Raw genomic sequence first — 57671 nt, forward strand, 5'->3', positions numbered from 1 at the left:
CTGGGCGTTGAACGGCGAACTGAAGGAATAGGTCGCGTTGGCGCCGGTCAGCCGGTTGACGAAGACCTTGTCCTGCGTGTCCTGGACGACGTAGGAACTGATCTTGCGGTGGAAGAATTCAGCGGCAAACAGACCGGATTTGCCTACGTACCATTCCACGGAGCCTTCGAAGTTCAGGGACTCATAAGGCTTCAGGTTGGCATTGCCGCCACCGCCGGTCAGGGTGCGATCGTTCAACTCCACTGTGCCGGCCAGTTGGCTGTAACGCGGACGGGCGATCACCTTGGCCGCGCCGAATTTCAACAGAACATTATCGGATGCATCGTAGACGATGTTCACGTTTGGCAGGAACTCGTTCTGCTTTTGCTTCACGGTCATGGGCGTATAGGTGACGCCGCCGTCGGCCGTTTCCCAGTAGTTGGAAACGTCTTCCGTCGAAACCAGGCGTCCCCCGACGTTTCCATGCCAGTTGCCCTGGCGGAAGTTGCCCTGCAGATACGCTGCAGCGATGTTTTCCTTGACGGTGAACTCCATGCCGAACTTCGGTCCATTATACCGGGTCACGCTGGCGTCGATGACCTGGAAGATGCCGGCCTGGGTCAGCCCGAGGTACTGCATGGCATTGCCGCTTCCACCCATGTCGGCCCAAAGGTCAGCCGGCGTATTTTCCGAGGCAAAATCGCTAAGATACAGGGTCTTGTTCGCGTAGTAGTCCCAGCCCTCGGCATCGAGCGAGTTCTCGTGGTTGGTCAGCTTGGCCCCGAACAGGACCGTTTCGAAGATGCCGTTCAGATTGCGCTTGAAATCGATCTGTCCGTACGTCTCTTTGTCGGTCGTGCGGCTGCGCTCCATGCCACCCATCTGGACGTAATTCGCTGTGACGCCGTTAATCGTGCTGGGCGTTGACGAGGGTGTGCGCGCCAAGGCCTTTGCCGTCGTCGGCGCGGTATCGTAATTGATGTTGGTGCTGTCCGACGTGAACCCGAACGTAAAGCCCGAATTGAAATCGAAGCTGATCATGCGTTCCGGTTCTTTACCGCCGGTGGCCTGGGTCCAGCCGACATTGCCGCTGATCTTCCAGTCCCCTGCGTTCCACTTGCCGGCGAGATTGAGGCTGTCCGTCTTTACGACCGTACTGCGCAGGATGGCGTCGTACTGGGTGAGCGAGCCGGTCCCGGCGGCCTTTGCCGGAATGTAGGCACCCTTGATCAGGCCATTGCCCACGGTAAAGTTCTGGGCGTTGGCGCTGTTCCATACCGGAACCGCATACATGGATTGGTTGTAGTTGGTATAGTCGCCTTCGATGTGCAGGGCGGACAGGTCGAACTCGACGTCGTCGCTGGGCTTCCACTGCACGGCCGCGCTGAGGCCCTTGCGTTCGCGTGTCTGGTCAAAATAGGCCCAGTTGAAGCAGCAAGGCACATTTGCCGCCGCCAGATCCGTATAGGAGGCGACTGTAGGTGCTGCACCGTTGATATTGGGGCCGCTGACCGCCGTGACGTTTCCGGAAGAATCCTTCGTGGTTGTAAACGCGCTGTTGAACGCACCGGCGCCCATATAGCCAAAGTACTCGATACCGGCGCGGTGCAGTTGCTGCTTGTCATAGGTGGCGGCAACCAGGACACCGAAATTCCTGTTGCTGTTGCGCCAGCTGTACAGCGCCGACCCGCGTATGTCGCCCTTTTCCGACCGGTCATTGTAGCTGTAACCCAGCGAACCGGTGACCGTCCCGGCCTTCAGATCGAGCGGTTTACGCGTTTCGAGAATGACGGTGCCGCCAAGCGAACCCTCGTCGATCCACGCTTCAGGGTTCTTGTAAACCTTCAGCTGGCCGACGATTTCCGGCGCCATGAGGGAATAGTTGAATGTGCGGCTGGTCGGATCGTTTGGATTGCCGCCCCAGTCGGCCGATGCAATCGAATGACCATCGACCAGAATCCGGTTCAATGCCGGATCCGTTCCGTGAATCGACACCTTTTCGCCTTCGCCGAAGTTCCGGTCGACGCTGACGCCCGGAAGGTGTGAAAGCGATTCGGCGATATTGGTATCAGGGAACTTGCTTACATCTTCCGCAGAGATGACATCGACGATGGCATCGGTCCGCTTCTTCAGTTGCGCAGCCTTTTGAAGGCTTCCGCGAATGCCTACGACGACGACGTCTTGGCTGTCATCCACCTTGTCCTGCGCGAAGGCAGAACAGGACAGCATGGCACCGGCGATCGCGGTGCTCATCAATATCGAACGCTTCAATTTCATGTCTTTTCCCGTTTCCCGACAGATTGTTCCTGAGGCGGCGCAACGTGCTTTCGAGCTGAGTCTTCGGCTTTCCGGCACTGTGCGAAGGGCATTGAGCGGCCGATGTCGCAAATTGGTCAATATCAATTAGTAAATTTGTTTTATTATTTCGCCGCAGCGGCAGGACCAATATGTGCCATTATCTCGAGAAATGCCGGTTGCATAGAACCGGCCGGTTGCTATTTTATTCTTCAAAAACATTTTATTAGCGGCGCCCGGCTTGGTTTTGTCGCGCGAATAGACCAATTTCACATATTGAGACATATTTGCGACATCGGAGTGAAACCGCCCCCATGCCCACTTGTGCTTCCAGGTCAAATTCGGAAATCTGGCTTTATCCTCCAGTAAACTGAAGGATTTTGAGTGCGCCGAACACCGGCGGCTCATGCAGCGCCCGGCATTGGTCAGATGGAAGATTTTGCCCCCATGGGGAACATAGTCATTGTTGGTGGCGGAACAGCAGGCTGGATGGCTGCTGCGTTGCTGGCGAAGCTGACCCAAAACAAGCTTGGCGAAATTCATCTTATCGAATCAGATGCAATTGGTACTATCGGCGTCGGCGAAGCCACGATCCCGCCGATTCGGGACTTCAACCGGCTGCTTGAGATCGACGACACGGATTTCATCCGGGAAACCCGCGCGACTTTCAAGCTTGGCATAGAGTTTCGCGACTGGAAGTGCCTGGGCGACAGCTATATGCATCCGTTTGGAACGGTTGGCGCCGGCGTGGGCAGGGCCGCATTTCACCACAGCTACATTCGCGCACGCGCGGCGGGCGATCGGACGTCATTCGAAACCTATTCCCTGGCCTCGGTCGCTGGCAGACAGGCGCGCTTCGCACCCCCGCCGGCCGGTGACCGCGGTGTTCATTCAACGATCGGTTACGCGTTTCATTTCGATGCCGGACTGTATGCCGCGTTTCTGCGGCGCTATGCCGAAGCGCGCGGCGTCAAACGTCACGAAGGCAAGATCATTCATGTGGCACAGCGGCCGGAGGACGGGTTCATCGCCTCCGTCACGACAGATAAGGGCCTGACGTTACAGGGAGATCTGTTTATCGACTGCTCCGGCATGCAGGCACTGCTTTTGGAAAAGACGCTGCAAACGGGTTTCGAAGACTGGAGCGCCTGGTTGCCGGCCAGCCGCGCCTGGGCGGTTCCGAGCGCAAGCACAAGCCCTGTTCTGCCCTATACGCGCTCCACCGCCCATGGCTCTGGCTGGCAGTGGCGCATTCCCCTGCAACACCGGATCGGGAACGGGATGGTCTTTGCTCACGACTTTATCGAAGAGACGAAGGCGTGCGATATTCTGATGTCACATCTGGAGGGCGAGGCCTTGGCGGACCCACGCCTTATCAAGTTCCGGACGGGACGATCGAAGGCGTTCTGGAATAAGAATGTCGTGGCGATTGGACTTTCCGGCGGCTTCATGGAGCCGTTGGAATCGACGTCCATCCATCTCATCCACTCGGGCCTGATCAAGCTGATGGATCTGTTCCCGGACAAGGATTTCAGTCCGCTGCTGGCTCAGCAATACAACACCGCCGTTGGCCTGGATTTCGAAACGATCCGTGACTTTCTGGTTCTTCACTACAAGGTCACAGAACGTACCGACTCCGACTTCTGGAACTACTGCCGCAACATGTCGATCCCGTCCTCCCTGCAATACAAGATCGATCAGTTCGTCGAGAACGGCCGGGTCGTAATGTCACGTGGCGATCTTTTCCAGATTCCAAGCTGGCTGTCGGTTATGATCGGTCAGGGACTCATACCCAAACGATATGATCCCCTTGCCAATCTGGTGGCGCCAGATACGCTTGCAGAAACCCTGGCAGCCATGCGCACAGCTATTGCCGATCATGCCCGGCGCCTGCCTTTGCATTCCCAATACCTCCGCCAGATGGGCATGGAGGTGTCGGAACCCGATCCGAGCTCAGCCGACAGACACGCAGAAAGCCTGGGTTGACAGCGATTGGAATAAATTTTCCAAAATTGCTAATAAACGGAATTGACGTTTCTTAATTCTGCTTCCATTTTCAGCGACGTTAAACCGGTCAGTCAGCGCATGGTGTGGCACCGAAGGCAGCTCCGGTTGCCGTGCGCCCTTCCGGGCTTGTTTCACTATCCAACAAAATACACGGCGGAAACCGACATGCCTGACATTGCGCCCGAAGAGTCTGTCAATCCAGCTCCGCCTGCCAAAGGGATGTCGCTTATGGATGCCCTTGGCTCGTACGATCGTGCGGGGCCCGGCCCGGCCTACATGACGCTCAAAAACGCCTTTCGCCAAGCCATTCGAAAAAAGCTTTTACCGCCCAGCGCAACGCTTCCACCAGAAAGAGAGCTGGTGGAAATGCTCAAATTGTCGCGGATGACCATTCGCAAGGCGATGGAAGGTTTGGTCGAAGAAGGGTTATTGTTGCGCCGCCGCGGATCAGGCACCTTCGTAGCGAACAGGGCTGAGAAGAACTTCTCCACGCTGACGTCGTTTACGGAAGACATGATATCGCGCGGTCGAAAGCCCCGATCGGAATGGCTTGAAAAAACCTGCGCAGTGGCTTCGACGGACGAGCTTCTGACGCTCGGCCTGTCACCCGGGACGCGCGTCTATCGCTTGTCGCGGCTCAGGTTCGCAGACGGCAAGGTCATTGCGCTGGAATACACCGTCGTACCGGCGGACTGCCTGCCGTCTCTCGAAGCCATTGGAAGTTCACTGTATCGCGCGCTTGAACAGGTCGGAAACCGGCCTGTCAGAGCTCTGCAAAGATTGCGCGCCGTGCTGTTCACGCCTGAGCAAGCCGAAAAATTGCAGGTCAGGCCCGGAGACGCCGGCCTGATGATCGAACGCCGGAGTTTTGCGGCAAACGGGCGTAGCTGCGAGCTTTCCAAATCGTGGTACCGCAGCGACGCCTACGACGTCACGGCGGAACTGAACGGCGCTTAGCAACAGTTCGTTCCGGCGCCTATGGCGCCACGATCCCCTGCCCCCATTTGCCGGGGGTCTTGCCCATAACCAGTTCCAGCTTGCCGCCATTGACGATATCGGACTGGCGCAGGAAGGCGGCCTTGAGCGGCTGGCCATTCAATTTGGCTGACTGGATATAGATGGCGTCCGGGCCGGCATTGCGCGCCGCGATCTCGAACGTCTTACCATTCTCAAGCCGGATGACAGTCTGCGGCTGGTGAGGGCCGTGCAGATAGAACAGGTCGCTGCCGAGCTTGGGGAAGAGGCCGATACGGTTGAAGACGTAGTGCGAACTCATGGCGCCGTTGTCTTCGTCGCCCGGATAGGCATTGGCCGTAAAGTCGCGGAAGATAGCCGAGGCCCAGTAGGCCGACAGGTCGGGCCGGCCAACATTATGGAACAGCCACGGTGTGGTGAAGGACGGCTCGTTGGTCATGTCGATCAGGCCCGCCTTCAGGGCGTGTTCCAGGCGTTCGCGGAAGCGGTCGGGGCCGCCCATGACCGCGATCATGCCGGGAATGTCGTGCAGCATGTCGTAGGAATAGACCCACGCCGTGCCTTCATAAAAGCCGACATTGTTATAGGTGACGCCATCCCAGCCAAGCTTGGGGTCGATGTCCTGGAAGCGGCCATCGGCATATTTTGGCAGGATGAAACCGCTGAAGCCATCGCTGGTCGCGTCGGCATTCCACACCTTGCGCCAGCTGTCGGAGCGCTTGAGCAGCAGCGCGGCCTTTTCGGTGTCGCCGGCCTTTTCGGCGATCTTTGCCGCGAAATAGTCATTGAGCGCAAAGCCGACCGTCGATGAGCCGGATTTGGCGCGCTGGTTGTTCGGCTCCGGGCTGCGGTCACCAACGGCGAAGTAGCCTTCGGTCAGATAGCGTGGGCGGCGGCGTTCAAAGGCGTTGAAATGGACGACCTTCCAGGCGGCGGTCCAGTCGATGCCCTCGACCCCGCGCAGCAGGCCTTCGCCGATGACGTTGTCGACCTCATCACCGCCTTGGCCGACATGGTAGTTGCGGCCGGCAATAATGGCTGTGTCGGCGGCGCCGAACTTGTCGAAGGTGTGGACGAAGGAGGCGACATTGGCCGCATATTCGCGCGGCTTGATCAGCGACATCAGCGGGAATTCGGTGCGGTATGTGTCCCACAGCGTATAGTAGTCATCCCAGTTGGGTGCCTGCAGCTCAGAATCGACCTGGTCGAGGCTGCGGTCGCGTGGCTGAATCGCCGTGTGATACAGCGCCGTGTAAAACCGGCGCTTGTCGGCTTCGGGCACGCCCGAAATCTCGATCCGGCTCAGCTCGGTGTTCCAGGCGTCACGGGCATGGCTGCGCACAGCGTCGAAGTTCCAGTCGGGCAGGTCGTGTTCCAGCAACTGCTGGGCGCGCTCCGCCCCGGCGAAGGACACGGCCACCTTCATCAATACCGGCTTATCGACCGATGCCGCAAATGACCACCAGGCACCGAGGCGCTCATCGGCGCCGCTCTTGCCTGAGATGGCGCCTTTCAGGACCTCACCGTTTTTGAACACGCCCCAGGCCGTGGGCTTGGTGTCGAGCTGCGCGACGAACCAGATATCGACCTTGGCCGGGTTCCAGTAGCCCTTGGCCTTGACGCGGCCAATGATGCGGCCCTCAGCCGGATAGAGGGTGACTTCGGCATTGTCGCTGGCCGTCACGCCCAGGATCTTGCGTGTGATGTCGAAGACAATACTGGCCTGATCGGTCGCCGGATAGGTGAAACGATATATGGCGGCGTAATGGGCCGGCGTGACCTCGGCGCGGATATTGTAGCGCGACAGGGTGACGCCGTAGAGGTCGGCCCCGGCCTGCTCATCGGCCTTGGGCGAGGTGTGCGCGGCCTCGTCGAACTGCGGCGCACCGACCTGGGGCGAAACCAGGAAGGTGCCATAGGTCGTCACCCCACCCGAGCCCTGCGTATGCAGTTGCGCAAAGCCGCTGATCTCGGCCTTGGGATCATAGCCGGCATTGCTGCCGGTCAGGGTCTGCGGGCTGGGGTGGATCGAACCGTGCGGCAGGGCTGTGCCCGGAACCGTATCGCCCTGATTGTCGTTGCCGACGCCGATCATCGGATCGACGTGGGCGTAGAGCGGCCTGGCGGTTTCAGCCAGGGCGGGGAGCGCCAGCAAGGCCACAAGAGTCGTCAGGGCAGCAAGCGCAGGTCTCATTTCCGGTCTCCGGTTTGGGTGGCCCAATTACGCGGCGCGTCGGCCATGTCGAGTTCAAGGACGCCGCCCGCAGCCAGTTCGGCGTGGGTCAGGACAGCACGGTCGATCGGACGGCCGTTCAGGCGGGCGCCAACGACATAGATGCGGGCATCAGACGTCTGCGGCGCAGAAATGGTGAAGGTCTTGCCGCCTTCCAGCCGGATGACGGACTGGCTGAATATGGGAGAGCCGATATAGTAGCGCGGCTGGCCGGCGATGGGATAAAGGCCGATCGCGCTCCAGACATACCAGGACGACATGGTCCCGGCGTCGTCATTGCCCGGCAGACCTGCGCGCGAGGTATTGTATTGCGCCTTCAGGATATGGCGGACGCGCTCGGCCGTGCGGTCGGGCCGCCCGGCGTCGATATAGAGGTAGGGCGCCAGGATATCGGGCTCATTGCCCTGGGCGTAATAACCGTCGTCGAACAGGCGGTCGAGCCACGCCACGAAAGCCTTCTGCCCGCCGGTAATGCCGATCAGGCCTGGCACATCCTGTGGGACATAGGTTGAATATTGCAGGCCGTTGCCTTCATAGAAGGGCGCCTCCCACCACGGGGTCGACTTGTCCGGATAGTCATAGGTGCAGGTGAAGTTTTCCAGGCCCCGCCCGTCGGGATAGCGCGGCCGGATGCAGCCGAGATCGGCATCCCACAGCTTCTTCCAGCCTTCTGAGCGCTTGAGATAGCGGGCGGCGATATCGCGTTTGCCGAGGGTCTGCGCCACCTGGGCGATGGCGAAGTCATCGTAGGCGTATTCAAGCGTGCGCGATGCCGACCGCGGCTGAGTCAGGGGAACAAAGCCGAGCTTGAGATAATCGCTAAGCACGCGGCCCTGATGGAAGGGCTGGTCGGACTCGACCTCGCCGTTCTTGAGGATGGCTTCGAAGGCCAGGTTGTGGTCGAAACCGCCGAGGTTCTTCACGACCGCATCGGCTATGACGACATCGCCATTTGAGCCGCCCTGGGTCATGCCGTTCGCTCCGGCGATTCGGGCGTCGGGCAGCCAGCCGGTGTGGCGGTAGGTGTCGATCAGCGACCGCACCATGTCACGCTGGCGCTGCGGCTGGATGACGGTCAGGAGCGGGTGAACCGTGCGGAAGGTATCCCACAGCGTATAGAAGTCTTCGTAGTGCGGCTCGGCCGATTGCCACCAGACGTTCTCGCCGGTGACGTCGTGCGGCATGGTGTGGGTACGGTAGAGACCAGTGTAGAAGATTCGCTGCTGGTCCGGCGTGCCGCCGCTGACCTCTATGCGTGACAAGGCGTCGCGCCACTGCGCTTCGGCGCCGGCCTGCGCCTTTTCGAAATCCCAGTCGGGCGCTTCGGCGCGCAGGTTGGCCTTCGCCTTCTCGACGCTGATAAAGGAGACACCCAGCCTGAGCTGGACCTTGCGGTCTTTGCTTAAGTCGAAACCGGCCCACACGCCTGTCCGGCGCGCGAACTCCATCTGCGTGTCGTAATCGATCATCAGCGCCGTCTTCGACGCCAGGGTCTTTGCCTGCGGCAGCCCATCGAGTGCGCCAGTCCCGGGATGGGTCTTAAGCGTGCCCTGCCCTGCCTGCCAGGCGCCAAAGTCGGAAGCCGGGCGGTCGGTCTCGGCATAGAAGTAGAGCTTATAGGGCGCCGGATTCCAGCCGCCTTCGAAACTGGCCCAGCCAGCGAAACTGTGGTTATCGATGACGTCGACATGGACGGCGGTCGCCCTTTGGCCTTCGCCGCGCAGAGCTATGATCGAGGTGACGTCGAGGATCAGATTGCCGCGTGCCTGGCCATCCGGGAAGGTGATGCGCGTCAGCCCCGTCAGGCGCGTCGCCGTCAGTTCGACGCGTATGGCCTCTGGCTTGCTGTCGCCGAGGGTGACGGCGTAATAGCCGGGCGAAGCCACCTCATCAGCCTTGGCGAAGACCATATTGTGCACGGCCAGGTCGCCGACCGTCGGCGTCAGCCGGAAATTGCCGTACTTGCTCTTGCCGCCCGTGCCGCTGACGTGGGTGAAGCTGAACCCCATGATCGCGCTGGCGGAATCGTAGCCATTTGTGTCGGAATTGGCCGTGTCCGGGCTGAGTGAAACGAACCCGAACGGCACGCCGGCGCCTGGCACCGTATTGCCGCCTGCATCGGCGCCAACGAACGGGTCAGCCATCTGCACAAGCGTCTGGGCATGACCAGCGCCGGGCAAGGTTAAGCTGACAGCCGCCAGAATTGCGAACAGCCGGCGCATGGCTCAGGCCCTCCCGCGGTGAGATTTGGCGTAGACGTCGAAGGCGACGGCAGCGACGATGATCAGGCCGATGACGACCTGCTGGAAGTAGGACGAGACGTGCATGATGACCAGGCCGTTCGACAGGACGCCGATCAGCAAGGCGCCGATCAGCGTACCCCGCATGCTGCCTGAACCGCCGGACAGGCTGGCGCCGCCGATGACGACCGACGCGATGACGCGCAGCTCGTAATTTATGCCCGCGACCGCTTCGGCCGAGCCCAGACGTGCAGACAGCAGGAAGCCCGAAAGACCGGCCAGCAGCCCTACCAGCACATATACGCTGACGATGATCGCCTTGACGTCGATGCCGGCCAGGCGCGCCGCCTCGGCATTACCGCCGACAGCGTAGACCTGGCGGCCATAGCGTGTGTAGCGCAGGGTGATATGGCCGATCAGGGCGACCAGCGCGAAGATCAGCACCGGCACTGGCACGCCCAGTATGTCGCCCGTGCCCCACCAGCGATAGCCGTCGTCAAAGCCGGAAATGGGACCGCCATCGTTCAGGATCAGGGTCGCGCCCCGCCAGATGGTCATGCCGCCCAGCGTGACGATAAAGGCCGGCACCTTGAGGAAGGTGACACACTTGCCCTGCACAAAGCCTGCGACGAGGCCGATGGCCGAGGCTGTAACCAATGCCGCCAGCCATTCCGGCACGACACCGCCCAGGTGCTGGACGACCCATGCGGCGGCGATGGCCGCAAAGGCCAGCAGCGAACCGACGGCCAGGTCGACGCCCGCTGTCAGGATGACAAAGGTCATGCCGACGGCGATGACACCATAGATCGACACCTCGGTGAGGATATTGATGGCGTTGCGCAGCGACAGGAAGCGGGGATTCCAGGCGGCAAAGACCGCGATCAGCAGCAGCAGGAACAGCGTGGTGCCCCAGGTGCGCAAAAAGGCGACCATGTCGAAGCCAGGCCGGTCGGTGGAAGTGGTCATGCTATCTCTTTCGAATTCATGCTGCGCGCCCCGTCGCCATAAGGCCCATCAGGGTTTCTTCGTCGGCGGCAAAGCCATCGATCGTGCCGGCGATACGGCCTTCGCGGAAGACAATGATGCGGTCGCTGACCGCCATTACTTCTGGCAGTTCCGACGAGACGACGATGACAGCAATGCCCGCCGATGCCATGTCGAACAGGACCTGATGGACATCAGCCTTGGCGCCGACATCGACGCCACGCGTCGGCTCATCGACGATCAGCACCTTTGGCGACAAGGCCATGCAACGGGCCAGCAGCACCTTTTGCTGGTTGCCGCCCGACAGGGTGGAAATGGCGACGCCGTCATTGGCCATCTTGATATTCAGCCTGGCGCGAAAGTCTTCGACCAGGCGCTGCTCGGCCGCTTCGTCGACGAATATGCCCCAGCGTGACAGGCGCTTCAGGCTGGGCAGGGACAGGTTGTGACGGATGGAATGGGTAAGAAAACAGCCCTGCTGCTTGCGGTCTTCCGGCACCAGGGCAATCCCCGCCTTCAGCGCGTCGCACGGGCCGTCGAGATTCAGGCGCTTGCCGTCCAGTGTCACGGTCCCGCTGTCCATGGCGTCAGCCCCGAACAGGACGCGGACCAGATCGGTGCGGCCCGCGCCGACCAGCCCCGCCAGACCGACGATCTCGCCGGAGCGAACCTCGAAGCTGACATCGTGCAGCGATGTGCCGCGCGCCTCGTGACGGCCACGCTTGCGGCTGACGCCCTCGACCTTCAGCACGACCTCGCCCGCGCTGCCGTGGGGCGGCCGCTTCAGGAATTCGACATCGCGGCCGACCATCAGCCTTACCATGCCGTCAATCTCGATATCCGCGACCCGGCCGGTTGCGACGAATTTGCCGTCGCGCAGCACAGTATAGCCGTCGCAGATCGTCTTCACCTCTTTCAGGCGATGCGTGACATAGATGACGGCGACGCCCCGGCTCTTCAGTTCGGCGATGATGCGATGCAGGATGTCGACCTCGCGCGGACTCAAGGCCGCCGTCGGCTCGTCCATGACGATCAGCCGGGCCTGTAGCGTCATGGCGCGGGCGATTTCGACCATCTGCTGGTCGGCGACATTGAGCCGGCTGACCTCAAGGTCCGGGTCGAGATCGAGCCCCAGCCCCTGAAGCACGCCTTCGGCGTCGCGGCGCATGCGGGCATGATCGATAAGGCCCAGACGCAGTGGCTCGCGGCCGAGATAGAGGTTTTCCGCCACGGTCAGGAAGGGCTGGAGGTTGAACTCCTGATAGATGGTGACGATGCCGGCACGCTGGCGCTGGACCGGCGTGTCCGACGGCGAAAGCTTGACTCCATCGAAGGTCAGGCTGCCGGAATCGGCAGCCTGCGCCCCGGCCAGGGTCTTGAGCAGGGTCGATTTGCCGGCGCCGTTCTCGCCCAGCAGGGCGTGGACCTCACCGGCGCCAACGTTCAGTTGCGCGCCATCGAGCGCCACGACGCCAGGAAAGCGTTTGGTGATACCGGTGATTTCCAGCAAGGCCATGGCCCGCGCCCTCCCCTTGACCGGTTTTACTTAACCTCTGAAATACGCGAGGCCTGGTTCAGGTTGTCACGGGTGATCAGTATGGGTGTCAGGCTCTTGGAGGCTATGGGCGCCTTGGTCTTGAGGTGGTCGACGGCGGCGCGCAGGGCGGTACGGACCTGTTCCCCCGGATTTTGCTCGACCGTCGCGGCCATTTCACCGGCGCGGATGCGGCCCAGGGCTTCCGGGATGGCATCGAAGCCCAGGACGGCGATGTGTTTCGACGTCAGGCCGGCGCCGCGAATGGCCTCCAGTGCCCCCATGGCCATGTCGTCGTTCAAGCACAGAATGGCGTCGGGAAGGTTGGCCCCCATCGAGGTCAGGATGTTCTGGGTGACGCTGAGCGCCTGGTCACGCTTGGAATTGGCGGTCTGTTCGGCCACGATCTTGTAGGCCGCGCCGCCTGCGCTCAGCCCTTCGTGTACGCCCTTGACGCGCTCGATCGACGACGAGCTGCCCGGGTCATTGGTGATCACTACGACCTTTGCGCCCTTGGGGTAGGTCTTGACGACCCAGTCGGCCATGGCGCGACCGCCTGCCACATTGTCCGCGCCGAAGTGGGGCACGGCGTGCTTGCCGCCGGTAATGGTCCGGTCGACCGACAGAACGGTGATGCCCTCATCGGCCAAAGCGTCGGTGCTTGAGGCCAGCGCGCGGGAATCGGTCGGGGCAATGATGACGGCGCTGATGCCCTGGATGCGCGCCGCTTCAAGGTCGGCGACCTGCTTGGAGGAATTGTTCTGGCCGTCCAGCACCTGGACCTTGACGCCCAGCTTTTTGGCTTCGTCTTCCAGGTCGCGGCGCATGGCGACAAAGAAGGGTTGCGACAGGTCACTGAAGCTGACGACGATATCGCCGGACCCCGTTGCCTCGCCTTTCGAGCAGGCAGTCAGGGTTTGAAGGCCGAACAGGGCGGTGACAGCGAGCATGTGGCGGCGGCTGATGGGCATGGTGTTCTTCCTGTGGAATATGGCCGATTGGTCGACCATTTTTTATATTTGTTATAAATGGAATATTTATTCCAGGTCAACGCAAATTGTCCGACCAATTCACCTATGCCATGGTCGGGATAACGAAACTCGAATCCGCCACGCTGCCGCTGCGCGGCCAGCGCTGGGTGACCGTCTTGACGTGGGTATAGAAACGCACGCCGTCCATACCATACTGGTTGAGGTCGCCGAAGCCTGAGCGTTTCCAGCCGCCGAAGCTGTGATAGGCAACCGGCACGGGGATAGGGACATTGATCCCGATCATGCCGACCTCGACCCGGTCGGCGAAGTCGCGCGCGTGGTCGCCGTTACGGGTGAAGATGGCGACGCCGTTGCCATAGGGGTGCGCGCTTGGCAGCTTGAGGGCCTCTTCGAAACTGTCGGCGCGGACCATCTGCAGGACGGGACCGAAGATTTCGTCGCGATAGGTCTGCATCTGCGACGTCACCCGGTCGAACAGGGTGGGCGCCAGGAAGAAGCCGTCCTCGTAGCCCTGGAGCCGGAAGCCACGGCCGTCGCGGACCAGTTCGGCGCCTTCGTCTACGCCCATCTGGATATAGGATTCGATGCGTGCCTTGTGTGCGGCGGACACGACCGGACCGTAATGGGCGTCCGGATCCGTCGAGATGCCGACTTTCAACCCCTCGACCGCATCGAGCAGGCGCTCGCGCAAGGCGTCAGCTGTCTGCGCCCCGACCGGCACGACGACCGGCAGCGCCATGCAGCGTTCGCCCGCCGAGCCATAGGCCGCGCCCATGATGTCCGCGACCGTCTGGTCGAGGTCGGCGTCGGGCAAAACGATGCCATGGTTCTTGGCCCCGCCCATGCACTGCATGCGCTTGCCGTTGGCCGAACCGCGGCCGTAGACATATTGCGCGATATCCGATGAACCGACAAAGCTTATGGCCTTGATGTCTGTATGGTCCAGCAGGGCATCGACGACAGTCTTGTCGCCCTGGATGACATTGAGAATATCGTTGGGCAAGCCCGCTTCGATCAGCAACTCGGCCAAACGCAGCGGCACCGATGGGTCGCGCTCGGACGGCTTCAGGATAAAGGCATTGCCGCAGGCCAGCGCCGGTGCGAACATCCACATCGGGATCATGGCCGGGAAGTTGAACGGCGTGATACCGGCGACGACACCCAGGGCCTGGCGCATCGAATAGACGTCGATGCCCGGCCCCGCCCCTTGCGTATATTCGCCCTTGAGCAGATGCGGGATGCCGCAGGCAAATTCCACCACCTCCAGACCGCGCTGAATGTCGCCCTTCGCATCGGCTATGACCTTGCCGTGTTCACTGGACAGCATGTGCGCCAAGGCGTCCATGTCGCGTTCCAGAAGCCGCTTGAATTCGAACATGACCCGGGCGCGACGCTGGGGGTTCACGGCCGCCCACGCCGGCTGCGCTGCCTGCGCCGCCGCAACCACCTGGTTCACCAGGGCGCTGTCGCCCAGTTCGACCGAGGCCTGGACCTGGCCGGTGTTCGGATCGAAAACATCGGACAGCCGCCCGCCGGCAGACTGCTGCCGGCCGTTAAAAAAGTGTCCGATGTGACGCATGGAGAGCAACCTTCGACTGGACCGGCCCTGACCGGTACGCTATTTTGAGAATGAATATTTCATAAGATTGAGTTTTGCAATATTCGTTTTATATTGCGTCAAATTGCCGGGCACAGCTGACTCGCCTTTTATGCAGGCGGCCAGGTTCCAAGGGCCTGACAAGGACCGCAGCATGACGGCCAGAACATGACAGGGATACTACGCCGATGACACGATTTTCCGCAATAGCCCTGGCTGGGGCAATCGGCGCCGGACTGCTGCCTTTGGCCCAGGCCTCGGCCGGTGAGGTCGTCCTGTATGACGGCGCGCGCGTGGCAAGTGTGATTCATGACGGTCCGGGCAAAAGCCGTACGCTGCGCCTGGCGGCGAACCTGCTGGCAAAAGACCTGTCGAGCCTCACGGGCCAGGCGGCCAAGGTATCGGGCAAGGTGCGCGACTGCGCCGGGACCTGTGTGGTTGTCGGCCTTTACGACAGCCCGGAGATCCGCCGTCTGGCCCGTCTGGCGGGCGAGGACCTGTCCGGCCTGAAAGGGCAATGGGAGGTCTATCGGCGCTTTACGGTCCGCAAGGAGTCACAGAGCTATGTCGTCATCGCCGGTTCCGACCAGCGCGGTGCGGTCTATGGCACGGTGGACCTATCGCGATCCTTAGGCGTATCGCCGTGGGAATGGTGGGCCGACGTCACGCCGCGCCATCACGACCGGCTGGCGATCGATGACGCCGTCCTGACCTCGAAAACGCCGTCGGTGCAATACCGCGGCATGTTCCTCAACGACGAGGACTGGGGGTTGGTGCCGTGGGCGGCCAAGACCTTTGATCCGAAGACCGGCAATATTGGCCCGAAGACCTATGAGAAGGTGTTCGAGCTGATGTGGCGCCTCAAGGCCAATACGGTCTGGCCGGCCATGCACTCGATCTCGACGCCGTTCTATGGCGACAAGGGCAATCCGCCCCTGGCCGAAGACTATGCCGTCGTGGTCGGCACATCACACGCCGAACCGATGATGCGCAACAATCTGCGCGAATGGGACGAGCACGCGCGCGGCCCGTTCGACTTTACGAAGAACCGTCCGGCCATTCTCGACTACTGGCGTCAGCGCGCCCAGGAAGGCAAGGGGTTCGAAAACATCTATACAGTCGGCTTGCGCGGCCTTCATGACGGCCCGATGCAGGGCGCCAATACCATGGCCGAGCGCCAGGCCATCCTGCAGAACGTCATCGGCCTGCAACGCGACATCCTGAGCCAGGTCTATAAGCGTCCGGCCAAGGCCATTCCCCAGGTCTACGTTGCCTACCACGAACTGCAGGAAGCCTACGACGCCGGCCTGCATATCCCCGAAGACGTCACCCTGATGTGGGCAGACGACAATTACGGCTATATCCGCCGCTTCAGCGGCCCACAGGAAACGCAGCGGTCCGGCGGTTCAGGCGTCTATTACCACCTGTCTTACTGGGGCCGGCCGCACGACTACCTGTGGCAAGGCACCACCCACCCCTATCTGATCCATGAGCAGATGGGGCGCGCCTGGGACATGCAGGCGCGGCGGATGTGGATCGCCAATGTCGGCGACATCAAGCCGATCGAGTTCCTGACCCAGTATTTCCTCGACCTGGCTTTTGACAACGGAACGTTCAAACAAAGCCCGCGCGACTACCTGACCGGTTTCATGGCCGAGCCGTTCGGTGCGGACAATGCACCGGAAATCGCCGACATCATGATGGGTTATTACAACCTGGCCTTCGCACGCAAACCCGAATTCATGGGCTTCGGCCAGACAGAATGGGTTGGCCAGAACCGCCACAGCGACTTCACGCGCGGCGACGGCGAAGAAGCCCAGACGCGCCTCAAGGCCTATGCCGACCTGACGAAACGGGCCGAGGCCATGGCCGCCCGGATCCCTGCCGATCGCCGCGACGCCTATTTTGAAATGGTCCTCTATCCGGTGCGCACGGTCGGTGCGTTGAACGAACGCGTCCTCAAGCTGGACCTGGCTGACCTCTATGCCGGCCAGGGCCGCGCCAGCGCCAACCGTTATGCCGCCGAGGCAAAAGACGCCCACGCCGTGATCGTCCGCGACACGGAAACCTATAACAGCCTGAATGGCGGCAAATGGCGCGGGATGATGGACATGGCGCCACGTCGTCTGCCGGTCTTCGACGAGCCCAACTGGCCGCAGTGGTCCGCGTCGGTCAAGACGGGCTGTGACCTGGCCGTCACCGGGCAATGGTACAACGATAACAACACCCTGCCCTTCGTGGCAGGCCGGCCGCAAACCCGCCCGGTCACCGTCTTCGGTCACCGCGAACAGGTGCTGAAATGGGCCGCTGGCGCTGGCGCAGACGGCTTTAACCTATCCGCCACGTCTGGCGATCTCAATGCAGCCAATGCCTATGAACAGCGCCTGACCCTGCACTATGACGGATCGACGCCGCCGGGCGATCATACGCTGGGCATCACGTGCGGCGAGGCAACCCTGCCGCTGTTTGTCCGCGTCCTGCCGGCCCTGCCCAAAGGCGCGGCTGAGGACAACCGTGTCGTCACCCTGCGTGCAACGGAGGGACAGGCTGGCGCTGACTGGCAGGCGATCGACGGTTTGGGGAGTCTCGGCAGCGTGCTGCGCGCCCGGCTGGACCTGCCGCAAGGCACAACGGGAACACCGGTCACCTACGACTTTGCCACCTCGACCGAGGTCGGGGGCGAACTGAAAATCATCGCCCTGCCGACCCATCCGGTCGATCCGTCCCGAGGCCTGCGTATCGCCGTGCAACTCGATGGCGGAGAGGCGCAGACGCTCGACCTGGCAACGCTCGGCCGCAGCGACGTTTGGAAGGGCAATGTCCTGACCAACACCGCTGTGGGCGCCATCCGGCTGAAATTGCTGACAAAGGGCAGTCATAGCATCCGGCTCTATCCGCTTGACCCCGGCGTCACGATCGATCGCATCGAGGTCGACCTCGACCGCGCGCCCTATCACTACGGCCCTGTGGTGGCACAGCCATGAAAGTCGCCATCCTCGCGCTCCTCCTGCTGGCGCCTGCCGCTGCCGTGGCAGCCGACAGCGCAACGAATCCGCAGTTCCAGGCCGCCCGCGCGGCGCTGGCCCAAAAGCTGGACCAGCCGCCGCCGGGTCACCGGGCGCGCAATGTCATTCTGTTCATCGGGGATGGCATGGGCATAAACAGCGTCACCGCTGGACGGATTCTGGCTGGTCAGAACCGGGGACTGGATGGCGCCAGCTACCAACTGTCGTTTGAGACCCTGCCCTATACAGGACTGTCCAAGACCTATTCCGCCGACAAGCTGGTCACCGATTCCTCCAATGGCATCTCAGCCATCATGACCGGGATCAAGACGATCAATGCCGCCACCGGCGTCGACGAAACCGTCATCGGCAAGGATTGCCCGAGCGCGCTCAAGGCGCGCATCCCGACCCTGGCCGAACGGGCGGCGCAGGCGGGACTGGCCACCGGCGTGGTGACCACATCGGGCATTACCGATGCGACACCCGCAGGCGCTTATGGCCACACCGCCTTTCGCGGCTGGCGCGCCGATGTCGACCTGCCGCCAGAAGCGGTCGCCGCCGGCTGCGTCGATTTGGCACGTCAGTTGGTCGAAGCGCCCGAAGGCATCCGTCTGGATGTCGCGTTCGGCGGCGATCTCAGCGCCTTTCTGCCGGCCGGTACCGGCGATGGCCGCCGCAAGGATGGCCGCGACCTGACCGCCACCTGGCTAGGCTACCCGCAGGCGCGGCTGGTGCAGGACGCCAAAGGGCTGGCGGCGCTGGACACCCGGGTACCCGGACCAGTGCTGGGCCTGTTCGCCGCTGGCGACCTGCCGTCCTCAGCCGACCGGCCGGACACGGTTCCCAGCCTTTCCGCCATGACGGCCGGAGCCATAGACCTTCTGTCTCAGGACAAGGACGGCTACGTCCTGCTGGTCGAATCCGCTGCTATCGACAAGTGGCACCATCAGAACAACGCCTACCGCGCCCTGCGCGAGGTCGATGAGCTGAGCAAGGCCGTCCAGACCGCCATGGCGCGGACCGACGCGCGCGATACCCTGATCATCGTCACGGCCGATCACAGTCATGGATTGGTACTGACCGCCGGGTCCAGCCGCGAGGAACCGATACTGGGACTGGCCCGCCAGCACGGCGAAAACTTGCCGGACGGTAATGGCCGGCCGCGCACCACCCTGTCCTACGCCACCGGCCCGTCAGGTCCAAAAGCCGGAGACACCACACCGATCCCCGATCAGGCAACCGCCCTCACTCCGGACTATCGCCAGCCGGCCCTGGTGTACATGACCAGCGCCCAGCACGCCGGCGAGGACGTGCCGGTCTATGCCCGGGGGCCTGAGGCCGATCTTCTGACCGGCACGTTTGAGTCGAACTACATCTACCAGGTCATGGCTCACGCCCTCGATCTCGACGCCCGCCTGAAACGCCGCAGCCGGGAGGCCGGCGATGGACGGAGATAATGTCCGGGCTGGGCATAAGGAACGCCGGGCCTATCACTATGTCGGCCAGGATTTGATCCGCCGCATCCGCACGGGCGAATTCGCCCATTCCGGCCGGCTGCCGCCCGAACGCGACCTGGCCCAGTGGTACGAGGTTGGGCGCACCGTCATCCGTGACGCACTGGTGATGCTTGAGGTCAAGGACCTGGTCGAGCCGCGCCAGGGTTCGGGTATCTACATTACCAAGCGCGCCTATGAGGCGACTGTGCCTGATGACCTGCGCGCCGAGATTCCCGCGCTTTGGGAAGCCCTGCCGCCGGCGGGGCCGTTTGAGCTCCTGCAGGCTCGGCAATGGCTGGAAAGCCACATTGCCCGCCTGGCGGCGGTCAACGCGACTGCGGAAGACATGGAAATCATCGAACGCGCCAGCGACAACCACAGCCGGGCCAGCTATGGCGAGCCCAAGGAAAACTATGATATCCAGTTCCATATGGCGATCGCTCATGCCACCCAGAACAGCGAGCTGTCGCTTCTGGTCAGCCAGCTCTGGCACCGGCGCGACGACAATCCCTTGTGGCGCAGCCTGCATGGCCACATCAAGGATACCCATTACCGCGACCGCTGGACCCACGACCACGACCTGATCGTCGAAGCCCTGCGCCGGCGCGACGGTGATGCCGCCTTTGCTGCGATGTGGAATCACATTGAAAATGTGAAATCCTTCCTGCTCTCCTCCAATGCCCTGGACGAGGCCGTCCCTGCCACCAAGAGAAAGACCCGCATATGACGCTACAGTCCCTCACCTGCCTGGCTGCGCTGATGCTGGCCGTTCCGGCGGCCGCCGCCGAGCCGATTTCCCAGCGCTTCAATGCCGACCCGTCGCCGCACGTCTTCGCCGGCAGCGTCTATGTCTATGCCACGAACGACCAGGACAATTCAGGCAAATACTGGGATTCGACCGACTGGCGGCTGTTCCGGTCAAAGGACCTCAAGACCTGGACCGACGAAGGCTCTTTCCTGTCGGTTTCGGTGTTCAAATGGGCCCGGCCTGACGCCAAGGCCTGGGCGCCCGAGGCGGCGCAACGCAACGGCAAGTACTATTTCTACGCACCCGTCGGCGGCGACAAGATCGGCGTCGCGATCAGCGACCGGCCAGACGGTCCGTTCGTCGACGCGCGCAGTGACGCCCTGATCGACAAGGCGCGTGACGCTAATGCGGGCGCCGAGCCGATCGATCCGGCGGTGCTGATCGATGATGACGGCCAAGCCTATCTTCTGTTCGGGACGCGTATCCCGAAGATCGTCAAGTTGAAGGCCAACATGATCGAAACCGACGGTCCGATCCTCGATATCAAGGTCGAGAATTTTCCCGCCGGCGACCCCAAGAAAAAGTATGGCGAAGCGCCCTATCTGAACAAGCGCAAGGGGCTTTACTACTTCACCTTTTCGACTGGCTGGCCCGGCCAGATCGTCTACGCCACGGCAAAAAAGCCGCTTGGGCCGTACACCTACCGCGGCGTCGTCCTCGACTATCTGGACATCAGCACCAATCACCAGGCCATCATCGACTTCAAGGGCAAGTCATGGCTGTTCTATCACGACAAACTGCTGGACGGCGGCGGCAGCTATAAGCGCTCCATCACCTACGCGCCCCTGCAGTTCGAAAAGGATGGCGGCATCCGGCAGGTCGAGCTCAGTCCCCGGCCCAAGCCTGATTAGAGCGCTATTTTTGTTGCCTCAGAAAATGCAACAGTTTGATTTTCTGTGTCGTGGCCTCATAGGCGGCATCTGAGACCGATTGGCCGGTTTGGCCGATTGTCCGGGCCGTGACCCGCAGGTGGTCGGCGCATTTTTCCAAACGCTCCGCAGACACGCCGACCGACCCGGCCTGGGCCGCCTGTTCCTGCAAACGCGCCATATACCGGATCGCGTACGGAAGATGTGAATTGGGGCTGGTGTGGGCCAAGGACGAACTTCCTACTCTGCGACTCAGGTCGGCAAGGTAGCACAATCCTTAACGGAAAATGAATCCGCATTGCCTTCAGGTAGGCTGATTTCAGTGGATTTCGCCCTGCCCACCTCTGCAGCGCGGCGTTCGACTTACCGCCAAATTTACCAATTCCCTGTTAGCTGAGGGCCGGATCGCTCACCATGGCAAGGACACGCGACGCATGGCCCAGTCGAAGATTGTATTTCGCCCCCTGCAAGCGGAAGATTCCGATCGGTTATTCACCTGGCGCAACAGCGACGACGTCCGCGTCTATATGTACAATGACCAGTTGATCGCGCGTCCCGTTCACGACACATGGTTCGCCGGTGCGCTCAACGATTCTTCCCGGCGTTACTCCGTCATTATGAGCAATGACGCGCCGGTCGGCCTGGCGAATTTCTATGACATCCGGGCTGCCGCCAGAACCTGTTCATGGGCCTACTACCTGGGGGACCCCTCGACGCGCGGACAGGGCATCGGCGCCTGCGTCGAATATATGATGATCGAACGTGCTTTGGGTGACATGGCGCTGAACAAGTTGTGGTGCGAGGTCCTGGTTTCCAACGAAGCCGTCTGGAAGCTGCATCACAGTTTCGGCTTCGTCACCGAGGCGCATTTCCGCCAGCACATCATTCGCGCTGATGGCGTGCACGACGTCTACGGTCTGGGATTGCTGGCCTCCGACTGGGTGGAACGCCGTCCGGCCTGCCGCGATCGCCTCACAGCCAAAGGATTTGAGCTTCCAGAATAACAGCACACGCAATTTTAACCATGTGCGTCAAAAATCGAGAGTCTCAGTTCCGGATTATCACATGAAACACTCGCGCCAAGCCCAGTTAAAGCCCGCCGTTGCTGTTGCCGCCCCCCTGCCCGTGGCGCGTGCCTACATGCCGCTCACCGCCCATATTCTTCCGTATCTCGAAGCGATCGACAAGGCAGGCTGGTATTCGAACTTCGGCCCGCTCAACCAGCAGCTGGAAGACCGCCTGGCCGGCCGTTTCGAAGGGGAAGCCCACGTCGTTACCGTGGCGAGCGGTACGGCTGGCATCAGCCTGTCTCTGCGTACCCTCGACTTGCCGGAAGGCGCCTGGTGCGCCCTGCCCTCCTGGACCTTCGTTGCGACTGCGCATGCCGTCATCGAGGCGGGCCTGAAACCATGGTTCGTCGATGTCGATCCCGTGACCGGCATGCTGGATCCCGAAGCGTGCCGCGGCTTCCTTGCCCATGCGCCAGGAAAGGTCGCGGCTATCATTCCGGTCTGCGCCTATGGCGCGCCCATGGACCTTGGCCCCTGGGTCAGGTTCCAGGACGAGACCGGCGTCAAGGTGGTCGTCGACGCCGCAGCCGCCCATGATACAGTTACGTCTTCTCCCTTGCCGGTCGTCGTCAGCCTGCACGCTACCAAGGTGCTGGGCGCTGGCGAAGGCGGCTATGTCGCCAGCAATGATCCGGCGTTCTGCCAGGCCCTGCGCACCCGTTCCAGCTTCGGTTTCTACGGCTCACGTGAATCTCTGATGCCGGCGACCAATGCGAAGATGAGCGAATACGCCGCCGCCGTCGTTCTGGCCGGCATGGACAACTGGGCGTCGACGCGGCTTTTGTATCAGCAAGCGGGCACCAAGCTGCGCGCGGCACTTATCGACGTGCCTGAGGTCGAGTTCCAGGATGGATGGAGCAGCCGTTGGATCACCAGCGTGTGCGTTGTGCGACTGCCGAAGGGCAAGGCAAACCCGGTGTCGCAGTTCCTGAGCGCCAATGGTGTCGACACCCGCCTGTGGTGGGGAACGGGCTGCCATAACTCCCCAGCCTTCAAAAAGGTGCCGCGCACACAGATGCCCCACACCGAGCATCTGGCGCAGGTCAGCCTCGGCCTGCCCTATTCGGCGCTGATGAGCGAAGATGAAGTCAATCGCGTAGCGGGCCTGCTGCGACAATTCTTCCAGTCTCATGACTGACACCGTTCTTGTATTTCCCGCCGGTTTGCCGGACGCGCTCAAATACCGCGACGAGGCGGCTGCGCGGGGGAGCCGCGTGGTTGGCGCCTCGTCCCTGGGTTTTGACCCCGTCAGCCAGACGTACGATGCATGGGAATACCTGCCCTACGTCCATGAGGACGGCTTTGCCCACGCCCTGGGCGAAGTTGTCCGGCGGCAAGGGGTTGGCTCCATCTATGCGCCGCACGAGGTCGTGTCAGGCGTCATCTCGCGACTGGCGCCACAGCATTTTCCGCAGGTCCGTGTGCTCGGCGTCTCGCCGATGTTGGCTAAGGAGCGCGAATACCGCGCCCTGCACGGCCGGGCGGAAGCGCTGTCGTGCACACCGGACTGGCTGGCGATGGACGGCACGCCCCGGCCACGGCTTTCGGGCGCTCGTCTTTCAGGCCTGTTGCGGACGGTCGATCATATCGCCGGTATGACCGACAATGACAAGATCGCCGCCGTCGTCGAAATTTTCCGCTATCTGCCGCAAGGCGATATCGTCGAGATTGGGTCATGGTGGGGAAGATCGGCGGCCTTGATGGTGCTCCTGTCGCGCCATTACGACATCGGCAATCTGCTTTGCGTCGATCCGTGGCAATCGGAAAACCTCGCCCAGGGCGTGGCCGTCCTGGACCAGGCCAGCGCGGCCATGGATACGGATGAAGCCTTCCGGATATTCCAGACCAATCTGGCCCCTCTGGCGAACGGCCGTCTCAACGCGTTCCGGGGCGAAAGCGTCGCTGGCGCGGCAGCGTACCGGCCGGGTCTGAGTATCGACAATGATGCTTTCGGGGAGACGGAGTATACAGGACGGATCGCTCTTCTGCACATCGATGGCAATCACAGTTTTGAAAATGCCGACGCCGATGCGCGGGCCTGGACGCCCCACGTCGTGCCGGGGGGTGTCATCATCTTTGACGACTATGTCTGGGCGTTTGGCGACGGCCCTAAGCGCGTCGGCGATGCCTTCCTCGCCGCCAATGCCGATCGTATTGCGCAAAGCTTTGTCACTGGAACGGCGCTCTTCGTTCAACTGAAGGCCGCCATATGAGCGCAGTGGAAGAAGCCCTTTATCTTATCCGCACCCGCGGTTGGGTGAAGTTCGAGTCCGTCCTGTCCACCGGGCAGGTCCAGGCGCTGGCCAAGGATTCCGAAAAGGTCTACGACCTGCGCCGTACGGCGCAGGTGAAGGGCGGCGTCACCGCCAATATGGACGGGGCAGCCCACCACGCCCTGGGCGAGGGTACAAGCCTCGATGATTTCATGAACGCGATGCCGTTGATGGATGTTATCGAGCGCCATTTTGACGGCAAGGTCATCCTGCTCAACTTCGGTGCAGCGATCAACGCCCCGGGTGCGCAGACCTATACCCATAAGATACATCGTGACATTCGTGCGTTCACGCGCGATTATCCGCTGTCGCTCAACATGCTGGTCATGCTTGACGACTTCACCCTCGACAACGGCGCCACCCTGGTGCTGGAGGGATCGCACCACGTCGAAGACATGCCTGATCCGGACCTCTTTGCCCGGCACGCAACTGCGCTCACCGGCAAGGCCGGAGATATCGTACTGTTCGACAGCCTGATGGCGCACAGCGCCGCGTCCAACCGCAGCAACGGGCCACGCCGCTGCCTGACCCTGTGCTTCGGACGTCCGTTCATGAAGCCGCAGATGGACTGGCCGCGCTTTCTGTCACAACCATACCAGGCCGCGCTCAGCCCGACTGGCCGCCAGCTGATGGGTCTGGATGCCAGGGTTGCCGCCAGTCTCGAAGACTATTATCAACCGCGTGAGCGCTGGACCTTCAAGGCAGACCAGATATGACCGCCCCTCCCCTCGCCCGAGACGCAGAAACCCTCGAACGCGAGCGTCTGAAGGCCGCCGTCGCCTCTTACGGCGCCGGCGCCGCGCCGTTCGACGCAAAGATGCGCGAATATATGATGCGCACCTTTTCACCCCATTTCCGTCAGGGCCGCTGCCTGCAGGTCGGTTGCGCCCACGGTGACCAGACCAGCCTGCTCCTGCAGCATTTTTCCGACGTCACCGTGGTCGAGGCCGAAAGTCAATTCATTGAGGCCACGCGCGCGCGTCTGGGCGATGGTGTGCGCTATTTCGAAAGCTTCATCGAAAACTTCGACAATGGCGAACGCTACGACACCATCTTCTTCTCACACGTCTTGGAGCACGTGATCGATCCGGTCATCGCCCTTAGAAAACTGGGCGCTTTGCTGGCGCCTGGCGGCCACCTGCTGATCGCGGTCCCTAATGCCGAGGCGCCGTCGCGCCGCATCGCCGTCAAGATGGGCGTACTCACCCACCTTGAGGCGCTCAGCACGGCCGATGTCGGTGCCGGTCACCGCCGCGTCTACCGGCTCGATACGCTGGAGCGCGATGCGCGCGAAGCCGGGCTGGCACTCGAAAAGACCGGTGGCATCTTTTATAAGCCATTGGCCAACTTCCAGTTCGACGCCCTGATCGGAACGCCGACCTTGAGCGATGCGTTCCTGGAGGGCTGCTATGCCCTGGGCCTGGAACGACCGACCGAATGCGCCAGCCTGTACGTGGTTGCCGGCAAGGGAGAAAATCCGTGAATATTGTTGGCAAGAAGGTCATTTTACGCGCGGTTGAGGAGCAGGATCTGCCGCTTTTGCATCAATGGGCCAACGATCCCGAAATCTGGAAACTGCTGGGCGGCTGGCGTTTCGCGTCCAACCTGGAATCGACCCGCACCTGGTTCAAGGGACTGGGCCAGGACGGCAAGAACCTGCGCTATGCCATCACAACGCGCGATGAAGGCGAACTGATCGGAACGGCGAACATCGTCAATATCGACATGAAGAACGCCAATGCCTTTCATGGCATGATGCTGGGGCCGGTTGCGACACGTGGCCAGGGTTATGGCCGCGACACCGTCATGGCCGTTATGCGCTATGCCTTCGACGAGCTCAGGCTGGAGCGGCTCGACGGCGACCTCATCGATTACAACCAGGCCTCCTACAAGCTTTATGTCGGTAAGTGCGGCTGGGTCGAGGAAGGCCGCCAGCGCCGCTGGCACTACCGTCAGGGGCAGTACTGGGACAAGATCATCGTAGGTGTGACGCGCGGTGATTACGAAGCCCTGCTGGCCCAGACCGATTACTGGAACCAGCCCTGAGCCCTGTCCATCCATACGCCGATCCGGCCTACGTCGCGGCGCTGGTGCCGCTGGGCGGCAGATGTCTGAGCGTCGCGGCTTGGGGCAACGCCTCCGTTGTCAGGCCCATCGCAGGCGGCGGTTTTGATGCTTCCGGCAGCTATCCGCTTACCCCCTTCGCTCCTACCCCTGATCTGGATCAAGGCCTGGCTGAGCTTAGGGCGCTAGGACTTGTCAGTGTGGCCATGGTGCCCGATCCGCTGGCATGTCCCTCGGCCGATACCCTGCGGCGGCATTTCGGTCATGTGATGCCGTTCAAGAGCCATTTGACCATCGACCATCGGACGGACTACGCGCCGAACAAACATCATCGCGAACGTATTCGCCGGGGGCAAAGGCGGTGCCGTATCGAACGTGGTCCGCTGAAATTCCGGCTGACGGAATGGATCGCCCTCTATGCGGAACTGGTCGCGCATCGCCACATCGGCGGCGCTGCCAATTTCCGCCCGGAATATTTTGTCCAGCTGGCGGAGCTGCCCGGATTGGAAGCCTTCACTGCTTTTGTCGGCGAAGAGATCGGCGGCATGACCTTGTGGTTCGCCCACGACGGCGTCGTCTATAACCACCTCACCGCGTGTAACGCGACGGGCTATGCCAACGGCGCCGCTTTCGCGCTCTACGATGCCGCCATTACCCACTTCCGCTCCGAAGGGGTCATCAATCTGGGCGGTGGCGCAGGGACGTCGGGCAGCGACGACGGCGGATTGTTCGCTTTCAAGCAAGGGTTCGCCAACGGTGCGGTGACAGCGCATATCTGCGGCGCAGTGCTGGACGCGGATATCTACGCCAGGCTTAGCCAGGCAAAGACGACCAGCTTCTTTCCTGCCTATCGAGGATGAGCGCGACGGCGTCGGTAATGCGGGCCATCTCGTCCGCGCCATAGCGCCCGTCGAGCGGCAGGGACAGGCAGCGCCGCGACAGGTCGTGCGCTTCGGCAAATACCTCAGGACTGGGCAGATCCGCCCAATGGCGGGCGCACCAGATGCGCTCGGCCGCCAGAGCCGCGGACAGGGCTGCGGCATCCTCTGTAACGACGGGATAAGCCAGGGGTACGAAATCGACCTCATCCTGTGGCCACAAGGCAATATGGGACAGGCGCTCTGCCAAACGTGCCCAGTTGCTGCGCCGGGTCTCGGCCTCCGCCGCCCAGTCAAGTTGCCTGAGCGTGGCGATTGTCCGTTCGGACGCCGCCCGGGGTGTGCTGTCCATATCCGCTTCACGCGCCCGGAAGGCGGCGAACCAGGTGTCCGGTGCCAGGCCATCCGGATCCTCGGCCCGCGCCGTGTTGGCCTGCCAGTCGTCGCCGGTCGCCGGCAATATCGCTTTGGGCAAGGCGCCAAACGACGCGACGATGCCGCCGTCTCCCACGCCGAACAGCTTACGCGGGCTGTAAAGGAGGACGTCACCGAATGCAGGCTGGCCGGTGTCCATCGCCTGGGCGCGGTCTTCGATCCATAAGAGATCACGTCTCAGCGTCGCCAACCGCCGCAGGCTGTTGTCGGCGGCGCGACCGAAGTAGCTTACGCACAGGATGGCATCACCCGCGCCGGCTGTGGCGAGGACCTGTGTATCTGGCTGCAGCAAATTGTCCGTTCCATACCAGGCGATGTCCGCGCCGGAGGCCTGCGCGCCTTCGGCCAAGGATCGACATATATAGGCCGGTAGCCAGATTCGCCGTGTTCCGCGCACCTTCAGCAGCTCCGACAACCCTGCCCGTGCGGTCCGGAAGGCGCGCCACGGTCGGCCTTCCAGCCAGGTGTCGAGAATGCCCGCACCGTTGCCGCCGGCCGACGGCAGGAGGCTGCCGATTCCGGACAACATCAGGCGGCCGCGACGCCGTCGGCAATCGCCTTCTGCGTCATGTCGCGGAAAACCTTTTCAAGGCGCCGCGCAAAGCCGGCCTCGTCACGCATGGCCGAAGCGTCAAAGCCCGGCTGGACGCGCGCCCGTACCCGGCCCAGTTGATCAAGATCGGTCGCCAGGCGCACGGCAATGGCGACATAGTCGTCCCAGTTTTCCGCGACCAGATCGGGAAGGGCCGCTACGGCGACTCCCTGGATGCCGATGCGCGAATAGAAATTGTCTCCTGCCAGGGTCAGGACCGGCACACCATTCGCCAGGGCATCGCAGGTGGTCGTGCCACCCGGACAGGGCGACGGGTCGAGCGCCAGGTCAACGCGTCCGAAGGACTGGATATACTCGTCCGCCTTGGAGTGCGGCTCGAACACAAGACGGTCGCCTTCGACACCGTAGGCGTCGAAGCGGGCCTGAAACGCGCGCTGCACGGTCGGATCGATGAAGTAGTTGTACTTCAGCAGAAGGACCGAGGCCGGGCAGGCTTTCAGAATGCGTGCCCAGGCGGCGACGGTTTCGGCGCTGACCTTGGCTGGGTTGTTGAAGCACGAAAAGGTAACCTGACCGGTTTTCAGCGCCGGCGTTGGGGTTGGCCCCAGCCGCGAGGCCCGCGGCCGATAGGGAATGGTGATCTCGCCCATGCGCCAGATGGTTTCGGTGAAGAGGGCGTCCGTGCCGGGCGCGTTCATGCTGTCGGAATGCAGCACATAATCCATCTGCGGCAAGCCCGTCGTCTGGACGAAATTGATCCAGGCGACCTGGACCGGCGCCGCGCGTCGAGCAAAGATGCCGATGCGGCTGCCGGCATTGTGTCCCCAGGTATCGATCAGGATGTCCTGTTCGTCGCCACGGATCAGCTCCGCCGCCTGGTCGTCACTGAGCTTGCCGATCGACACCATGCGGCCGCACGGCAGGGGCATTTCGGCGTTGGCGTCGGCCGTATAAAGGGTGACATCGACCACTTCAGGGTCATGGGCTTCGAGCACCGGCAGGATGAACTGATAGATCTGCGACCGTGTGAAGCTCGGCGCGACATAACCCACCTTTAGCCGCCGTCCGTCCAGTGGTTTAGGCGCACGCAGGGGTGCGGCCGTGGCGGCATAGCGGCTTGCCCAGGCGCGGGCTTCGTTGGAATAGCGTTGCACGCCACCGGGGATATGGAACAGGGAAAAGAGATAGAATTGGCCAATCGCTGCGATTGGAAAGGCCGAAAAGGCGTTCAGAAAAGCGTTGTTCGCTTCGACCGATCGCCCCTGATGCTGCAACGACAGGGCATGTCGGGTCAACATATCGGGTGTCTTGACGCCCAGCTTGATCGCCTGCTGGCCAAAGACCGAGGCCAGGCCGACATAGTGGCCGGAGTAGCAGGTCTGGAACAGCTCGACATTATACTTGGCGTCGCGTGAGAACCGGTCTGGATCGACCGTCAGATCTGGCATCAGGTCGATCGTGTGCAGGGTGACGGCCATGTTGAGCGCGGACTCAGCCGCCTCTGCATTTTGAGCTGCGATAGCGGCACTGTAGAGCAGATAGAAGGCTTCTGACGATCGCGGTGCAATTTCGGCAAGTTTGCGGAAGGCCGACAGCGCTGTTGTGGCCTCGCCATCGGCAAGCGCCTGCCGGCCGGTATCGACCAACTCGGTCACCTGCGCCAGAAACTGCGGATCCACTTCGCTCATAAGCCTGTCCTCTGCCCGGTGCGAATAGCCCGCACTGTCCGGACAGCTTAGAAATTGCGGATGAAAGAAATATTAACCATGTTTTTGTCCAATGGCGCCTCTCGTTTCAGGTGTGATCCTAACCGGTGCTTCTCATGTCCGACGACACCGCGTCCGTTACTGACGCTTTCATCCAGAATGGCTTTGCTGGCCTGGGCACCGTTATTCCCACTGCTGAGTGCGACGCCCTTATGACGCGCCTGCGTGCCAGCCGCAATTTCGGCCCGGACATCTTCCTCAGCCAGGCCGAATTCGAAGCCAATCCGCAGTACAAGGGCGTCAATCCGATGGATGGCCGCAACCTGTTGCAGGCGTTCAAGCCACAGTCGGACTTTATCCTTCAGGCACCTGCCCTAAAGGCGGCGCTGAGCGGCTTGCTTGGCGAGGGCTACACCATACTGAACGAAAAGTTCGTCTGCGGCGTACCCGACAAATGGCTGCCCGATTGGCTGAAGCCGCGCATCATAGGCAACCCGGTCAACAACCTGGGCGCTTACATACGGCCGGAATACCGCGATATCACTTATTTCTATGGCATAGACTTCCACCAGGACATCATCGACTGGAAAAGCCGGCTGTCGGATTTCATTACGCTGTATGTCTACATCCATCCGGTTAAGGAAACCGACGCGCCACTCTATGTGCTGCTGGGCAGCCATGCTCTCGGCGCCACGGTCTTCCCACACGACCTGGCCAAGACCGACCGGCCTGACCACTGGGCCTATCGCCGGCCAGACGGCGAAAGTGTCGAGGTGACAGAAAAGGTCCTGACCGGAGAGACAGGCTATGCCGCTATGTGGCATGCCTGCACACTGCATGGCACCAAGCCGGTGACCGCCGACAGCGAGCGCTTCTCGGTTCGCTATCTGATTGCGCGGGCCAATAGCGGCGCCGCCGGCATCGACAAGGTCAACGAAAGCATCCGTGGCCGTCTCAGCCTGGAAGAAACACGCAATGACCTGGACGCGTCGGGCGCTGCCGTGGTCAAGGGCAATATCATCACACAGATGTAGGCCTATTGGGTCAATTTCGCGCACAATGGCGCAAATTGGTCGGATCAATCTTGATCGATTGCGATTGCTGAGTTAACAGTGGCAGAAATGGTCAGGCCACTGAGGGTTCATGCGCGTTTATCAAACGGTTCTTCTCGTAGCCGCGATGGCTTTGGGGCTTGTCGCTCCCGCGCTTGCGCACCGGGCCTCGACGGTAGTTGTATCGCCGCGGCAGAGCTTCAGTTTTGACCAGGGCTGGAGGATGAAGACGGGCGATGACGCTCTGGCCTCCAACGCCGTTTATGACGACAAGGCCTGGATAAGCGTCACCCTCCCCCACGCGTTTAACGAAGAAGAGGCCTTCGCAAAGGATATCCATGAGCTGTCGACAGGTATCACCTGGTATCGCAAGCATTTCAAACTGCCGGCTGGAACCAAGCCCGAGCACGTGCTTGTCGAGTTTGAAGGTGTGCGCCACGTCGCCGATGTCTGGGTCAATGGCGAGAAGATCGGTTTCAATGAAAACGGCGTCATGGCCTTCGGTTTCGATATCTCGAAGGCGCTGAAAGCCGGCGACAATGTCATCGCCGTGCGTGTCGATAATGACTGGGCGGCGAAGGAACGCGCCACCGGCACGCGCTATCAATGGGCGGACAAGAACTTCTATGCCAACTATGGCGGCATCAACAAACCGGTGACCCTGCATCTGACTAGCGGCGTCTATCAAACCCTGCCCTTGTGGTCTTCGCTGAACACGACCGGTGTCTATGTCTACGGCTCCGACTACGATATCGATGGCAAGGCCGCGACCGTCACCGCCGAATCCGAAGTGCGCAACGATACGGCGGCCGACCGGATCCTGACCTATGGCGTGGAGATCCGCGATCTCGACGGCAAGCGTGTGGCGGCATTTGACGGTGGGGTGCAAACTCTCAAGGCCGGCCAGACGGCCATACTCAAAGCTTCCCACAGGGTCGGCAATCTCAATTTCTGGAGCTGGGGCTACGGCTACCTCTACACGGTTACAACGACGCTGACGGAAAACGGCAAGGTCATCGATGCCGTCGATACCCGTACAGGCTTTCGCGCTACCGATTTCAACAAGGGGCGCGTGACGCTGAACGGCCGCGTCCTGACGTTGAAAGGTTATGCCCAGCGCTCGACCAATGAATGGCCTGGCGTCGGGATCTCGGTACCGCCCTGGGTGTCGGACTTCGGCAACAAACTGATGCTGGAAGGCAATGGCAATCTGGTGCGCTGGATGCATGTCACACCCGGCAAGCAGGAAATCGAATCCGCCGATCGCCTGGGTTTGCTACAGGCCATGCCGGCGGGCGATTCCGAAGGCGATCCCCAGGACCGGCGCTTTGATCTGCGCGTCGATCTGATGCGCGACGCCATCATCTATAATCGCAACAATCCTTCGATCATCCTGTACGAAAGCGGCAATAAGGGCATCACCGAAGACCACATGGCGAAGATGAAGGCCGTGCGCGACCAGTACGATCCGCATGGCGGCCGTGCCATCGGCTCGCGCGAGATGATGGGCTCTAGGATCGCCGAATATGGCGGTGAGATGCTCTATATCAACAAGTCGAAATCCAAGCCGATGTGGGCGACGGAGTATTCGCGCGACGAAGCCGCCCGCGCCTATCAGGACGATTTCACCCCGCCCTTCCACAAGGACAGCCCTGCCTATAACCGCAATGTCGAAACCATCGCGGTCGAGAACATCAAACGCTGGTTGGACTTCTATCAGTACCGGCCCGGATCGGGCGACCGGGTCAGCGCTGGTGGCGTCAATATCGGCTTTACCGACAGCAACTCGCACTTTCGCGGCGACAACAATTACCGCCGCTCGGGCGAAGTCGACGCGGTGCGCCTGCCCAAAGACAGTTTGTGGGTGCACAAGGTGATGTGGGACGGCTGGGTCAATGCAGAGGGTCATCATACCCACATTATCGGTCACTGGACCTACTCAGACGGTACCGCCAAGGACATCTTCGTTGCGTCGAATGGGGACAGCGTCGAGTTGTTCGTCAATGGTCGCTCGCTCGGCAAGGGCGAGAAGTCAGACGGCTTCCTGTTTACCTTCAAGAATGTCGCCTATGCCTCCGGTGAATTGAAGGCGGTATCGAGTTATACGGACGAGCAGACCTCTGAAGACGTGCGCAAGACAGCCGGGGCGCCAGTCGCTATCAAGCTGACGCCGGTAACCGGCCCGCGCGGCTTTGTCGCCGATGGCATGGATCTGATGCTGGTCGATGTCGAGATCGTCGATAAGGCGGGGAACCGTGTCCCGACGGCCTTCAATGCCATCGACTTCAAGCTGGATGGCGCCGCCGTATGGAAGGGTGGCATCGCCCAGGAGGAAACAGCGGCCGACAAGAAAAAGTCGACCAACTACGTGCTGGCCACGCGCCTGCCCGTCGAAGGCGGCATCAACCGTGTGCTGATCCGCTCGACGAATAAAGCGGGCAAGGTCATGCTGACCGCCTCGGCCGAAGGCCTGAAACCGGCCACGATTACAACGGACAGCAAGGCAATCTCCGTCAAGGACGGCTTAAGCCGGGTCTTTGCCGAAGACGCGCAACCCGTGAACCTTGCGCGCGGCCCGACGCCGTCTTCGCCCTCCTATAGCGACTGGCAGCGCAGCGTCACTGTGGCAGGCATTACGGCAGGGTCGAATGCGGCAGATGCGGGCAATTCGCGCGACGACAACGAAGCCACGGCCTGGAACAGTGACGGCACCGACGGCAAGGCGTGGATCGAATATGATCTGGGGACTGCCCAGACCGTCTCCGCCGTGTCGCTGCGCATGACCGGATGGCGCGTGCGTTCCTACCCCATCCGCATCACGCTGGATGGCGAGACCGTCTTTGAAGCCGAAGCGCCGAAATCGCTTGGCTATGTCGACCTGCGCTGGGTGCCACAGATGGCAAAGACCCTGCGCATCGAACTGACAGGTGCAACGCAGGACCGCGACGCCTTTGGCAAGATCATCGAGGTGACCAGCGACCGCCAAGGCGCATCGACCGGCGCCGAAAAGGTCAGGACCGGTCATGTGCTCAGCATCGTCGAAGCCGATATTATCGGCCCGGTGGACTAGCCGTTATACTCGGCGACCCGGGCGACCTCTTCGGATGAACCGAGCACGACGCCGGTCCGCTGATGCAGGCCGGTGGGCTGAAGGTCGAGAATGCGGTTCGTACCATCTGTGGCCTGGCCGCCGGCCTGCTCGATCAGGAGGGCGATCGGGTTGGCTTCGTACATCAGGCGCAGCTTGCCGTTCGGACGTTTGGCGTCACCGGGATAGAGAAAGATGCCACCGCGTGTCAGGATGCGGTGAACGTCACCAACCATCGAGGCCAGCCAACGCATGTTGAAGTCTGCACCGCGCGCACCCTCCTTGCCGGCGACGCACTCGTCGATATAGCGACGAACGCCCGCACCCCAGTGGCGATGGTTCGACATGTTGATGGCGAATTCGCGCGTCGAAGCCGGGACGGTCATAACGGCTTTGGTCTGGATCCACTCACCGGTCTCGTCAGGCGTGAAGGCGGAAACGCCGTCGCCAAGCGTCAGGACCAAAGTCGTCTGGGGACCATAGATGGCATAGCCGGCGCAGACCTGCTCACGGCCGGGTTTCAGGAAATCGCTTTCGGACAGATCGCCCTGTGGTGCCTTCAGCACCGAAAAAATGGTGCCGACCACGCCGTTGACGTCGACATTGCTCGAGCCGTCGATAGGATCGAAGATCAGCAGGTAATCGCCGGTGTCGAACCCGATATGGGTCTCCATTTCCTCCGATGCCAGGCCGCGGACGGTCCCTTGCCAGCGCGCCTCTTCCATCATGATGTCGTTGGCGATGACATCGAGCTGCTTCTGCTCCTCGCCCTGGACATTCTCCTGCCCCAAAGCGCCCTGCAGGCCATTGACGGCGCTCAGATTGACCGTGCGGCCGATCACGGCGCAGGTCTCGGCCAACAGGCCGACAAGGGTTTTCAGGCTGGCGGGCAGATTGGAGCGGTCGCTCAAGTAAGCGTTCAGGGTGGTTGGCATTGGAGATCCTTGGCGGGCTTTTTTATTTGGGAGGCGGACGCCTGTCGGCTGTCTAGACTCTTTCACGTCCATGACGCGAATGTGCAGCCGCCTCCCCCAAAGTCAACCCATTCCTCTGGCCATTCCTCAGGTTTTAAAAGGTTTCGCCATAGATATGGCCGCCGTTCAGGACCACGACCTCGTGGCCATTCTTGCGGATCGCATTGCCGGGAGATCCGCCGACACGCCGTCCGGACTCGCCCGGCATAGCGGCATCTCCGCCCTTACCGCCGGGATTGCCGCGCCGCCCGCTCAGGCCACCGCCGGCGATTGTCCCTGGCCGGCCCATGTCACCGCCGACAAAGGTGCCCTCGCTGGGTTCGGGGCTGCCGCCTAGGCCAGGTTCGCCGTTGGGAAAACCGCCGCCGCCGCCGCTGCCGCCGTAACCCGGCGTCCCCTCCGCGCCGCCGCCACCGCCGCCGCCGCCCTTGATCGAGCCGGTTTTCAGGACGGTGATCGTCATTGGCGCTTGCGCCGCGATTGCATCGCCGCCCTTGCCGCCATCCGTCGATACGGGTGAGCCACTGGTACCGCCGCCTCCGCCGCCGCCATAGACGTTGCCGCGCACCAGCAGCCAGATTTCCGCATCGGCCGGCCATTGGCCGCTGATGATCGCAGGCCCACCGTCCTGCGTGGCGCCCCTGCCGCCACCCGCGCCCAGGATGTTAATCCCTTGCGGCACGACGAAAAGATATTCGGCGGCGGCCGTTCCCTTATACCCGGCCTTGTCGGCCATCTTGCGCAGTGAGCCCGGGCCAGTCACCTGGATGACAACCGGGTTGAAATCATCCTCGACCTCTGTCTCAGCTGTCGCGGAAGCCGGTGCATCCTGTGCCACTGCCAGCGGTACAACCGCCAGAAACGCAGTGACCGCAATAGCCGTCAGTGTACGGATCATGGTATTCCCCTCTTTCTTTCAGGCTCTATGCCCGCCCCTTTAGCCAGACCTGTGATTGCAACCCGGTGAAGCGGACCCTGGGGCCTACCTCGGCCTGGGCGACCGGCGTTGTCGCACCCGGCGCAAAGTCGACATCTCCCGTGCCCATATCGGCCGCCTTGCCGACGCGGTTCATGCGCGCATAGTTGGGCACGGCCAGCATGGGCGAACCGTCTGCCCACTTGCCGCTGATAGCGATGACGCCATCGAGCAGGTCGGGCTTCCATTCGGCTTTTAGCGGCGTATCGGCCAGGGTCTGTTGGATATCGGCCTGGTCGGCGCGCTCGACATTGTAAACCAGCGGTCCATAGGCCAGCGCCACGCGGCCGCGATTGGCGGCGATGCGGGTATCGGCCTTGATGCGTTGCACGCTCAGCGGCAGGTCGAGCTCTATCTTATCGCCCTTCTGCCATTGGCGAGTGATGACGGCGTAGCCCTTCTCGATCTTTGCGGTCACCGGCTTGCCGTTGACCTTCAGGGATTTGAAGCCCTTGACCACGGGCGTCAGTTCATAAAGTTCGCTGGTCGTCCGGTCGGGGATACGCACGTGTACCGTGAAGGTGCGGCTCTCCTTCGGATTGACGGTGATGGCGATGGCGCCTTCCCACGGATAGCGCGTCTGCTGGACCATTTCGACGTCGGTGCCGGCGACATTGTCGACCGTGATGGTCGAGCCGACGAACAGGTTGACGTAGACCCTTTCCTTATCCTTGGCGTAGGTCCAGGTCGGCAGCATGAGCAGCGTGCGCGGGATATTGGCGACGCAGCACGGACAGACGTGCCACAGGGTGCGTTCGGAGTTGACCAGCGGATTGGTGTAGCAGAAGCTCTTGCCTTCCAGGTCGATCGATCCCAGCAGCGCATTGTACATGGTCTGCTCGTACAGATCGGCATACTTGGCGTCGTGATAGGCCAGGTTCAGCTTGTACTGGAAGAAGATCAGGCCGGCGCTGGAGCACGACTCGCAGTAGGCGCCGTTGCGCAAACTATAGTCCGGGCCAAAGCCTTCCGAGGTCTCGCCGCTGCCGATACCGCCGGTAATATAGTATTTGCGGTTGACCATGTTGTCCCACAGCGACAGCACAGCGCTCTGGTAATCTGTGTCGCCCGTTTCGGCAGCGATATCGGCCATGGCGGAGTAAGAATAAACCGCGCGCACGGCGTGGCCGACCGCCTCGTACTGCTGTTCCGGCGGCAGATGGCTCTGGTCGTATTCCTGGCCCCCTTTTCGCGATTCCAGCAGGAAGCGCGCCAGCGAGATATAGGCGTCGCCGCGCGGATGGCCTTCGACGTCGTTGACAAAGCGGCCGAAGCGGACCAACGCCTGCTCCATCTCCTGGTGGCCATCGTACCAATCCTTCTTGCCCGGGCCGATATTTGTGACCCAGCAGTCGGCCAGCTTCTTGGCGCCGTTATAGAGGCGCAGGTCCTGGCCGTTGGTCAGAGTGTAGTGATTGATCGCCGACTCGATGAAGTAGCCGGCGATATAGCCCTCGTGGTCCGCACGGTGCGCCGGGTCCCAGCGCTCGTCCCAGGCGCCGGGCGCCGCCAGCGTCTTGGCAGTTTGCAGGTAACCATCCGGCTCCTGCGCCGCCAGTATGATCGGTATCCAGCGATCGATCGTCGCGCGCATCTTACCTTGCGCGGCGATCATCTCGGCGTCGCCCTGCGGATCGACCATCAGGGCGATGCACATGGCTTCGACGTTTTGCAGCACCCAGGCATTGGAGAAGACATAGCCCTTGTGCGCGCCGTGCGGTTCGCCGCGGTTCTTCTTGGCCGCCTCGACGAAGTTGTCGATGCCGCCATTGCCGATCTTGAGGTCCGTGCGCTCACAATAGTCGATGACGTGCGGAATCCAGTTGACGATCAGCGCCTTGGCGCGCGCGTTCCACAGCGGATTGTCGATAGAATACTTGCGCGTATAGACGACATCGAGGCGCTGGGGCGGCGGGGCGTTGGTCGCGCGCAGCCGCAGTTTCGAGCTGTTGATCTTGCCGCCAGCGTGCGCCGTCAGTTCCAGGACATAGTCGCCGGTCACCGACACGGTCGCGGTCGTATTGGCTGACAGCGCGTCGGCAAATGTCACCGTGCCGGGGCCCGAAACCTTGCGCCACAGGACGCCGGCATCGCCCCCGTCGGTCAGCCATTCGGCCTTGCCGCTGAGATAGGTCTTGCCGCCCATGACGACGATGCGATCGACGCCGGCAACGACCGCCGGTGCAAAGGCCGGAACCGGACCGTGGCTCCAGGCCTGCCATTCCAGCAGGCCGGTCGACAGCTTGCCGTCCGATACGATCTCGAGGCGCAGCTTGTCCGTAGTTACCGGATCGAAGGTCGTCTTGAAGAAGGCATCTTTGCCGAGGCCATAGCCCTTGGCGTTCTTGACCGGTACGAAGGCCTTGCCGTCCCAGTAGAGCAGACGATAGGACTTCGGCAGGCCGACGCCTTGGCCATCGGCCCAGAAATAGAGGTCTATCGCACTGGTTGTGACCGGCTGGCTCCAATCGTACTGCACCCACTCGGTGCCGGTCTTTGGCCAATTGCCGTACATGCCCTTTTCGACATCGTTGGAGTCGCGCGGAACATTGCCGTCATTGAGGGCGATCACCTTGGTATCGCCGGAATTATAGGACGTCGACGGTGTTGCGACCTTGGCGAGGTTTACCGGCTTTGCGTCCTGCGCCCACGACGGGGCAGACCAGGTGGCAAAGGCCGCAGCGGCTGCGGCACCCGTCAGGCCCGTGACGACGGAACGGCGATCGACGCCGCAATCACAAGCTTCGGACACGCAGGCGTGGCCGGAAAATACACGTCGGGTCATGTCGTCTCTCTCCAGAGTCTTTTCTTATTTACAGGACGCAGCGGCGGCTGCGCGCATCGGTGGGACCGATACAGGTTTGGCATCGGGCGTCAGGGCTTCCCATTCCTGAACGCCGAATGCGGCGAAAGTCTTGCCGTCGGTCGAGGCGTCGAGCACGGCGCGCAGGCAGCGCGTTGTGACCGGCGCGAAGTCAACTGCGTTGAAGGTCTCAGGGGCGTTGCCATAGGCCGTCGTGGCCTTGACGGCGGCCCAGGTCGAACCCGTCCAGTATTCGAGATGCCACGCCTTCGGGGGGGCGACACCGACACCGGAACCGACGGGCTGATCGGCAAAGAACCAGATACGTGAACCGTCGAGCGTGACGGGTTCATCCCAGCGATACTCGATCCATTGCTGCTTCGGGTGATTGCCGGTCCAACTGCCCCAGTAGTCGGGCGGCAAAGGCGCTTGACGGACCTTGCCGTCCTTCAGCGCGCCCAGCCAGTATTGCACCGGCACGGGTTCATTCGAAGAGGCAGCGGTCGCAGCCGGTGCGGCATTGCGCTGCGCAGGCAAGACGGCCGGCTTGGCGGGTGTTATTACGACCGTTTTGATGGCAGCAGGTGAAACGCTGTCGTCCCACAGGACCTCATCGACGGCGACGCTGCGGCGGAAGTGTCCACCATCCTTGGCGTCGGCCGTGTGGTAGGCGATGTACCACTTGCCCTTGAACGGTACGATACCGGGGTGCGAGGTCGTCGATGACACCGGGTCGAGCATCACACCGCGATAGGTCCATGGTCCCAGCGGTGACTTGGCTGTGCCATAGGCGATGCAGGCATAATAAACGGCCTGGGTGCATTCGGACGTTGGCCCTGCCTTATTGCCGGCATAGGCCATATAATAGGTGTCGTTGCGTTTGAAGATCCACGGCGCTTCGAAAAAGCCGGTCAGGGTCGTGACGTCGACAATCTTGCCTTTGAAGGTCACCATGTCCTTTTCAAGCTCGACGCCCTTGAGGCGCCCAAAGGTGCCCCAGTACATGTAGACACGGCCATCGTCGTCGACGATCACGGTCGGATCGATGTTCTGGATATTATTGGCGACGGGATAGGACTGCGATACGACCGGCCCTTGCGGGTGCGCATCGACCCACGGACCTATCGGGGTATCAGACACCGCGACGCCAATGGCGAAGCCGTCCTTGTTGGTCGTGCCGGCCTGCATCACCGGCGCGTACAGGTAATAACGTTTATCCGTACCCTGAACGATCTGTGCGGCATAGGCGCGGCCGGGCGTTGCCCACTTGAAGACATCGTCGGGTTTCAGGAAGTGCGGATAGTGGGTCCAGTCACCCGATGCCGGATCAGAAGTCGCCAGCATCTGCCATTCCGGCATGATGAAGTCGTTGACGCCATCTTCGGCCATGTCACGGCCGGTCAGGATGTAGAGCTTGCCATCGGCTACCAGAGGCGCCGGGTCTGTCGTATAGTCGGCGCCGTCCGACAGGATGGGATTGTGCCCAGCATGAACAGCGCGTGCCTCCGGCGCGGGGCCGGCGTTGGCGGTCGCACAAGCCGCGAGCAGAGGCAGCAGGGCGGCGAAACAGAGATTACGCATGATCACGCCTTGCTTGCTGCGGTCGTGAACAGGCGAACGCCGAAGACTGGGCCAGCCGTCTTGCCTTCCTGGGCATTGAACTTGACGGTGACCTTGGACTTGCCCTTGGTCAGAGCCAGAGGGATCGGGTAATCGACATCGACCCAGGCGCCAGGCTGGCGGCCCGACAGGCGTTCATGCGCGATGACCGTGCCGTCGATTTCGATGGTGAAGCTGCGGTTGAATTCCGAGCCCCAATAGGTCGCTTCGAGCACCAGTGGCCCGGCTTCCTTGCCGTCCTTTTTTACATTCATCTCGAAAGTGAACCAGCCGCCGGTACGGGCATCGCGGCCATTACGGTTGCGATAGACGACCGGATAGGAATTGCCGAAGGTCTGGAGATTGTGGTCGCGCTCGGGCTGCATTTCGCCGAGGTGCATGGTGTCGACCGAGCGGGCAGCCAGTTCTTTCAGGCGCTCCTGTTCGGCGCGGTAAGCGACCTGGGCCTCAGCCCATTCGGGGTCATTATAGCGGTTGAAGTAGACAGCCGTGCGGCGCTCATATTGCGAATAGAAAGGCCGGAACGTCATGTCGCCCGGACGGCCGATGCCGTTGGACTTATAGACGGCCTCTTCGACCGAGACCGGCGTGAACGAACCGAGCAGATCGGCGCCGACCAGGGCCGGTGCATCGCCTTCCCACGGCTGATCCGATGCACCGAGATCGGCGGCCAGGACCATCGGACCGCGTAGCAGCGCCACGACGCCATCATCGCCGGCCGTCCCTTCAAAACGCAGGTCAAGCGGCAGGTCGAGCGTCACGACATCGCCGGCCTTCCACTTGCGGCGGATCAGGGCATAGCCGTTGTCAGCTTTTGCCAGCGCCGGCTTGCCGTTGACCAGCAGCGTATGAGTCTTGGCCCAGCCCGGAATGCGGACGGCAACAGTGAACGTCTTGGCGCCGCTGAGCTGCCCGACCTTGAACGCGACCTGGCCCTCATAGGGGTATTTCGTTGTCAGCTCGAACGCGGCCTTCTGCGCCTTCCATTCGACCTTCGACGGGATGAACAGGTTGACATAGAGGGTGTCGGCCGACTGCCAGTAGATGCTGTCGCCATGCTTGGAGTGGCTCTCGATGCCCGACAGGACGCAGCACCAGAAGGAGTCTTCCTGCGTCGAGAACTCACGCGCCGTCCCCGACATCAGCGGCACCATATAGGCGAACATGCCGGTCTTCGGGTTCTGGTGCGCCATGATGTGGTTCAGGTGCGCGCGTTCGTAATAGTCGAACCACGAAGCGTTCGGCGACCAGCTGTACAGGTGCCGCGTCAGCTTCAACATGTTGTAGGTGTTGCAGCTTTCGCAGGTCTGCTCGGTGATGTGCTTGGCGATCGTGTCGGGTTCGAAGAAATATTCGCGATCGGCATTGCCACCGATGACAAACGAATGGTGATTGACGACGCGGTCCCAGAAGAAGCTCGAGGCATCGCGATAGCCGGGCTTCTTGGTCACTTCGTAGAGGCGCGCCAGGCCGATCAGCTTCGGGACCTGAGTATTGGCGTGGTTGTTGGCCAGCTTGTCCTGCTGGGCTGTCAACGGATCGAGGATGCGCTTGTGATAGATGCGCTCGGACAGGGCCAGCCAACGCACATCGTTTGTGCGGGTGTAGAGTTCGGCGAACGACTCATTGATGCCGCCATGTTCGCAGTCGAGGACCTTCTGCACCTGCTCGTCATTGAGCGCGGCGAAGACCTTTTCGATATAGCCACCCAGGGCAACGGCGACCGGAATGCCGCGGTCGATACCGGCATAGGTCTGCACGTCCATCAGGCCGGCGAAAAGCTTGTGCCAGTTGTAAAAGGGCACCCAGCAGCCATTGAGGTCGAACCCGGCCGAGCGGATATCGCCTGCGATGATTTCCGGGAAGATTTCCTTGCCATCGACGATCGTCGTGTCCTTGCGCTTGCGCATGAAGCCCGCGGCATAGCCGTCGCCCTGCGCCGCCTGGACCTTTTCCAGCTCACCGATGATATAGTTGATGCGCGTGAGGCATTCTGTGTTGCCGGTCTGGGCGTACATCAGGGACAGAGCCGACAGATAGTGGCCCAGCGCCTCACCCGCGATCGTGTCCGCCTCCCAGCCCCCATAGAGCTCCCCCTTTGTGGGCAGGCCCGCGAACTTGTGATAGTTGTGCAGCAGCCTGTCCGGCGACAGGAACATGAGGTACTTTGTATTGGCTTCGATGGCGGTCAAAAAGGGCGATGGCAGCAGACGCACATCGTTCAGGCGGATCGGCGTCGGCCCCTGTGGCAAGGTTTCCGCCGCCCAGGCTGTAGCGCCCGTCGCGCTCAGAACCGTCATGACGGCCGCGCCCCGAAGCAGGCTGCGGCGATCGGTTGAAAAGCGCACTACGGTCATCGGGTTCCCTCTGTTTTCAGGTCTGCAACGGGATTGCACCCTAGTGATATACGGTATACTATTTTGAAGCAACTCCCATTTACTTCGCTTTAATAAGGACCGCCGCCTCCATGAAAGCCCTGCTGTTCGCCTCCGCCGCTGTCGCGGTTCTGTCGCTCTCATCGCTCGCGCACGCGGCCACTCCGGTCTCAGCCGGCGAGGCTTTCAAGGCGCTTTACACCTCTGAGTGGGACTGGCGCTCGAGCCAGCAAGCGGCCAGCGAAGACGGTGCGTCGCAGTCGACGGAAGGCCTGCCGGACGTCTCAAAAGCGGGTCAGGAACGCAAGCTGGCCTACTGGCGTGACGTCAAAAAGAAGCTCGACGCTATCGACGCCAAGGCGCTGACGCCTGAGGACCAGGTCAACTACCAGATCTACCAGTTCCAGATCGAGACCCTGTTGGCCGGGCAAGAGTTCAAGACCTATGAGCGTCCGCTGGCCGGCGACACGTCGTTCTGGAGTGATCTCGGCTATATGGGCCGTGAAACCTATCGCAGCGAAAAGGACTACCGCGCCTATCTGGTCAAGCTGAACGACATGCCGCGCTATTTCGCCCAGAACATGGACAATATGCGCGCCGGCCTGAAGCGTGGCTTCACCGTGCCTAAGGTCTCGCTGGTTGGACGCGACGTCTCGCTGTCGGTCGTGATAGACGCCAAGGGTGAGGCCAACACCTACTACCTGCCGTTCAAGTCGATGCCGGCCAGCATCCCGGCGGACAAGCAGGCCGAACTGAAGAAGCTGGCTCTGGAAGCCATCGACAAGAGCGTCATCCCAGCCCACCAGTCGGTCCTGACCTTTATCACCAAAGAATACGCCCCCAAGGCGACATCGTCGATCGCGGCCTACGATCTGCCGAACGGTAAAGCCTTCTACGCCGCCCAGAGCCGTGAATATACGACGCTCGACCTGACGCCGGAGCAGATCCACCAGATCGGCCTCGACGAAGTGGCAAAGATTCGCGCTGAGATGGCCGAGGTCATGAAGGAGGTCAAGTTCGAGGGCGATCTCAAGGCCTTTCTTAACTTCCTGCGCACCGATCCGCAGTTCTACGTCACCAAGCCGCAGGACCTGCTTGATCGCGCCGCCTGGACGGCCAAGCTGTTCGATGCCAAGTCTGGCGACTATTTCGGACGCCAGCCGCGCATGCGCTTCGGTATCTTCCCGGTCGCGCCGGAACTGGCGCCCTTCTATACCGGTGGCCGTGGTGGTCCCGGCGGCTACTGGGTCAACACCTATAACCTGCCCGCGCGTCCGCTCTATTCGATCCCGGCCCTGACCCTGCACGAAGCGGCCCCCGGCCACGCGTTCCAGATGCCGCTGGCGATGGAAAACAAGGGCCTCCCACCATTTCGTCAGCATACGTACATTTCTGCCTATGGCGAAGGCTGGGCGCTCTACTCCGAACGCCTGGGCGTCGAGATGGGCATCTACCAGACACCCTATGAGCACTTCGGCATGCTGAGCTATCAGATGTGGCGCGCTGCCCGTCTGGTCGTCGACACCGGCATCCACGCCAAGGGCTGGACGCGCGACCAGGCCATGAGCTTCATGCGCGATAATACAGCGCTCAGCGAGCACGAAATTACGACCGAGACGGACCGCTATATCGCCTGGCCCGGGCAAGCGCTCTCCTACTATCTCGGCGAAATGGCGATCTGGAAAGCGCGCGCAAAGGCTGAAAAGGCGCTGGGTGAAAAGTTCGATATTCGCGCCTTCCACGATACCGTGCTCGAACTCGGCTCGGTGCCGCTGCCGGTGCTGGAGGCGCGCATCGACCGCTTTATCGCCGAGGGTGGCAAGAGCCCGTATTCGGATAAAGACTGATGTCGGAATTGCATACCTTCGCGCTTGACGAGGCCTTCGACTTCGCCGTCGGGGTTCTTGAAACCAACGGCTTTGCGGACGACCATGCCCGTGCCATTGCCCGGACGATCTGGGCCTGTCAGCGCGACGAGTGCCATTCCCATGGCCTCTATCGTCTGCTCGTTTGCGTCCATACGCTGAAATCCGGTAAGGTGTCGCCCGACGCCCGGCCAGTCATTACTGATGTCGCGCCGGGCCTGGTCCGCGCCGACGCGAAAGGCGCCTACTCGCTGTTGGCTTATGAGACCGGCCGTGAGGTGCTGATCGCCAAGGCGCGCAAAACCGGCCTGGCGGCGCTGGCCATCAACCACTGCTATCACTTCTCGGCGCTGTGGCCTGAGGTCGAAGCCATCGCCAATGAAGGTTTGGTGGCGATGGCGATGACACCATCGCACGCCTGGGTCGCGCCCCACGGCGGCACCAAGGGCGTGTTTGGCACCAATCCGCTGGCCTTTGCCTGGCCACGGCCAGACGGCAATCCGTTTGTTTTCGATTTCGCCACCAGCGCCTCGGCGCGCGGTGAGATCGAACTGCATCGCCGCGCGGGCAAGCCGATTCCTGAAGGCTGGGGATTGAACAGCGACGGCCAACCGACGACCGATCCGACCGAAGCAATGAATGGCGCCATGCTGACCTTCGGCGGACATAAGGGTTCGGCGCTGTCGGCGATGATCGAGCTGATGGCCGGGCCTTTGATCGGTGACCTCTTGAGCCTTGAATCTATGGCCTACGATAACGGCGCAGGCGCCACGCCCTATCATGGCGAGCTGATCCTGGCCTTTGATCCCAAGATATTCATGGGCGCCGAATACGCTGTGCACTCGGGCCGCGCCGAAGCCCTGTTCGATGCGATTTTGGGCCAGGGCGCGCGCCTGCCGTCGCAACGGCGCTACGCGGCACGCGCAAGGAATATAGCTGCGAACTCGATCAGCATTCCGCGCCAACTGCATGCGCAGCTTGTCGCCATGCTCGATCCTGAAACGGCGTCCCGCCCCTTCTGACCGGTTTACACCTTCTGCAGGAACTCGGCGGACGGGGCCGTCGCCTCGTCCGTTTTTTTGCGCGCCAAGGCAAAAAAATGGCGCCGCCGGATAACCGGCAGCGCCACAGGGGGGACTTTAGGTTTGGCGCAGTTTAGAAGGCGCCGCTGATACCGATGAAGAACATCCGGCCGAGCGGATCATAGACGCTCGGGAAGGTATTGCCGTTGCCGTTTTCGACAAGCAGGCCGCCCATGATGGCCGGGGGCGCCTTGTCGAATACGTTCGTGACGCCGGCGCGCAGGGTCAGGCCCTTGGGCAGATCCTTCGTGAGGGTCAGATCGATGTAGTTGTAGGCTTCGATCTCGGCATTGCGCGTCGACTTGGTGCCGCTCAGATACTGGTCATCGGTATTGGTCGCCAAATCGACCTTGCCGAAGTAGCGCCAGTTGATCGAGATCGCGGTGGGTGCCCAGACCGAATCCCACGACGGGGTCCAAGTGGTGCGCAGGTTATGGCGCCACTTGGGCGAAGGCTGGCCGCAGGTGCCGCCGAACAGACCCGTACAGTCGTAGGAGCCAAGGCCCGGAAGCACTTCGGTTTCAAGCGAATTCAGCAGGGTGCCGACACCCGAGAAGCTGATGCTGCCGTAGTCCTTGCCGAAGACGTTTTCGGTAGAAAGGGTGTAGCTGCCGGTGAAATCGACGCCGGTCGTTTCAAGGAAACCGGTGTTGATGTTGGTATTGACGACGTAGCCGCCATTCGCCTTGTTATAGCCGAACAGGGCGCCGGTCGTCGGGTTACGGACGATCAGGCTGCAGTAGAAGGGGTTGCCGGTTTCGACGCACTGGGTGACCGACACCTGCGGATCAACCGAGCCGATATAGCCGTCGATGCGGATCTTGAAGTAGTCGACACTGAGGGCCAGCGACGAACCCTGCGGGGTGAACACCACACCAAAGGTCGTCGTCTTGGCTTCTTCCGGGCTGAGGTCGGGGTTGCCGCCGCCCAGGCCAGACCCGACATCAGCAGGCGTGGCTTCGATATTGCCGTACCAGGCCGAGGTCACGCCGGTGCGGGCGCAATCGCTTAAGGACTTGGATGGCGTAGCACCCGAGCAGGGGTCGATCAGGCCGACATTGCCAACGGCCTGGGCCGCGAACAGTTCGCTGACGTTAGCAGCGCGCATGGCCTTGTTATAGCTGGCGCGGAACAGAATGTCGGCGGTCGGTGAATAGCGTGCTTCGATCTTGTAGGTCTCGGTCTTCTTTTCGGCGCCGACAGCGGTCGGGGATTCCGAATTGTAGGTCGAGGAGCGGTAGCCGAGCGACGCGCTTAACGAACGGATCAGCGGCTTGTCGCTGACCAGAGGGATTTCCAGTTCGGCAAAATATTCGTCCGCCGAAATGCTGCCGTGCGCTTCTGCTGTGCCGGCGTCGAGCTGGGTCTGGTCACGCTTCTCGTCGATGGCCTCCTTGCGGTGTTCGACACCGAAGACGAGCGCCAGGCCGTCATTGGCCCACGGCGACTGAACACCGTAGTCACCCAGGTCGCCGCTGACATAGGCGTTGAAGACATTGATGCTCTGTTCATTACGCGTGAAGGTCGGCGCATAGATGAAGGCGTAACCTGCTTCCGACGGGCCCTTGGCGCTGAAGACGTCGATCGGCTGACAGTTCTTGGACGTGTCCTTACAGACGATGGTGCCGTTGACCGAAACGGCCTGCAGCGCCTGTGCCGCCTTATCCTGGTTGATATCGTTCTGATAGTTGAACTGGCCGATCGTGGTCGCATACATGTAGTTGACGTCGTAATCCCAAGTATCGTTCAGCGCGCCGCGGAAGCCGCCAGCCAGACGATAATTGGTGTGACGCATGTCGTTGCGGCGGCCTGGGCCCGTCGCGGCGCGGAAGACGACCTGGGTCGTGGCGTCCGCCGTCGATGTCGTCGAGCCGCACAGGATGGTCTTCTGCTGATCGCTCAGGAAGGGGTTGTCGCAGTTGACGGTAAATGGCCGACCCGACCAGATGGCCGACGGGGCGACCTGGCTGACCGAATGATCGTCCATGAACATGAAGCTGCCGTAGAATTCATGGTCTTCATTGATCTTGTAGTTGACGAAGGCGCCGGCATTATAGCGTTCTGAATTGCGCAGGGTGTAGTTGGACGGCGCATAGTTGTAATTGAACGAGGCGTCGTTGGTTACCCACGTCTTTGTGCCGTCCTTGGAGTTGGCGAAGTCCTTGTTGGCGTTTGGCCCCGTGATCGGGCGGAAGCGACCATAGGCGTGGTTGCTGGAACCGCCGCAGCCGAACTCCGAACCGGCCGCATCGGTGAAGACAAGAGCACAAGTCGAATAGTCACGCGAATCCTGAAGCACGGGCTCCATCTTGCGATAGCCGAAATAGCCGGTGACATTGCCCTTGCCGTCGGCAATGTCAGCGCCCGCGGCAATGTTGAAGTCGTATTTCTGGCCGTCCCAGACATTTTCCTTCGCCGGCGTGATACCAGCCTTGGTCTGGATGCCGCGCAGATAGTCGTCATCATTGGTGTGTTGATATATGCTGTACTGAGAGTCGAAACGGATGCCATTCAGCTTCTTGCGCATGATGAAGTTGACGACGCCGGACATGGCGTCCGAACCGTAAACCGACGATGCGCCGCCGGTCAGGACATCGGTGCGCTCAACCAGCGACGACGGGATAAAGTTGAGGTCGACGCCCAGGGTCGGCAGGAAGCGTTGGCCATCGATCAGAACGAGAGCGCGGTTGCCGCCCAGGCTGCGCAGGTTGACGCCCGCGGTGCCATCCGAATTGTTCGACTGGTTTTCGTTGTTGCCGGCTTCGATCTGCGGCAGGGCCTTGAGGACCGAGTCGATGGCAGTGGCACCCTGCAGCTTCACTTCGCGATCATCGACCGTGGTGATCGGTGAAGCGCTTTTCAGATTCGGTTTGCGGATACGGGTACCCGTCACGACTACGACCTGCGACTCGCTGGCGTCTGCTGCGGTTTCCTGTGCCGCGGCGCCCGTCGCGCTGACGGTCCATCCCGAAGTGATAGCGGCGAAGGCGACGCCGGCCAGTATCAGGGATTTCCTGTTCTTATTCATGATATCCTCTTCCGCGGTTGCCTGCTTCCAAAGCAGCGATGAGGGAGAAAATCACCGGAGGCATATAACGTCAATATATGTTATATGTTATTCGGAATATCGTATACAATTATGAAAGGTGTGATGCTTTTATGTCACCTAATGGGGCAGTGCATGACATGGTCGCCAAGTTTTCCGGGATAACGCCTGAACGTTTCGCCAATGAAATCCAGGCGGCGAATCAGCCGGCAGTGCTCAAGGGCCTGCTGTCGAACTGGCCGATGGTTGGGCTTGGCTCCGCCGATGCGCTGGCCGAATACCTGTTGGCCCACGACAAAGGCGATCCTTACGGCGTCTATGTCGGGGCGCCAGAGATTAAGGGGCACTTCTTTTACGGCGCCGATACGCGCAGCGAAAACTTCCGCTTCGGCCCGGCGCCGCTGCGTCAGGTACTCGACAATCTGCTGGCTCAACTGGCGGCCGATGCCCCGCAATCCATCTTCATCCAGTCGGCGGAATTGCATCGCTACATGCCGTCGGTTCGCGACGCGCACCCGCTCGACCTTTTGCCGCCGGGCGTGGAGCCACGCATCTGGATCGGCAATGAGACAGTCACGCGCGTCCATTACGACCTGAACCAGAACCTGATCTGCGTCGTGGCGGGCAAACGGCGGGTCATGCTCTATCCGCCCGAGCAATTGCCAAACCTTTATCCGGGGCCGTTCGATCGGACGATCGGCGGCGTGCCGGTCGGTATGGTCGATCCGGAAAACCCGGACCTGGAACGCTATCCGCGCTTCGCCCTGGCGCAGAATGCTGTTCAGGTCGCGGAGCTTGAGGCCGGCGACGTCCTCTATATCCCCTTCGGCTGGTGGCACCAGGTCCGGTCGCTGTCGCACTTCAATGTCATGATCAACTACTGGTGGGACGATGCGCCAAAGGCTGCCGCCCAAGCCTATGACGCCCTCTTCCACGCGGTCCTGGCGCTTCGTGATCAGCCGTCGTCGCACAAGGCGATCTGGCAGGCGCTGTTCGACTATCATATCTTCAGCGAGGAGCCGATGGCGCACTTGACGGTGCAGGAGCGTGGCACGCTCGGTGAGATGACGCCCGCACGCGTGGCTCAGATCAGGAAGGTGCTGCGGCAGAACCTGGATTGAGCGCATTCCAAAAAGGGTGAAGCTTTTTTGGATAGAATGCGCCTCAAATATTAAAGCCGGTCGATTGCGGCCTGTGGTTCCGTGAACCACTTGGCGCCTGAGTCGGTGACATACATATGGTCTTCCAGCCGGATGCCGAAACGATCGGGGACGACGATCATCGGCTCGTTTGAAAAGCACATGCCGGGCGCAAACGGTGTTGTGTCGCCACGCACCAGATAAGCGGGTTCGTGGATGCTGAGCCCGATGCCGTGGCCGGTCCGGTGCGGCGTCCCCGGCAGGTCGTACTCGGGGCCCAGGCTGTATTTCGCAAGGATTTTCCGCGCAGCATAATCGGCCGTTTCGCAAGGTCTGCCGACTTCGACCGCCGCAAAGGCAGCTGCCTGCGCTTCCTTTTCGATATCCCAGATGCGGCGATGTTCGTCCTCCACCCTGCCAAAAGAATAGGTGCGGGTGATGTCGGACGTATAGCCCTGGACGTAGCAGCCTGTGTCGATCAGTACGAGGTCGTTTTCCTGCAGGGTCTGCACGCCCGGCAGGCCGTGCGGAAAGGCCGTTCCGCGCCCGAACTGGACGATGCAGAAGGAGTTGCCGGCAGCGCCGAGCTTACGATGCGCGGCTTCGATGAACTGCGTCACCTCGGCCGTCGTGATGCCTTCGCGCAGGATTCGCGACGTCGCGTGGTGGACCTCAAGCGTCATCGACTTGGCCTGCTGCATGGCCGCCAACTCGGCGGCCGACTTGTACATGCGACAGCCATTGATGACCGACGAAGCTTCAAGGATTTCGACCCCGGTCTCCTTGCCTAAACGGCTGACCATTTCAAACGCCATCGCCGGATCGACGGCGAGCCTGGTCACTCCCCAATCGCCGAGCGCTTGCTTGACCAGGCCATAAGGGCTTTCGTGCTCGTGCCATAGACGATAGTCCATTTCGATCTGCGTGTCGGCCTCGACCGAACCACGCTCGAAATAGGGGCAGATCAGTATGGGATCGCCATCAACCGGCAGCAGCAGGCCGATCAGGCGCTCCGACGCGCCCCATGGCAGGCCGGCAAAATAGCGTAAGCTTGCCCCTGCCCCGACCAGGAGCGCACCGGCGCCCATGTCCCGCGTCAGACGCCGTGCCTTGTCTAGCCGCGCCAGGCGTTCTTCGCGCGTAATCTGCAGTGCAGATGCCGGAGGCGTCAGGCCAGCAAGTTCGCGTTCGATAGTGGAGGAGCCGATCATATCTTTAGTCCTAGCGGAAGCGTTCGAGGGAGAAGGCCTTGGGCGAGGTGTCGCCGAACAGCATATCGGCTGCGATTTCACCGGTAACGGCCGCGAGCGTCAGGCCAAGATGCTGGTGCCCGAAGGCATACCAGATATTGCCCTCCGGCGTCAGCCTGCCAATCGCCGGCAGATAGTCAGGCAGGGTCGGCCGCGCGCCATACCATTCATCGGCGGTCGACAGATTGGTGAAGGGCAGGCCAAGGTCTGAGACGTGGCGGCGCAGGCGGTTCCACTTGCTGCGGTCAGGCGGCGCCGAAACATCGTCCAGCTCGACAAAACTGGCGGCGCGCAACCCGCCCTCAAAGCCGGTCACGATCATCGAGCGGTCTTCGAAGACGACGGGGGGCAGGTCCTGCGGCCATTTATGCACGGGCGACTGGATATGATAGCCGCGTTCAGCGACAATCGGCACGCGAACGCCCAGCGGTTCCAGCAAAGCTTTGGACCATACGCCGGCGGCGACAATGACCTGCGCAGTAGGCAATGTATCGCCATTGGCCAGGCGAACCTGCGGCGTAATGCTTGTGACTTCAGCCGTGATGAGCGTGCCACCACGCGCAACAAAGGCCGTTTCGAGCACCTCGAGCAGGCGGCGGTTGTCGGTAATCTGGCCAGTGTTTTCAAAGCGGATCGCACCATGGATTGGCGTGCTCACAATCGTTGCGAGATCCCGCAACTCATCCTCGGTCGCGTCGTGAAAGGTCGCCGTGCCGGTATCCGTTGCGGCCCAGGCCGCCCTGCCCTTGCGCGCAGTCTCAGGCGTCTCCCATACTATATAGTGTCCGTCGGTGCGCAGCAGGTCGGCGGCATCGATATCTGCCGCCCGTCTTTGCCAGGCGGGCATGGCCTGAGCGATCAGGGCCGACAACGCCGCCTTGCCGGCATTAAACCTTGCCGGTTGGGCCGCGTGCAGCAAACGCAGGGAAAAGGGCAGCCAGTGCGCGATGCCGGAAAGCGGCAAGGCCAAGGCGCCCTTTGGATAAAGTCTTCCGGGTGCGGAGCGGACCATCGCCATGGAGGCCAGGGGCTCGACCTGTTCGATGGCGATATGGCCCGCATTACCGTAACTGGCTGAGGTGCGGTTGCGTTCTCGGTCAATCAGTGTGACTAATAGTCCTTTCGCTTGCAACGAAAGGGCGATATTCAGCCCTACTACCCCGCCGCCGACCACAATTACGTCCATACCTTAATCATCCTTGTTGCACAGCATTATCGCATATAGTATACCGTATAACCTGTATACCGGTTCATGGAGCATTTGAATGAGAATCGATTGGCGCGGCGTTTTTCCGGCGGTAACCACGCAGTTCAAGGAAGATCTTTCGATCGACTACGCGGATACGCAGCGTGTCGTTGACGACCTCATCCGTGACGGTGTGACGGGCATTATTGCCATGGGAACCTGCGGAGAAAACAACTCTCTGACCGCTGACGAAAAGCGCACCTTGCTCAAGGCGATCGTCGAAGTCGTCGCCGGCCGCGTGCCCGTCGTCACCGGCGTGTCGGAGCTGACCACGCCTCTGGCCTGCGCCTGGGCACGGGACGCCGAGGCGCTTGGCGCCAACGGCCTGATGCTTCTGCCTGCCATGGTCTATGTGCCTCGTACCGAAGAGCTGATCGCGCACTTCACCCAGGTCGCGGAAGCGACCTCGTTGCCGATCATGCTTTATAATAACCCGACCGCCTATCGCGTGGCCATCACCAATGAGGTGCTGGAAGCCCTGCGCCCGGTCAAGAATATCGCGGCCGTCAAGGAATCGACGCCGGACACCCGCCGTTTCACCGACATGTATAATGCCTTTGGTGACCGTTATGTCCTGTTCGCCGGTCTCGACGACGTCGCCTTTGAAGGCCTGCTGCTGGGCGCCCAGGGCTGGGTCTCGGGCCTGACTTCGGCCTTCCCGCACGAATCTGTCATGCTGGTCAAGGCACTGGAAGCCGGTGACCTGGACACGGCCCGCGAAATCTACCGCTGGTTCCTGCCGCTGCTGCACCTCGACGCCGAGCACGACCTCGTCCAGTCGATCAAGCTGGCTGAGCAGATCATGGGCCGGGGCTCGGAACGCGTCCGTATGCCGCGCATGCCGCTGACAGGTGCGCGCCGCGCCGAGGTCACCGCCATGGTCGAGAAGGCGGCGGCTTCCCGCCCGAGCCTGAAGATCGTAAAGGCAGCCTGATAGGCCGCTTCTTTTCTGAACGAGTCCGCATATGCGCCATACCTTCTTTGCCATCGATGGCCATACTGCGGGTAATCCGGTCCGCCTCGTTGCCGGGGGCACTCCGCTCCTCAAGGGCAATTCCATGTCAGAGCGCCGTCAGGATTTTCTGACGCGCTTCGACTGGATCCGGACTGGCCTGTGCTTCGAGCCGCGCGGACACGACATGATGTCCGGTGGCTTTTTGTATCCGCCGACGCGCGACGACACCGACGCCGGCATCCTGTTTATCGAGACGTCAGGCTGCCTGCCCATGTGCGGCCACGGTACGATTGGCATCGTCACCTTTGCGCTGGAAAACGGCCTGATCACGCCGCGCACCCCCGGCAACCTAAAGCTGGAAGTGCCGGCCGGTATCATCGATATCGCCTACACAACCAACGGTCCAAAGGTCACCGCGATCAGGATCACCAATGTCCCGGCCTATCTGGCCAAGACGGGTATCGAGATCGACGTACCGGATTTCGGCCCGCTTAAAGTAGACGTCTCTTATGGCGGCAACTACTACGCCATCGTCGAACCGCAAGGCCCCTACACCGGTCTGGACGATCTGGGCGCGGCGCGAATCGTCGAGCTGAGCCGCGAGGTGCGCGAACGGGTGCGGGCGGTTTACGAGCCGGTCCATCCGCTTGATTCGACGATTCGCGGCGTCAGTCACGTCCTGTGGGCCGACAAGCCCAAACACGATGGCGCCGACGGTCGCAATGCCGTCTTCTATGGCGAACGCGCCATCGACCGCTCGCCCTGCGGCACCGGCACCTCTGCCCGCATTGCCCATCTGCACGCCACGGGACGCCTCAAGGTCGGCGAGCGTTTCGTCCATGAAAGCTATATTTGCAGCCGCTTTATAGGTAAAGCGGAAGCGGAAACGCAGCTTGGCGACCAGATCGCCATTATTCCTTCCATCGAAGGCAGCGCGATTTCGACCGGGTTCAACACAATCTGGATCGACCGCGAAGACACATTCTGGGAGGGGTTCCAGGTTCTCTAAGGTGGTTTTGCGCGATGTCGCAGCTACCGCGCTGTTTTCGATTCGTCCATTTCCGCGTCAGAAATGTCGCATTCAACGAAAATTCACATATCTGTATACAATATAATCAATTGAATAATATTGTAACGCGTACCAATCAGTGCAGACTGCACAGATGAATCGAGGCCGATAACGCATGGCTATTATTGTACAAACGCTGTCTGAGCAAATTTATGCCTTGATCCGTGACCGGATCATTTCGGGTGACCTTCAGGCGGATACCGCCATTCGCCAGGACGCTCTGGCGGCCGAGCTCGGCGTCAGCAAGATCCCCCTGCGTGAGGCCTTCGCACGTCTGGAGCAGGATGGCCTGCTCTTCTACATCACCAATCGCGGCTTCTTCGTGCGTTCTCTGTCGGCTGATGAGGTCGAGGAGGTTTACGCCCTGCGCCTGAAGATCGAGCCCGAGGCCGTGGGACAGGCTTCGAAAAAGGCGACGGAGGCCGACAAGAAGGTCGCGCACAATGCCTTGCTGGCGCTCGACGAAGCGGCTGGCTCCGATCGCACCAAGGTCGGCAAGATGAACCGTAATTTCCACATGGCCCTGGTGCGCCCGATCCAGCGCCAAGTCACGATCCAGGTCGTAGAACGCCTCAACCTGATTTCAGAGCGCTATGTCGGCAAGCATCTGGAGCCGGCCGGACGTGACAGCCGCGCCCACGAAGAACACACAGCCCTGTACGAAGCCTGGGCAGCAGGCCACGCCAAGGTTGTCGAAGGCATGATGTACGATCACATCAACTCGACCCTCGAAGACCTGCGCAAACAGTTCGAAATCGAGAAAAATTCAGCGGCATAAGCCGGCCGACAATCCAAACGAAAAAGGCTGCGGATCGCTCCGCAGTCTTTTTCTTTTCTACCATGAGCCTATTTGGTCTTGCGCAGGACACTGTTCCAGCGGCCGTAGGCGAAGTAGACCACGAGGCCTATAGCCATCCAGATCAGGGTGAAAATCTGGCTTTGGACCGGCAGGCTGGAGAAGATAAACGCACAGCCGCCGATGGTGATGAGGCCGACGACCCAGTGCAGCGGCACCTTGAAGCTGCGCACGGCGTCCGGCAGCTTTTTGCGCAATATGATCATTGACAACGCCACCGCGATAAAGGCGATCAGCGTGCCTGCGTTCGACAGTTCGGCGATCTTCTTCAACGGGACGAAACCTGCGCCAAGTGCTACGGCAATACCGGTAATCAGCGTGATCAATGCGGGCGAACCCTTGCTGTTGACGGCAGATACAGCCTTGGGCAACAGGCCATCGCGCGCCATGACGAAGAAGATACGGCTCTGGCCGTACATCATGACGAGAATGACCGATGGCAGGGCGACAATGGCCGCGCCGCCGACAATTGTCGCGACGAGCGGCTGGCCCAGAGTGCGTAGAACGTGCGGCAGAGGTTCGCCCGAAGACGCGATGTCCTGATAACCGACAGCGCCGATAGCGACGGCGGCGACCAGCATGTAGATCAAGGTCGAGATACCCATCGAGCCCAGGATACCGATCGTCAGGTCGCGCCCGGGATTCTTGGCTTCTTCCGCCGAGGTCGACACAGCATCGAAGCCGAAGAAGGCGAAGAAGACGATTGCGGCCGCCGCCATAACGCCGAACTTCTCGCCGCCAACCTCATGCGCCATGAAACCGAACGGCATGAAGGGGTCATAGTTGCCAGCCTGGATTGCCGGAAGGCCGATACAGATAAAGGCGCCGAGCGCGACAATTTTTATGATGACCAGAAGGATGTTGAGCGTGGCGCTCTCGCGTGCGCCAATCAGCAGCAGGCCCATGACCGCCAGCGAGACAAGCGCGGCCGGCAGGTTCACCAGACCGCCAGCATAGGGTCCTGCCAGCAGGGCAGCCGGCAGTTTCAGGCCGACCGCTTCTTCGAGGAAGCCGACCAGGTGGGCCGACCAGCCGACTGCGACGGTCGAACAGGCCAGCGAGTATTCAAGAATCAGCGCCCAGCCGACAACCCATGCGACGATCTCACCCATGCTCGAATAGCTGTAGGTATAGGCCGAGCCGGCCGTCGGGATCAGGGTCGACATTTCGGTGTAGCACAGGGCCGCGCAGGCGCAGACCAGTCCGCACAGGGCGAACGAAACGATGACGCCCGGTCCGGCGAGACCCGCGCCAACACCTGTAAGCGTGTAGATGCCAGTACCGATAATGCCGCCAATGCCGAGCGCCATCAGGTGTGGCCAGCTCAGGGTTTTCGCTAGGGCCTTGCCGTCTTCTTCGGCGCGCTGCAAGGGCTTTAAAGGTCCGAACAATCCCATTGTGTTCCTTTGACTATCGTCGTTGTGACGTAAGAGGGTGAACGAAAAAAGGATCGCAGCCAAGCTGCGATCCTCACAAAAGTAACTTTATTTTTGCGGCGCCAGCTCGACTGAAGTGGCGGCCGTGCCCAGCGGGATGATGTAGCCGCCGCGCGCGGTCTTTTGCGGCGAAGCAGGTGCGTAGCGGCGGCCGTCCCTGGTCGCTACCTCGACATCGAGGAAGGCTTCCGGCGTCGTCGCGGAGGCTGGCGCGAGCTTAAGCATGACCTGGCCGGTAGACGGGCTGTAGCTGACGGTCTCAATCTTTCCCGCCTTGAGTGTCAGCCACAGCCCGGCCGGCGCAACGAAGACGCGACTGCGGGCGCTGTCTTTCGGCGCAAGGGTAATCGTTCCTGCCGTCTCGGTGACGACGCCACCCATGCCGACCCAGCCGAAGGTAGGGTGGTCGACGAGATAGGAGGCGGCCGCAACGGCGTGACCGAAGAAGCTCATGCCATAGTCACCGTTCATGCCGTCGAACTTCATCATGTCCGGGAATGAATGGAAGGCGGCCGAGCTGAAGCCCTTGTCGTCGATATTGGTCAGCGAGCCCATCAGGCCGCCATAGGCGACGCGCAGCAGGTGGAAGTCCTGCGGATTGCTGCGATAGGCGTCAAACAAAGGCACGGCGTTCAGCGACGAGCCATAGTGGTGCAGCTGGCGCTCGATACGCGATGTCTTGCCGGCATAGAGGAAGTCCCAGAAGCGGCGCGCCGATCCGTTATAGCCCCAGTGCGGCACGGTCGGATCGTAGGCGAGAATGACTTCGCGCGTCGATTCCGCCGCCTTCTGGTCGTTGAAATAGCGCGCCCACATATAGACCTCGGCCTGGCCGGTCGAATCCCA

At 61.5% G+C, this 57671-nt stretch carries 41 protein-coding genes (2 of these 41 running past the window's edge); 21 read left to right on the top strand and 20 right to left on the bottom strand.

From position 1 onward, the window contains the following. Positions 1-2256, bottom strand: the 5' portion of a protein-coding gene (locus AC1DON_RS14120; RefSeq protein ID WP_476935449.1) for a TonB-dependent receptor. The gene continues 432 nt to the left of window position 1, outside the view; 2256 of the gene's 2688 nt are visible here — the first part of the coding sequence; its start codon is at positions 2254-2256; the stop codon falls past the left edge of the window. A 402-nt stretch (positions 2257-2658) separates the two neighbouring features. Here AC1DON_RS14120 and AC1DON_RS14125 point away from each other — a divergent pair, with 402 nt between their 5' ends. Together AC1DON_RS14125 and AC1DON_RS14130 are read left to right on the top strand one after the other, a co-directional pair. Next, positions 2659-4260, top strand: a complete 1602-nt coding sequence (locus AC1DON_RS14125) for a tryptophan halogenase family protein (RefSeq protein WP_476935450.1) — start codon at positions 2659-2661, stop codon at positions 4258-4260. Positions 4261-4446: 186 nt separating this feature from the next. Then, a complete protein-coding gene (locus tag AC1DON_RS14130; RefSeq protein ID WP_476935451.1) occupies positions 4447-5238 on the top strand; it encodes a GntR family transcriptional regulator in 792 nt (263 codons plus the stop codon). A 19-nt stretch (positions 5239-5257) separates the two neighbouring features. On the opposite strand, the gene AC1DON_RS14135 is transcribed toward AC1DON_RS14130, so the two are convergent. From AC1DON_RS14135 to AC1DON_RS14160, 6 genes are all read right to left on the bottom strand, one after another. Beyond that, positions 5258-7450, bottom strand: a complete 2193-nt coding sequence (locus AC1DON_RS14135) for a GH92 family glycosyl hydrolase (RefSeq protein WP_476935452.1) — start codon at positions 7448-7450, stop codon at positions 5258-5260. After that, entirely contained in the window at positions 7447-9711 is a 2265-nt protein-coding gene (locus AC1DON_RS14140) for a GH92 family glycosyl hydrolase (protein WP_476935453.1), read from the bottom strand. Before AC1DON_RS14140 ends, AC1DON_RS14135 begins: the two co-directional genes overlap by 4 nt. Positions 9712-9714: 3 nt before the next feature. After that, positions 9715-10695: an ABC transporter permease gene (locus tag AC1DON_RS14145; protein ID WP_476935454.1), complete on the bottom strand. Its 981-nt coding sequence runs from the start codon at positions 10693-10695 to the stop codon at positions 9715-9717. Positions 10696-10711: 16 nt separating this feature from the next. After that, the gene (locus AC1DON_RS14150; RefSeq protein WP_476935455.1) at positions 10712-12229 is read right to left on the bottom strand and encodes a sugar ABC transporter ATP-binding protein; all 1518 of its coding nucleotides are present in this window, start codon (positions 12227-12229) and stop codon (positions 10712-10714) included. Between the two features lie 26 nt (positions 12230-12255). Continuing rightward, a complete protein-coding gene (locus AC1DON_RS14155; RefSeq protein ID WP_476935456.1) occupies positions 12256-13218 on the bottom strand; it encodes a substrate-binding domain-containing protein in 963 nt (320 codons plus the stop codon). Positions 13219-13321: 103 nt separating this feature from the next. Then, the gene (locus AC1DON_RS14160) at positions 13322-14818 is read right to left on the bottom strand and encodes a CoA-acylating methylmalonate-semialdehyde dehydrogenase (RefSeq protein WP_476935457.1); all 1497 of its coding nucleotides are present in this window, start codon (positions 14816-14818) and stop codon (positions 13322-13324) included. A gap of 206 nt (positions 14819-15024) precedes the next feature. Here AC1DON_RS14160 and AC1DON_RS14165 point away from each other — a divergent pair, with 206 nt between their 5' ends. Genes AC1DON_RS14165 through AC1DON_RS14180 form a run of 4 tightly spaced genes read left to right on the top strand, consistent with a single transcriptional unit; the run spans position 15025 to position 20996 of the window. Beyond that, positions 15025-17820 carry a glycosyl hydrolase 115 family protein gene (locus AC1DON_RS14165; protein WP_476935458.1) on the top strand — a complete coding sequence of 932 codons (2796 nt, stop codon included), beginning with the start codon at positions 15025-15027 and terminating at the stop codon, positions 17818-17820. Further along, entirely contained in the window at positions 17817-19298 is a 1482-nt protein-coding gene (locus tag AC1DON_RS14170) for an alkaline phosphatase (protein ID WP_476935459.1), read from the top strand. Before AC1DON_RS14165 ends, AC1DON_RS14170 begins: the two co-directional genes overlap by 4 nt. After that, the gene (locus tag AC1DON_RS14175; RefSeq protein WP_476935460.1) at positions 19285-20064 is read left to right on the top strand and encodes an FCD domain-containing protein; all 780 of its coding nucleotides are present in this window, start codon (positions 19285-19287) and stop codon (positions 20062-20064) included. Before AC1DON_RS14170 ends, AC1DON_RS14175 begins: the two co-directional genes overlap by 14 nt. Continuing rightward, complete coding sequence (locus tag AC1DON_RS14180; protein WP_476935461.1) at positions 20061-20996, top strand: family 43 glycosylhydrolase; 936 nt, start codon at positions 20061-20063, stop codon at positions 20994-20996. Before AC1DON_RS14175 ends, AC1DON_RS14180 begins: the two co-directional genes overlap by 4 nt. A 4-nt stretch (positions 20997-21000) precedes the next feature. Here the strand turns inward: AC1DON_RS14180 and AC1DON_RS14185 are convergent, their stop codons facing one another. After that, positions 21001-21243, bottom strand: coding sequence for a hypothetical protein (locus AC1DON_RS14185; RefSeq protein WP_476935462.1), 243 nt, complete (start codon positions 21241-21243; stop codon positions 21001-21003). 205 nt (positions 21244-21448) lie between these two features. Here AC1DON_RS14185 and pseH point away from each other — a divergent pair, with 205 nt between their 5' ends. The 7 genes from pseH (at position 21449) to AC1DON_RS14220 (ending at position 27281) form a co-directional block, all read left to right on the top strand. Beyond that, complete coding sequence (gene pseH, locus AC1DON_RS14190; protein WP_476935463.1) at positions 21449-22018, top strand: UDP-4-amino-4,6-dideoxy-N-acetyl-beta-L-altrosamine N-acetyltransferase; 570 nt, start codon at positions 21449-21451, stop codon at positions 22016-22018. Positions 22019-22079: 61 nt separating this feature from the next. Next, positions 22080-23222 carry a DegT/DnrJ/EryC1/StrS family aminotransferase gene (locus AC1DON_RS14195; RefSeq protein WP_476935464.1) on the top strand — a complete coding sequence of 381 codons (1143 nt, stop codon included), beginning with the start codon at positions 22080-22082 and terminating at the stop codon, positions 23220-23222. Then, on the top strand, positions 23215-24297 hold the full coding sequence (locus AC1DON_RS14200) for a class I SAM-dependent methyltransferase (protein WP_476935465.1): 1083 nt from the start codon (positions 23215-23217) through the stop codon (positions 24295-24297). The genes AC1DON_RS14195 and AC1DON_RS14200 overlap by 8 nt, the downstream gene beginning before the upstream one ends. Next, positions 24294-25073, top strand: a complete 780-nt coding sequence (locus AC1DON_RS14205; RefSeq protein ID WP_476935466.1) for a phytanoyl-CoA dioxygenase family protein — start codon at positions 24294-24296, stop codon at positions 25071-25073. Before AC1DON_RS14200 ends, AC1DON_RS14205 begins: the two co-directional genes overlap by 4 nt. Beyond that, a complete protein-coding gene (locus AC1DON_RS14210) occupies positions 25070-25840 on the top strand; it encodes a class I SAM-dependent methyltransferase (RefSeq protein ID WP_476935467.1) in 771 nt (256 codons plus the stop codon). The genes AC1DON_RS14205 and AC1DON_RS14210 overlap by 4 nt, the downstream gene beginning before the upstream one ends. Continuing rightward, positions 25837-26403, top strand: a complete 567-nt coding sequence (locus AC1DON_RS14215) for a GNAT family N-acetyltransferase (protein ID WP_476935468.1) — start codon at positions 25837-25839, stop codon at positions 26401-26403. Before AC1DON_RS14210 ends, AC1DON_RS14215 begins: the two co-directional genes overlap by 4 nt. 224 nt (positions 26404-26627) lie before the next feature. After that, entirely contained in the window at positions 26628-27281 is a 654-nt protein-coding gene (locus AC1DON_RS14220; protein ID WP_476935565.1) for a GNAT family N-acetyltransferase, read from the top strand. Here the strand turns inward: AC1DON_RS14220 and AC1DON_RS14225 are convergent. Both AC1DON_RS14225 and AC1DON_RS14230 read right to left on the bottom strand, forming a co-directional pair. After that, positions 27235-28263 (bottom strand): aspartate aminotransferase family protein, encoded by a 1029-nt coding sequence (locus tag AC1DON_RS14225; RefSeq protein ID WP_476935469.1) that lies wholly within the window; start codon positions 28261-28263, stop codon positions 27235-27237. The two genes, AC1DON_RS14220 and AC1DON_RS14225, sit on opposite strands and share 47 nt — an antisense overlap. Then, the gene (locus AC1DON_RS14230) at positions 28263-29975 is read right to left on the bottom strand and encodes an O-linked N-acetylglucosamine transferase, SPINDLY family protein (protein ID WP_476935470.1); all 1713 of its coding nucleotides are present in this window, start codon (positions 29973-29975) and stop codon (positions 28263-28265) included. Before AC1DON_RS14230 ends, AC1DON_RS14225 begins: the two co-directional genes overlap by 1 nt. Before the next feature lie 134 nt (positions 29976-30109). Here AC1DON_RS14230 and AC1DON_RS14235 point away from each other — a divergent pair, with 134 nt between their 5' ends. Both AC1DON_RS14235 and AC1DON_RS14240 read left to right on the top strand, forming a co-directional pair. Beyond that, the gene (locus AC1DON_RS14235) at positions 30110-31027 is read left to right on the top strand and encodes a phytanoyl-CoA dioxygenase family protein (RefSeq protein ID WP_476935471.1); all 918 of its coding nucleotides are present in this window, start codon (positions 30110-30112) and stop codon (positions 31025-31027) included. A 241-nt stretch (positions 31028-31268) separates the two neighbouring features. Further along, a complete protein-coding gene (locus AC1DON_RS14240) occupies positions 31269-34115 on the top strand; it encodes a sugar-binding domain-containing protein (RefSeq protein ID WP_476935472.1) in 2847 nt (948 codons plus the stop codon). Here the strand turns inward: AC1DON_RS14240 and AC1DON_RS14245 are convergent. The 5 genes from AC1DON_RS14245 to AC1DON_RS14265 form a co-directional block, all read right to left on the bottom strand. Continuing rightward, positions 34112-35068 carry a class 1 fructose-bisphosphatase gene (locus tag AC1DON_RS14245; protein ID WP_476935473.1) on the bottom strand — a complete coding sequence of 319 codons (957 nt, stop codon included), beginning with the start codon at positions 35066-35068 and terminating at the stop codon, positions 34112-34114. The two genes, AC1DON_RS14240 and AC1DON_RS14245, sit on opposite strands and share 4 nt — an antisense overlap. Before the next feature lie 133 nt (positions 35069-35201). Continuing rightward, positions 35202-36005, bottom strand: coding sequence for a hypothetical protein (locus AC1DON_RS14250; RefSeq protein WP_476935474.1), 804 nt, complete (start codon positions 36003-36005; stop codon positions 35202-35204). A 25-nt stretch (positions 36006-36030) separates the two neighbouring features. Continuing rightward, positions 36031-38868, bottom strand: coding sequence for a beta-L-arabinofuranosidase domain-containing protein (locus AC1DON_RS14255; protein ID WP_476935475.1), 2838 nt, complete (start codon positions 38866-38868; stop codon positions 36031-36033). Positions 38869-38892: 24 nt separating this feature from the next. Beyond that, complete coding sequence (locus AC1DON_RS14260) at positions 38893-40467, bottom strand: family 43 glycosylhydrolase (protein ID WP_476935476.1); 1575 nt, start codon at positions 40465-40467, stop codon at positions 38893-38895. Between the two features lie 2 nt (positions 40468-40469). Then, on the bottom strand, positions 40470-42863 hold the full coding sequence (locus AC1DON_RS14265) for a beta-L-arabinofuranosidase domain-containing protein (protein ID WP_476935477.1): 2394 nt from the start codon (positions 42861-42863) through the stop codon (positions 40470-40472). A gap of 110 nt (positions 42864-42973) precedes the next feature. Between AC1DON_RS14265 and AC1DON_RS14270 the strand changes: the two genes are divergently transcribed. After that, the gene (locus AC1DON_RS14270) at positions 42974-44728 is read left to right on the top strand and encodes a DUF885 domain-containing protein (protein WP_476935478.1); all 1755 of its coding nucleotides are present in this window, start codon (positions 42974-42976) and stop codon (positions 44726-44728) included. Further along, complete coding sequence (locus AC1DON_RS14275; RefSeq protein ID WP_476935479.1) at positions 44728-45768, top strand: Ldh family oxidoreductase; 1041 nt, start codon at positions 44728-44730, stop codon at positions 45766-45768. The genes AC1DON_RS14270 and AC1DON_RS14275 overlap by 1 nt, the downstream gene beginning before the upstream one ends. Positions 45769-45901: 133 nt before the next feature. Here the strand turns inward: AC1DON_RS14275 and AC1DON_RS14280 are convergent, their stop codons facing one another. After that, on the bottom strand, positions 45902-48856 hold the full coding sequence (locus AC1DON_RS14280; protein ID WP_476935480.1) for a TonB-dependent receptor domain-containing protein: 2955 nt from the start codon (positions 48854-48856) through the stop codon (positions 45902-45904). Positions 48857-49014: 158 nt separating this feature from the next. Between AC1DON_RS14280 and AC1DON_RS14285 the strand changes: the two genes are divergently transcribed. Further along, positions 49015-49995, top strand: a complete 981-nt coding sequence (locus tag AC1DON_RS14285) for a cupin-like domain-containing protein (protein WP_476935481.1) — start codon at positions 49015-49017, stop codon at positions 49993-49995. A gap of 50 nt (positions 49996-50045) precedes the next feature. Here AC1DON_RS14285 and AC1DON_RS14290 read toward each other — a convergent pair whose 3' ends face one another. Further along, on the bottom strand, positions 50046-51224 hold the full coding sequence (locus AC1DON_RS14290; protein WP_476935482.1) for a M24 family metallopeptidase: 1179 nt from the start codon (positions 51222-51224) through the stop codon (positions 50046-50048). A gap of 10 nt (positions 51225-51234) precedes the next feature. Further along, positions 51235-52449 carry an NAD(P)/FAD-dependent oxidoreductase gene (locus AC1DON_RS14295; RefSeq protein WP_476935483.1) on the bottom strand — a complete coding sequence of 405 codons (1215 nt, stop codon included), beginning with the start codon at positions 52447-52449 and terminating at the stop codon, positions 51235-51237. 79 nt (positions 52450-52528) lie between these two features. On the opposite strand from AC1DON_RS14295, the gene AC1DON_RS14300 reads away from it, so the two are divergent. The 3 genes from AC1DON_RS14300 (at position 52529) to AC1DON_RS14310 (ending at position 55311) form a co-directional block, all read left to right on the top strand. Continuing rightward, positions 52529-53443 (top strand): dihydrodipicolinate synthase family protein, encoded by a 915-nt coding sequence (locus AC1DON_RS14300; protein WP_476935484.1) that lies wholly within the window; start codon positions 52529-52531, stop codon positions 53441-53443. A 31-nt stretch (positions 53444-53474) separates the two neighbouring features. Continuing rightward, positions 53475-54473: a 4-hydroxyproline epimerase gene (locus AC1DON_RS14305; RefSeq protein WP_476935485.1), complete on the top strand. Its 999-nt coding sequence runs from the start codon at positions 53475-53477 to the stop codon at positions 54471-54473. Positions 54474-54648: 175 nt separating this feature from the next. Continuing rightward, positions 54649-55311 carry a GntR family transcriptional regulator gene (locus AC1DON_RS14310; protein WP_476935486.1) on the top strand — a complete coding sequence of 221 codons (663 nt, stop codon included), beginning with the start codon at positions 54649-54651 and terminating at the stop codon, positions 55309-55311. 68 nt (positions 55312-55379) lie between these two features. On the opposite strand, the gene AC1DON_RS14315 is transcribed toward AC1DON_RS14310, so the two are convergent. Further along, the gene (locus AC1DON_RS14315) at positions 55380-56786 is read right to left on the bottom strand and encodes an amino acid permease (protein ID WP_476935487.1); all 1407 of its coding nucleotides are present in this window, start codon (positions 56784-56786) and stop codon (positions 55380-55382) included. An 87-nt stretch (positions 56787-56873) separates the two neighbouring features. Continuing rightward, a protein-coding gene (locus tag AC1DON_RS14320) for a DUF5695 domain-containing protein (protein WP_476935488.1) crosses the window boundary here: on the bottom strand, positions 56874-57671 show its 3' end. Its footprint extends 1974 nt past the window's final position; the window shows 798 of its 2772 coding nt (coding positions 1975-2772); its start codon lies off the right edge, out of view; its stop codon occupies positions 56874-56876.

It is taken from the genome of Asticcacaulis sp. P4_H10, from assembly GCF_056400965.1.

Excerpts from the sequence above, each read along its gene's own strand:
- AC1DON_RS14130 (WP_476935451.1), top strand. The coding sequence starts at position 4,447 with ATGCCTGACATTGCGCCCGAAGAGTCTGTCAATCCAGCTCCGCCTGCC.
- AC1DON_RS14135 (WP_476935452.1), bottom strand. The coding sequence starts at position 7,450 with ATGAGACCTGCGCTTGCTGCCCTGACGACTCTTGTGGCCTTGCTGGCG.
- AC1DON_RS14140 (WP_476935453.1), bottom strand. The coding sequence starts at position 9,711 with ATGCGCCGGCTGTTCGCAATTCTGGCGGCTGTCAGCTTAACCTTGCCC.
- AC1DON_RS14145 (WP_476935454.1), bottom strand. The coding sequence starts at position 10,695 with ATGACCACTTCCACCGACCGGCCTGGCTTCGACATGGTCGCCTTTTTG.
- AC1DON_RS14150 (WP_476935455.1), bottom strand. The coding sequence starts at position 12,229 with ATGGCCTTGCTGGAAATCACCGGTATCACCAAACGCTTTCCTGGCGTC.
- AC1DON_RS14155 (WP_476935456.1), bottom strand. The coding sequence starts at position 13,218 with ATGCCCATCAGCCGCCGCCACATGCTCGCTGTCACCGCCCTGTTCGGC.
- AC1DON_RS14160 (WP_476935457.1), bottom strand. The coding sequence starts at position 14,818 with ATGCGTCACATCGGACACTTTTTTAACGGCCGGCAGCAGTCTGCCGGC.
- AC1DON_RS14165 (WP_476935458.1), top strand. The coding sequence starts at position 15,025 with ATGACACGATTTTCCGCAATAGCCCTGGCTGGGGCAATCGGCGCCGGA.
- AC1DON_RS14170 (WP_476935459.1), top strand. The coding sequence starts at position 17,817 with ATGAAAGTCGCCATCCTCGCGCTCCTCCTGCTGGCGCCTGCCGCTGCC.
- AC1DON_RS14175 (WP_476935460.1), top strand. The coding sequence starts at position 19,285 with ATGGACGGAGATAATGTCCGGGCTGGGCATAAGGAACGCCGGGCCTAT.
- AC1DON_RS14180 (WP_476935461.1), top strand. The coding sequence starts at position 20,061 with ATGACGCTACAGTCCCTCACCTGCCTGGCTGCGCTGATGCTGGCCGTT.
- pseH (WP_476935463.1), top strand. The coding sequence starts at position 21,449 with ATGGCCCAGTCGAAGATTGTATTTCGCCCCCTGCAAGCGGAAGATTCC.
- AC1DON_RS14195 (WP_476935464.1), top strand. The coding sequence starts at position 22,080 with ATGAAACACTCGCGCCAAGCCCAGTTAAAGCCCGCCGTTGCTGTTGCC.
- AC1DON_RS14200 (WP_476935465.1), top strand. The coding sequence starts at position 23,215 with ATGACTGACACCGTTCTTGTATTTCCCGCCGGTTTGCCGGACGCGCTC.
- AC1DON_RS14205 (WP_476935466.1), top strand. The coding sequence starts at position 24,294 with ATGAGCGCAGTGGAAGAAGCCCTTTATCTTATCCGCACCCGCGGTTGG.
- AC1DON_RS14210 (WP_476935467.1), top strand. The coding sequence starts at position 25,070 with ATGACCGCCCCTCCCCTCGCCCGAGACGCAGAAACCCTCGAACGCGAG.
- AC1DON_RS14220 (WP_476935565.1), top strand. The coding sequence starts at position 26,628 with ATGGTGCCCGATCCGCTGGCATGTCCCTCGGCCGATACCCTGCGGCGG.
- AC1DON_RS14225 (WP_476935469.1), bottom strand. The coding sequence starts at position 28,263 with ATGTTGTCCGGAATCGGCAGCCTCCTGCCGTCGGCCGGCGGCAACGGT.
- AC1DON_RS14230 (WP_476935470.1), bottom strand. The coding sequence starts at position 29,975 with ATGAGCGAAGTGGATCCGCAGTTTCTGGCGCAGGTGACCGAGTTGGTC.
- AC1DON_RS14235 (WP_476935471.1), top strand. The coding sequence starts at position 30,110 with ATGTCCGACGACACCGCGTCCGTTACTGACGCTTTCATCCAGAATGGC.
- AC1DON_RS14240 (WP_476935472.1), top strand. The coding sequence starts at position 31,269 with ATGAAGACGGGCGATGACGCTCTGGCCTCCAACGCCGTTTATGACGAC.
- AC1DON_RS14245 (WP_476935473.1), bottom strand. The coding sequence starts at position 35,068 with ATGCCAACCACCCTGAACGCTTACTTGAGCGACCGCTCCAATCTGCCC.
- AC1DON_RS14250 (WP_476935474.1), bottom strand. The coding sequence starts at position 36,005 with ATGATCCGTACACTGACGGCTATTGCGGTCACTGCGTTTCTGGCGGTT.
- AC1DON_RS14255 (WP_476935475.1), bottom strand. The coding sequence starts at position 38,868 with ATGACCCGACGTGTATTTTCCGGCCACGCCTGCGTGTCCGAAGCTTGT.
- AC1DON_RS14260 (WP_476935476.1), bottom strand. The coding sequence starts at position 40,467 with ATGCGTAATCTCTGTTTCGCCGCCCTGCTGCCTCTGCTCGCGGCTTGT.
- AC1DON_RS14265 (WP_476935477.1), bottom strand. The coding sequence starts at position 42,863 with ATGACCGTAGTGCGCTTTTCAACCGATCGCCGCAGCCTGCTTCGGGGC.
- AC1DON_RS14270 (WP_476935478.1), top strand. The coding sequence starts at position 42,974 with ATGAAAGCCCTGCTGTTCGCCTCCGCCGCTGTCGCGGTTCTGTCGCTC.
- AC1DON_RS14275 (WP_476935479.1), top strand. The coding sequence starts at position 44,728 with ATGTCGGAATTGCATACCTTCGCGCTTGACGAGGCCTTCGACTTCGCC.
- AC1DON_RS14280 (WP_476935480.1), bottom strand. The coding sequence starts at position 48,856 with ATGAATAAGAACAGGAAATCCCTGATACTGGCCGGCGTCGCCTTCGCC.
- AC1DON_RS14285 (WP_476935481.1), top strand. The coding sequence starts at position 49,015 with ATGGTCGCCAAGTTTTCCGGGATAACGCCTGAACGTTTCGCCAATGAA.
- AC1DON_RS14290 (WP_476935482.1), bottom strand. The coding sequence starts at position 51,224 with ATGATCGGCTCCTCCACTATCGAACGCGAACTTGCTGGCCTGACGCCT.
- AC1DON_RS14295 (WP_476935483.1), bottom strand. The coding sequence starts at position 52,449 with ATGGACGTAATTGTGGTCGGCGGCGGGGTAGTAGGGCTGAATATCGCC.
- AC1DON_RS14300 (WP_476935484.1), top strand. The coding sequence starts at position 52,529 with ATGAGAATCGATTGGCGCGGCGTTTTTCCGGCGGTAACCACGCAGTTC.
- AC1DON_RS14305 (WP_476935485.1), top strand. The coding sequence starts at position 53,475 with ATGCGCCATACCTTCTTTGCCATCGATGGCCATACTGCGGGTAATCCG.
- AC1DON_RS14310 (WP_476935486.1), top strand. The coding sequence starts at position 54,649 with ATGGCTATTATTGTACAAACGCTGTCTGAGCAAATTTATGCCTTGATC.
- AC1DON_RS14315 (WP_476935487.1), bottom strand. The coding sequence starts at position 56,786 with ATGGGATTGTTCGGACCTTTAAAGCCCTTGCAGCGCGCCGAAGAAGAC.